Origin of the sequence: Thauera carbonicopians, from assembly GCF_025699485.1 — a bacterium.
Taxonomy (GTDB): Bacteria; Pseudomonadota; Gammaproteobacteria; order Burkholderiales; family Rhodocyclaceae; genus Thauera.
The window spans coordinates 55,702-111,003 of record NZ_JANUXN010000009.1 but is presented as its reverse complement, the minus strand read 5'-3'; the positions used below and the strand labels follow the sequence as shown (position 1 = coordinate 111,003).

The window sequence follows — 55,302 nt, the reverse complement described above, 5'->3', positions numbered from 1 at the left end:
GCCAGGGCCGTTCAGATCATCGGCACCAGCACACGCTCGATGGCGAACAAGGCCAGCACGGCCAGCAGCAACACGACGACGATGCGGAAAGCCTTCCACGCCCACAGCTTGTAGCGCGGATTGCCGGTGAGCAGCCACAGGATCACCGAGCCGCCGATGCCGAGCACCGCCAGCAACAGCAGCAGACGCATGATTAGCATCGGCGCTGCTCCGTGATCGTGGCCGGCATCAGGCCTGGGCCGGCAGGACGTCGCCGAACTGGTGGACGACGGCCGGCGGCGTGGCCTTGGGCTGCTCGAAGCTGACGATTTCCCAGGCTTCGCGGTCTTCGAGCAGCACGCGCAGGATCTGGTTGTTCAGCGCGTGGCCGGCCTTGTGTGCCGCATAGGAGGCCAGCAGCGGATGGCCGCACAGGTAGAGGTCGCCGATGGCATCGAGCACCTTGTGCTTGACGAACTCGTCGGCGTAGCGCAGGCCCTCGGCGTTGAGCACGCGGTACTCGTCCATCACGATCGCGTTGTCGAGGCTGCCGCCGAGCGCGAGGCCGTTGGACTGCATGAACTCGACGTCCTGCATGAAGCCGAAGGTGCGCGCGCGGGCGACGTCGCGGATGTAGGAGTGGGTGGCGAAATCGACCTTGACCGACGTCGCCGTGCGGTCGATCGCGGGATGGTCGAAGACGATGGAGAATTCGAGGCTGAAGCCGTCGTAGGGATCGAGGCGCACCCACTTGTCGCCTTCGCGGTATTCGACCGGCTTCTTCACGCGCAGGAACTTCTTCGGCGCCTTCTGCTCCTCGATGCCCGCCGACTGCAGCAGGAACACGAAGGGCGCGGAGCTGCCGTCGAGGATGGGGATCTCGGGCGCATCGACGTCGACGTGCAGGTTGTCGATGCCGAGGCCGGCCAGCGCCGACATCAGATGCTCGACGGTGCCGACCTTCTCGCCGTTCTTCTCCAGCCCCGAGCACATCCGCGTGTCGCAGACGGCGTAGGGATCGGCCGGCAGGGTCAGCGGCGGATCGAGATCGACGCGGTGGAAGACGATGCCGGTGTCCGGTGCCGCCGGACGCAGCACCAGCGTCACCTTGCGCCCGCCGTGCAGACCGACGCCGGTGGCCTTGACGATGGATTTGAGGGTGCGCTGCCTGATCATTGTTAAATTCCTTATATCGGCCAGCAGTTTAGCACGCACCCGCCGACGGTACGGACTATGGGTGCAATGCAGCAAAGCTGTTGCACGGACATACCTGCCGCCGTTCAGCGCCTCTCCCCGTTCGCGGGATGGGCTGTGGAAACGGGGAACAGGCATGCGACCACCTGCCGCCCCAAGACGAAACGGGCATCTGCCGCGAACCGGAGGCGGCGGTTCGCGGCAGATGCCCGTCGGACGCCGGACGCTGCAGAGCAGCGCCCGGCACCGGCGCAGACGGCGCTCAGTCGGCCTGGCGGCGCAGGAAAGCCGGGATGTCGTAGGTGCCGACGCCGCTGGTGCTCATCGCTTCGACCGTGGTGCGGCGGCCGGTGCGCATCACCGCCGGCACGTCGAGGCTGTTCATGTCGACCGCGCCGCTGCCGCCCATCGCCGGACCGTAGGTACCGGTGCCCTTCACCACTTCCATGATCGGCTGGCGGGCCGAACGCGGCGCGCCGAGGCCGGTGGCGACGACAGTGATGCGGATGCGGTCTTCCATGCTCTCTTCGAACACCGTGCCGTACTTGACGAAGGCTTCCGGCGCGGCGAAGGCCTGCACGGTCTTCACCGCGTCACGCACTTCGGACATCTTCAGCGACTTGCTGGCGGTAATGTTGATCAGCACGCAGCGCGCGCCCGACAGCTCGGTACCTTCGAGCAGCGGCGACACCGCGGCCTGTTCGGCGGCGATGCGGGCGCGGTCCATGCCGGCGGCTTCGGCCGAACCCATCATCGCGCGGCCCATTTCGGCCATCGCGGTGCGCACGTCCTGGAAGTCGACGTTGACCAGGCCGGGCACGTTGATGATCTCGGCAATTCCGCCGACCGCCGAGCGCAGCACGTTGTCGGCCGAACGGAAGCACTCCTCGAAGCCGGCATCGTCGCCATAGACGTCGAGCAGCTTGTCGTTGAGCACGACGATCAGCGAATCGACGTGGCGGGTCAGCTCCTCGACGCCGCTTTCGGCGACGCGGATGCGGTTCTCGAAGTCGAAGGGCTTGGTCACCACGGCGACGGTCAGGATGCCCATCTCCTTGGCAATCTCGGCCACCACCGGAGCAGCGCCGGTGCCGGTGCCGCCGCCCATGCCGCCGGTGATGAACACCATGTGCGCGCCTTCCAGCGCGGCGGCGATCTCCTCGCGCGACTCCTGCGCCGCAGCACGTCCGGCTTCCGGCTTGGAGCCGGCGCCGAGGCCGGTGCCGCCGAGCTGGACCTTGTGCGACGCCAGGCAGCGGTTCAGCGCCTGCGCGTCGGTGTTGGCGGTGATGAAATGCACCCCCTTCACCCCTTCACGGATCATGTGGTCGACGGCATTGCCACCCGCGCCACCGACACCGATCACCTTGATGACCGTACCGGACGGTTCCTTCTCAACGATTTCAAACATTTGCCTCGCCTCCTGGATTAACGGCCCTGCTCAACAACGAATACCGATCCGCCTGCATCTAGTAAATTCCGGAAAGTGTAATACTAAATACGGGCTGCCAAATCGGCCTTAATACAAAATGACACCATGACAAAATTCCTGGACTTTTCGCATCCGTTCAGAAATTGCGTTCGAACCACGACTTCATGCGGCCGAAAAACTGTTTCACGCTGCGCGTGTCGCGTGCCTGGAAACCCCGCCGGCGCTGCGCCGCGCCTTCCATGACCAGACCCATCGCGGTGGAGTAGCGCGGCTGGCAGACCACGTCCGCCAGGCCGCCGTCGTACTGCGGCGCGCCCACGCGCACCGGCATGTGGAACACGTCCTCGCCCAGCTCGGCCATGCCGCGCATCACCGCCGAACCGCCGGTCAGAACGATGCCGGACGACAGCAGTTCCTCGTAGCCGCTGCGGCGCAGCTCGGCCTGGACCAGTTCGAACAGCTCGGACACGCGCGGCTCGATGACGTCGGCCAGCGCCTGGCGCGACAATTTGCGCGGCGGCCGGTCGCCCACCCCGGGCACTTCGATCATCTCTTCCGGGTCGGCCATCTGGTGCATCGCCACGCCGTGGCGAATCTTGATCTCCTCGGCCTCGGCGGTCGGCGTGCGCAGCGCCATGGCGATGTCGTTGGTGATCTGGTCGCCCGCCACCGGAATCACCGCGGTGTGCCGGATCGCGCCCTGGGTGAACACCGCGATGTCGGTCGTGCCGCCGCCGATATCCACCATGCACACCCCCAGCTCCTTCTCGTCCTCGGTCAGCACCGCATAGCTGGAGGCGAGCGGCTGCAGGCTCAGGTCCATGACTTCCAGGCCGCAGCGGCGCACGCACTTGATCACGTTCTGCGCCGCCGACACCGCGCCGGTGACGATATGCACCTTCACTTCCAGGCGCACGCCGCTCATACCGATCGGCTCGCGCACGCCGCCCTGGCCGTCGATAATGAATTCCTGGGTCAGGATGTGCAGGATCTGCTGCTCGGCCGGAATCGGCATCGCCCGCGCGACCTCGATCACCCGATCGACGTCGGTCGGCGTGACTTCCTTCTCCTTGATCGCCACCGTGCCGCTGGAGTTGAAGCTCTTGATGTGGCTGCCGGCGATGCCGGTATAGACGTCGTGGATCTTGCATTCGGCCATCAGCTCGACCTCCTGCAGCACGCGCGAGATCGCATCCACCGTGGCTTCGATATTGACCACCACGCCGCGCTTGAGGCCGTTGGTGGGCTGGGTGCCCAGGCCGACGACGTTGAGCCGGCCGTCGGGCCGCACCTCGGCGACCATGCAGGTCACCTTGGTCGTGCCGATGTCGAGTCCGACGATCAGTTCCTTGTATTCCTTGCTCATTACCTGCCCTTTCTGCCACTTTGCGGCGCGGCCTGCAGCAGCACCGTACCGTCGGCCGGCGTCAGCGCAAATCCGCTCGGGTAGCGCAGATCCGCTACCTTGATGTCGATGTCGACCTGCTCGCGCACCCGCGGCCACACCGCGATGAAGCGCTTGAGCCGGTCGGCGAGTAGAGACCTTTCCTGCTCGCGGCCGAGCATGATCACTAGGCCGTTGTCGAGCTTGAGCTGCCATGCTTGACGCGCCGACAGCACCAGTCCGACCAGTTGCACGCCCATCGGCTGTAGCAGTTCGGAAAATTCGCCGTAACGTGCCAGCAGCCAGCCCGACGTGCCCTGTGGGCCGTCGAAATGCGGCATGTCGGCGTCGCTGGCGGCAACGAAGACTTCGCCCTGTACATTCACCAGCCGCGCGTCGCCGCTGTCGGACACCGTCCAGTAGGCCACCGCCTGATGCTCCTCGATGCGCAGTTCGAGCGCATCGGGCCAGCGCCGGCGCACTTCGGCCTTGCGCACCCAGGGCAGCTTCTCGAACGTCGCTTTCACCGCCTCCAGATCGACGGTGAAGAAGTTGCCGTCGATCGCGGTGCGCGCGGCGTACTCGAGTTGCTCCTCGGTGACCTGCGTCGGCGGCGTCAGCACCACGACCTCGCCGATCGGGAACAGCGGCCGCGACACGAACCAGATCACCAGCGCCCAGCCCAGGCCGACCGCCCCCAGCAGGGTCAGCAGGTCGGAGATCAGGTTCAGCAGCGCCGGCCTGTGCCACAGCCCCTTGCCGTCGCGCGCCGCGGCCGCCCGCGCCGCCGGTCGGGCGGAACGGATGGCGGCAGGACGAACGGCCGCGGGCCGGGCACCGACTTCAGCCAAGACGGGCTCCTTCGAGAATCTTCAGGCACAGGGCGTCGAACTCCAGCCCGGCCACGCGCGCCGACATCGGCACCAGCGAATGGCTGGTCATGCCGGGCGAAGTGTTCATTTCCAGCAGGTAGGGCTTGCCTTCGGCGGTCAGGATCAGGTCGCCGCGGCCCCAGCCGCGGCAGCCGAGCACGCGCGCGGACTTCATCACCAGTGCCCGCAGTTCGGCCTCCTGCCCGGCCGGCAGGCCGCAGGGGCAGTCGTAGCGGGTGTCGTCGGTGAAATACTTGTGCTGGTAATCGTAGTTGCCGTTCGGCGCGACGATGCGCACCAGCGGCAGTGCCTGGTCTTCGAGGAAGGGCGCGGTCAACTCCTGGCCCTCGATGAATTCCTCGGCGATCACCAGGCTGTCGTAGCGCGCCGCCAGCTCCCAGGCCGCCTGCAACTGCTCCGCGACGACGACCTTGGTCGCGCCCATGCTCGAGCCTTCATGCACCGGCTTGACGTAGATCGGCAGGCCGAGCTCGGCCACCACCGCATCCCAGTCGGTGCCGGCATCCAGAATCGCGTAGCGCGGCGTCGGCAGGCCGCAGGCCAGCCACACCATCTTGGTGCGCCACTTGTCCATCGACAGCGCCGAAGCCATCACGCCGCTGCCGGTGTAGGGAATGCCCATCAGCTCCAGCGCACCCTGTACCGTGCCGTCCTCGCCGCCGCGGCCGTGCAGGGCGATGAAGGCGCGCTCGAAGCCTTCGTCCTTCAGCGCGTGCAGGTCGCGTTCGGCCGGATCGAAGGCATGCGCATCCACGCCGGCGCCCTGCAGCGCGGCCAGCACCGCCCGGCCGGACATCAACGACACCTCGCGCTCGGCCGACGTTCCGCCGAACAACACCGCCACCTTGCCGAACCGCGCCTTCACGTCACGTCCTCGATCGATGCGAGCTTGCCCGGCACTGCGCCGATGCTGCCCGCGCCCATGGTGATCACCACGTCGCCGTCGCGCGCGGTGGACAGAATCATCTTCGGCATGTCGGCGATGTCCTCGACGAACACCGGCTCGACACTGCCGGCGACGCGTATCGCACGCGCCAGCGAGCGCCCGTCGGCGGCGACGATCGGCGCCTCGCCGGCGGCATAGACTTCGGCCAGCAGCAGGCCGTCGACCGAGGACAGCACCTTGACGAAGTCCTCGAAGCAGTCGCGCGTGCGGGTGTAGCGATGGGGCTGGAAGGCCAGCACCAGGCGCCGGTCCGGAAAAGCGCCGCGTGCCGCGGCGATCGTCGCCGCCATTTCCACCGGGTGATGGCCGTAGTCGTCCACCAGCGTGAAGCTGCCGGCCTCGTCGCCGTCCAGATCGACCAACTGCACTTCACCGTAGCGCTGGAAGCGGCGGCCGACGCCGCTGAAATCCGCCAGCGCCTTGACGATGGCCTCGTCCGGCACCTGCACTTCGGTCGCCACCGCGATCGCCGCCAGCGCATTGAGCACGTTGTGCATGCCGGGCAGGTTGAGCTCGATCGGCAAGCGCGTGGTCGTGCCATTGACCCGTACGCAGTCGAACAGCATCCGGCCGCCGTCGGCACGCACGTTCTCGGCGCGGATGTTGGCGCTCGGCGACAGGCCGTAGCGCACGATCTGCTTCGACACCTGAGGCATGATCTCGCGCACGTTGGCGTCGTCCTCGCACAGCACGGCGACGCCGTAGAACGGCAGCCGCTGCAGGAAATCGACGAAAGCCTGCTTGACCCGGCCGAAATCGTGGCCGTAGGTGTCCATGTGGTCGGCGTCGATATTGGTGACGACCGCGACCATCGGGCTCAGCAGCAGGAAGGAGGCATCGGACTCGTCGGCCTCGGCCACCAGGTATTCGCCCTTGCCGAGGCGCGCGTTGGCGCCGGCGGCGTTGAGCCGGCCGCCGATGACGAAAGTCGGGTCGATGCCGCCTTCGGCGAGGATGCTCGCCACTAGCGAGGTGGTGGTGGTCTTGCCGTGGGTGCCGGCGATGGCGATGCCCTGCTTGAAGCGCATCAGTTCGGCCAGCATCAGCGCGCGCGGCACGATCGGGATATTGCGCTCGCGCGCCGCCACCACTTCCGGGTTGTCCGCCTTGACCGCGGTGGAAGCCACTAGCACGTCGGCGCCGGCGACGTTGTCGGCCGAATGGCCGCGCATGACGCGGGCGCCCATCTTCTGCAGCCGGCGCGTCGCGGCGTTGTCGCCGAGATCGGAGCCGCTCACCGCATAGCCCTGGTTCACCAGCACTTCAGCGATGCCGCTCATGCCGGAGCCGCCGATGCCGACGAAGTGGATGTTCCTGACCTTATGCTTCACGGCCATTACCCTCATGGCGATCGAGCGGCGCCCCGAACAAGGCCTTGGCGTCGCGAGCCGACACTCCGGCGAAATGGATATTCCTGAGCTTGTGCTTCATGTTTTGTCTCCGCCGGCCAGCTCCTCGCAGACACGCGCCACTTCGGCAGCCGCCTGCGGGCGGGCCAGGGCACGGGCGTTCTCCGCCATCTGCAGCAGGCGCGGGCGGTCGATGCTGGCGAGGATGCCGGCCAGCCGTTCGGCGTTGAGTTCGGTTTGCGGCAGCAGATAGGCCGCGCCACGATCGGCGAGGAAGCGGGCGTTGCCGGTCTGGTGGTCGTCCACCGCGTGCGGGAAAGGCACCAGCAGGCTGGCCGCTCCCACCGCGGCGAGTTCGGACACCGTCAGCGCGCCGGCGCGGCAGATCACCAGATCGGCCTGCGCGTAGGCGCTCGCCATGTCATCGATGAAGGGACGCAGCTCGCCCTCCACCTGCGCGCGCGCATAGGCGGTGCGCAAGGCCTCGATCTGCTTCTCGCCCGCCTGGTGCAGCACCTGCGGCCGGCCGTCGGCCGGCAGGCGGGCGAGCGCCGCCGGCACCGCGTCGTTGAGCGCCGCCGCGCCGAGGCTGCCGCCGACGACGAGCAGCTTCAGCGGACCTTCGCGGCCGGCGAAGCGCTCGCCCGGCGGCGCCACGGCGGCGATCTCCGCACGCACCGGATTGCCGACCCAGCGGCCTTTCTTCAGCACCTCGGGGAAGCCCGTCAGCACCCGCTCGGCGACGCCGGCGAGCACGCGGTTGGCCAGCCCCGCCACCGAGTTCTGCTCGTGCAGCACCAGCGGACGGCCGAGCAGCGCCGCCATCATGCCGCCCGGGAAGGTGATGTAGCCGCCCATGCCCAGCACCACGTCGGGCCGGCTGCGGCGCAGCGCGCGCAGCGCCTGCCAGAAGCCCGACAGCAGGTTCAGCGGCAGCATCAGCTTGCGCACCAGGCCCTTGCCGCGCAGCGCGCCGAAGCGCACCCAGGCGGTGTCGTAGCCGCGCGCCGGCACGATGCGGGCTTCCATGCCGTCCGGGTTGCCCATCCAGACGATGCGCCAGCCGTGCGCGCGCAGGGCTTCGGCCACCGCGATGCCGGGGAAGATGTGGCCGCCGGTGCCGCCGGCCATGACCATCAGCGTCTTCATGGCTGGACCCCGCGCTTCAGTTGCCGCACTTCCCAGTCGCAGCGCAGCAGGATCGCCAGCGCGATGCAGTTGGCGACGATGCTCGAGCCGCCGAAGCTCATCAGCGGCAGGGTCAGGCCCTTGGTCGGCAGCAGGCCCATGTTGACGCCCATGTTGATGAAGGACTGCACGCCGATCCACAGGCCGATGCCCTGGGCCACCAGGCCGGCGAAGTAGCGTTCGAGCCGGATCGCCTCGCGGCCGATCACGAAGGCGCGCTGCACCAGCAGCGCGAACATGGCGATGACCGCGATGATGCCGACGAAGCCGAGTTCCTCGGCGATGACCGCGAGCAGGAAATCGGTATGCGCCTCGGGCAGGTAGAACAGCTTCTCCACGCTCGCGCCCAGGCCGACGCCGAACCATTCGCCGCGGCCGAAGGCGATCAGCGCATGCGACAGCTGGTAGCCCTTGCCGAAGGCATCCTTCCACGGGTCCATGAAGCCGAGCACGCGTTCCAGGCGGTAGGGCGAAATCAGGATCAGGGTGACGAAACCGATCACCGCGGCGATCGCCAGCAGCGCGAACACCCGGCCATTGACGCCGCCGAGGAAGAGCACGCCGAAGGCGATCGTGGTGATGACGACGAAGGCGCCGAAGTCCGGCTCGCGCAGCAGCAGGAAGCCGACGAACAGGATCACCGCCATCATCGGCAGGAAGCCGCGCTTGAAGCTGCTCATGGCGTCGAGCTTGCGCACCGTGTAGTCGGCGGCATACAGCGCGGCGAAGATCTTCATCAGCTCCGACGGCTGCAGGTTGACCGGCCCGAGCGACAGCCAGCGCTGCGCGCCATTGACTTCGCGCCCCACGCCCGGAATCAGCACCACGATCAGCAGCACCACGCCGGCGACGAACAAGGGCATCGCCAGTTGCTGCCAGCGCGCCATCGGCAGCTGGAAGGCGAGCAGCCCGCAGCCGACGCCGATGGCCATGAACACCGCGTGGCGCGCGACGAAGTAATAAGGCTGGTAGTTGGTGAAACGGCTGCCTTCGGCGATCGCGATCGAAGCCGAATACACCATCACCAGTCCGAGCAGCAGCAGGCCGACGGCCGACCAGATCAGCAGCGGATCGAGTTCGCGCATGAAGCTGCCGCCGCGCGCGAAGCGATCGCCCGCCCTCGGTGCTGCGGACTTGCCCGAGACGGTGGCGAACATGTTCGTCAGGCTGGAACCGAGCTTCATCGCGCATCGACCTCCGGCAGGCGCCGCACCGCGGCAATGAACACTTCGGCGCGATGGGCATAACCGCGGAACATGTCGAAGCTGGCGCAGGCGGGAGACAGCAGCACCGCATCCCCTTGCTGCGCCAGTTCGGCGGCGCGGCCGACCGCGGCATCCAGATCGGCCGCATGCTCCAGCGGTACGCCGGCGCCGGCCAGCGCAGCTTCGATGCGCGCCGCATCGCGGCCGATCAGCAGCACCGCTCGCGCCCTGCCGGCGACCGCGGGTGCGAGCGGCGAGAAATCCTGGCCCTTGCCGTCGCCACCGGCGATCAGCACCACCGGACGGTCGAAGCCGTCCAGCGCGGCGACCGTCGCACCGACGTTGGTGCCTTTGGAGTCGTCGTAGAAGCGCACGCCGTCGGCGCGCTCGGCGACAAGTTCGACGCGGTGCGGCAGGCCGCAGAAGGCGCGCAGGCCGGCAATCAGTTGCACGGGTGCCATGCCCAGCCCGGCTTCGCACAGCGCCAGCGCGGCCAGCGCGTTGGCGGCGTTGTGGCGCCCGGCCAGCGGCAGTTCGGCCACCGCCAGCAGCGGCTGGCCGCCGCGCACCAGCCAGTCGGCGCCGTCGTGGCAGGCGATGCCGTAATCCGTCTCGGCGCCGGGCATGTCGACGCCGAAGCGGATCACCCGGCGGCCCGGCAGGACCATCGCCGCGACGCGCGCATCCTGGCGGTTCAGCACCTGCACGCCCTGTCCCCGGAAGACCGCGGCCTTGGTCGCGGCATAGGCCTCGACGTCGGCATAGCGGTCGAGGTGGTCGTCGCTGACGTTCAGCACCGTCGCCGCCTCGGCATCCAAGCCGTCGAGGGTCTCGAGCTGGAAGCTGGACAGTTCCAGCACCCAGCAGGCGGGCAGCTCGATGCCCAGCTCGAGGCGCTCCATCAGCACGTCGAGCGCAGCCGGGCTGATGTTGCCGGCGGCGACCGCGTCGACGCCGACCGACTGCGCCAGCGCGGCGGTCAGCGCGGTGGTGGTGGTCTTGCCGTTGGTGCCGGTGATGGCGAGGATGCGGCTGCGCTCGCGCACGCCGAGTTCGGCCAACGCCTGCGCCAACAGGCTCATCTCGCCGGTGACGGGCAGGCCGCGGCGATAGGCTTCGGCGGCGACGCCGGTGCGCGGATCCAGCCCGGGGCTGAGGGCGACGAGATCGATGCCATCGAGCACTTCGGCGCCGAAGCTGCCGCTGACGATTTCGGCCAGCGGCGCGTCCTCGTGCAGCGCGTCCAGGCCGGGCGGCACGGCACGGCTGTCGGCGACGCGCAGGCGCGCGCCGCGCAGTGCGCACCAGCGCGCCATCGCCAGGCCCGATTCGCCGAGCCCGAGCACCAGAACGTGTTTGCCCGTCAGCTCGCTCATCTCAGTTTCAGCGTCGACAATCCGAACAGCACCAGCATGATGGTGATGATCCAGAAGCGGACCACCACTTGCGTTTCCTTCCAGCCGCCCAGCTCGTAGTGGTGGTGCAGCGGCGCCATGCGGAAGATGCGCTTGCCGCCGCTGGCCTTGAAGTACAGCACCTGCACCATCACCGACAGGGTCTCGGCGACGAACAGCCCGCCCATGATGAAGAGCACGATTTCCTGGCGCACGATGACGGCGATGGTGCCCAGCGCCGCGCCCAGCGCCAGCGCGCCGACGTCGCCCATGAAGACTTCCGCCGGGTAGGCGTTGAACCACAGGAAGCCGAGCCCGGCGCCGCAGATCGCGCCGCAGAACACCGCCAGCTCGCCGGCGCCGGCGATGTAGGGCACGCCGAGGTAGTTCGAGAAGCCGGCGTGGCCGGCGACGTAGGCGAAGATGGCGAGCGCGCCGGCCACCATCACCGTCGGCATGATCGCCAGGCCGTCGAGACCGTCGGTCAGGTTGACCGCGTGGCTGGTGCCGTTGATGACGAAATAGGTCAGCGCGATGAAGCCGAAGATGCCCAGCGGATAAGCCACGGCCTTGAAGAAGGGCACGATCAGTTCGGTCTGCGCCGGCGTGTCGGCGCTGAGGCCGAGGTAGATCGCCGCCGCCAGCGCGATCGCCGAAGTCCACAAATACTTCCAGCGGCTCGCCAGCCCCTTCGGGTCACGGTGCACGACCTTGCGCCAGTCATCCACCCAGCCGACGGCGCCGAAGCCGAGGGTGACGAACAGCGTCACCCACACGTAGTCGTTCTTCAGGTCGCCCCACAGCAGCACGGTGATGCCGATCGAGATCAGGATCAGCGCGCCGCCCATGGTCGGCGTGCCGGCCTTGGTCAGGTGCGACTTGGGACCGTCGTCGCGCACCGCCTGGCCGATCTTCTTGGCCGCCAGCCAGCGGATGACGCCGGGGCCGGCGATCAGCGAGATCGCCAGCGCGGTCAGCGCGGCCAGCACCGTCCTCAGCGTGATGTAGCCGAAGACGTTGAAGCCACGAATGTCCTGGCTGAGCCAGAGTGCGATTTCCAACAGCATGTCAGGAGCCGGTTCCGTTCGAAGGGGCGGAATTGTGCACTGCCGCAAGCGCATCCGCCACTCTTTCCATGCGCATGAAGCGCGAGCCTTTCACCAACACCACCGAGTCCGCATCGAGCCGCGCCGACAGCGCCCGGGCCAGCGCCTCGGGCGAGTTGAAGTGACGCCCGCCCTCGCCGAAATTGCGCACCGCCACCGCCGTCATGTCGCCCAGTGCGAACAGGCCGTCGATGCCCTTGCTCTTGGCGTAGCCGCCGATCTCGTCGTGCACCTGGGCGCTGGTTTCACCCACTTCGCCCATGTCGCCCAGCACCAGCCAGGTATGGCCCGGCATCGCCGCCAGCACGTCGATCCCGGCACGCACGGAGTCGGGATTGGCGTTGTAGGAATCGTCCAGGATCACCGCGCCGTTCACGCCCTCGCGCCGCTGCAGGCGGCCGCGGCTGCCGGCGAAGGCAGCCAGACCTTCGGCCACCGCTTCGAGCGTCGCCCCCGCCGCCAGGCAGGCCGCGGCGGCGCCGACGGCGTTGCGCACGTTGTGCAGGCCGGGCACCTGCAGCGCGAATTCGATGCGGCCCTGCGGCGTGTCGAGTTCCACCCGCGAGCCGAGGCCGCGAAGGCTAGCTTGTCCGCGCACGTCGGCAGCGCGGTCGATACCGAATGTCACAATCCGGCGCCCGTCGTTGAGACGGCGCCAGCCGTCCGCATGCGGATCGTCGGCATTGATCACGGCAGCGCCGGCTGCGCCGAGCCCGCCGTAGATCGCGCCCTTCTCCTGCGCGACTTCGTCCAGCGTGCCCATGCCCTGCAGGTGCGCCCGCTGGGCGTTATTGACGATCGCCACCGTCGGCTGCGCCAGGCCGGTGAGATAGGCGATCTCGCCTGGCTGGTTCATGCCCATCTCGATCACCGCGGCGCGGTGGAAATCGCGCAGGCCGAGCAGGCTCAGCGGCAGGCCGATGTCGTTGTTCAGATTGCCCTGCGTCGCCAGCACCGACTCGTCGCCGAAGCCTTCGCGGCGGGCCTGGGCGCGCAGGATGGCGGCGCACATTTCCTTGACCGTGGTCTTGCCGTTGCTGCCGGTGATGCCGACCAGCGGCAGCGCGAAGCGCGCGCGCCAGGCCGCGGCCAGCGTGCCGAGCGCGCGCCGGGTGTCGTCGACCACCACCACCGGCAGCACCGGTGCGGGGTTTTCGGCGAACCAGCGCGCATCCACCAGCGCCGCCGCGGCGCCGGCCTCGGCCGCGGTGCCGACGAAAGCATGGCCGTCGAAACGCTCGCCGCGCAGGGCGACGAACAGCTGGCCCGGCACCAGCGCCCGGCTGTCGGAGCCGACGCTGCCGAAGCGCACCGTAGCGGTGGCGTGCGCGCCGTGTGCGGCGAGTGCGCGGGCCGCGTCCTGCAGGCTCATCATCGCTGCGCACCTCGGGCATGCCAGGCGCGCAGGGCGAGATCGGCCTGTTCGAGATCGGAGAACGGCAGGCGCCGGCCGTGGATTTCCTGGTAAGGCTCGTGGCCCTTGCCGGCGATCACCACGACGTCGTCCGCTGCCGCCTCGGCAACGGCGAAGCCGATCGCCCGGGCACGATCGACGATGTGCTCGGCCGCCGGCCCTGCCCCGGCCGCAACCGCTTCGAGGATCTTCTGCGGGTCCTCGGTGCGCGGATTGTCGCTGGTGACGATGACGCGATCGGCCAACTGGCGTGCCACCTCGCCCATCAGCGGCCGCTTGCCGGGGTCGCGGTCACCGCCGCAGCCGAACACGCAGACCAGCCTGCCCTGGCGCGACCTCACCGTCGGCCGCAGGGATTCGAGCACCTGGGCGAGCGCATCCGGGGTATGCGCATAGTCGATCACGATCAGCGGTTCGCAGACGCCGCCCACCAGTTGCATGCGTCCTTCCGGCGGCTGCAGGCGCGCCAGATGGGGAGCCAGTTCGTCGAACGGAAGACCGTGGACGAGCAGGGCCGCGGCGACCAGCAACAGGTTGGAGACGTTGAAATGCCCGACCACGCGCACCTGGACGTCCGCAGTGCGCCCGTCCCACTGCAGCGCGAAGCGGAAGCCGGTGGCGGACGACTGCAGCCGGTCGGCGAACAGCACGCGCGCACCGGGTACGGCATCGACATTGGCCTGGTACAGCGTGCAGGCGATCACCTCGCGGCCTTCGCCGGCCAGGCGCCGCGCCAGCATCAGCCCGAACGGATCGTCGATGTTGATGATCGCGGTCGCGCTGCTGCCGAGCGCGAACAGGCGGGCCTTCGCGTCGCCATAGACTTCCATCGAACCGTGGTAATCGAGGTGGTCGCGGCTCAGGTTGGTGAAGATCACCGCGTCGAAGCAGGCGCCGTTCACCCTGCCCTGGTCGAGGCCGATCGACGACACTTCCATCACTGCCGCGCCCGCGCCGGCCGCAACGAAGCCGGCCAGCAGCCGATGCAGTTCCAGCGCGTCGGGCGTGGTGTTGAGCGCGCTCTCCAATTCCCCCGGAAAGCCGTTGCCGAGGGTGCCGACGATGCCGCAGCGCGTTCCCAGGCCCTGCAGCGCGGCAGCGAGCATCTGGCTCACCGTGGTCTTGCCGTTGGTCCCGGTCACTCCCGCCAGCCAGAGCTGCTCGGACGGATGGCCGTAGATCTCGTGGGCGAGATGTCCGGCAAGCTCGCGCAGACCTTCGACCGGCAGCGACGGCACCGGCAAGTGCCCCGGGTTGAAACCATCGACGCTTTCCCACAGCACGGCCGCGGCCCCCCCCTCGATCGCCGAAGCCAGGTAGCGGCGGCCATCGGTACGAAAACCCGGCCATGCCGCGAACACCTCGCCGACGCCGAGCTTGCGCGAGTCGGCGGTGATGCCGGCAGGCTGCACGCCCGCCGCACGCAGGCAGGCCAGGATCGACGCGACCTTGCCCATTTACATGCTCTCCCGCACCGCACCGGTGGCGGCTTCGCCTTCTTCGCTCTGCCGGCGGGCAAGATGCAGCGGCGTCAGCGGTGCGTCCGGCGCCACGCCCAGCGAGCGCAGCGAGCCTTCCATGATGCGCGAGAACAGCGGCCCGACCACGGTGCCAGCGTAGTAGCTGCCGGCACCCGGCTCGTCGATCATCACGGCAACGACGAGGCGTGGGTTCGACACCGGTGCGAAACCGACGAAGGAGGCGATGTAGCGCTTGACGTAGCGGCCGTTCTCGATCTTCAGCGCAGTACCGGTCTTGCCGGCGACACGGTAGCCGGCCACCTGGGCCTTGGTCGCGGTACCGCCGGTCTGGGTCACCGACTCGAGCATCGTGCGCATCACCCGGGCAGTCTCGACCGAGAAGATCCGCCGTCCATTGCTGGGCGTGCCTTCGAGACGGGTCAGCGACAGCGGCACGAGTTCGCCATCGCGCGCGAAGGCGAGATAGGCGCGCGCCATCTGGATCAGGCTGACCGAAATGCCGTGGCCGTAGGACATCGTCGCCTGCTCGATCGGCTTCCAGCTCTTGGCCGGGCGCAGCCGTCCGCCGCTTTCGCCCGGGAAGCCGAGATTGAGCGGCTTGCCGAAGCCCAGGTCGTCGAACAGCTGCCACATCTCGGTCGGCGTGAAATGCTGGGCAAGCTTGACCGTGCCGATGTTGGAGGATTTCTGGATCACTTCGGCGACGGTCATCGGCTTGTCGTGGCGATGCGAATCCGAAATCGTCGCCGTGCCGATGGTCATGCGGCCGGCGGTCGCGTCGATCATCGTCGTCGGCCTGACCTTGCCGCGATCGAGCGCGAGCCCGGCGACGAAGGGCTTCATCACCGAGCCCGGCTCGAAGCTGTCGGTGAACACCCGGTTGCGCAACTGCTCGCCGGTCAGGTTGCGGCGGTTGTTGGGGTTGAAGGTCGGCGCATTCACCATCGCGAGGATCTCGCCGCTGCGCGAATCGATGACCACCGCCGCGCCCGCCTTGGCCTTGTGCTCCTTCATCGTGTCGCGCAGCGCCGACCAGGCGAGGTACTGGATCTTGCCGTCGATCGACAGCGCCACCTCCTCGCCTTCGCGCGGTGGGCGGACGGCCTCGGCGCCTTCGATGATCTGGCCACGGCGGTCCTTGATCACGCGGCGCAGGCCGGGCTCACCGGCGAGCTGCTTGTCGAAGGCCAGTTCGATGCCTTCCTGGCCGCGGTCCTCGACGTTGGTGAAACCGAGAATGTGCGCCATCACCTCGCCGCCCGGGTAGTAGCGGCGGAACTCGCGCTGCTGGTGGATGCCGGGCAGCTCGAGATCGGCGATGCGCTGGGCTGCTTCCGGCGACAACTGGCGCTTCAGGTAGACGAAATCACGCTGGCTGGCGAGCTTCTCGTTGAGCTCGCGCACGTCCATTTCCAGCATCCGCGCCAGTTCGCGCGCCTGCGCGGGCTCGAGCTTGGCATCGGCTGGCATCGCCCACACCGAGCGCACCGGCGTGCTGACCGCCAGCATGTCGCCGTGGCGGTCGGTGATGCGGCCACGCGTGGCCGGAATCTCGATCGTGCGCGCGTAGCGCGACTCGCCCTTGGCCTGGAGGAAATCGTTATTGACGCCTTGCAGATACAGGGCGCGCCCGGCCAGCGTCATCGATCCCGCCAGCAGCGCGAGCAGCAGAAAGCGCGGGCGCCACATCGGCAGCTCGCGCTTGAGCAAGGGGTTGTGATTGAAGGTGACCGCACGTTGGCTCTTCTTCATGATGACGGCTCCACCACCAGGACCTGGCCCGGCACGGGCGGGCGCATGCCCAGCCTTTCCCGCGCGAGCTTTTCCACCCGGGCATGCGCGGCCCAGGTGCTTTGTTCAAGTTGCAATTGACCCCATTCCACTTCGAGACTGTGCGCCCGCGCCTGCTCGCGCTCGAACTCGGCATACAGCTTGCGAGCCTGGTGCTGGGCGGAGATCACCCCCAGCGCACTCGCCACCGTCAGCGCCACCAGCACGGCATCGAAGCGCATCTTCATGCTTCGCCCCCGGCGCGTTCGGCCACCCGCATCACCGCGCTGCGCGAACGGGGATTGGCCGCCACTTCCGCGGCAACCGGCCGCAGCGCCCTGCCGACCAGGCGCAGGCGGGGCGGCGGCAGCTCGGCGGCACGGATCGGCAGCCGGGCCGGCAGCACCGGCGGACGGGATTCGTCACGCATGAAACGCTTGACGATGCGGTCTTCGAGGGAATGGAAGCTGATCACCACCAGCCGGCCGCCCGTACCGAGACGGTTCACGCAGGCCGGCAGCACGCGCGTCAGCTCCTCGAGCTCCTGATTGATGAAAATCCGTAGAGCCTGGAAGGTGCGTGTCGCCGGGTGCTGCCCCGGCTCGCGTGTACGGACCGCTTTTTCCACGATCGCGGCAAGTTGTCCAGTGGTTGCAACAGCCCCCCCTGTCCGAGCAGTTGCAATCGCCTTTGCAATCGCATGAGCAAACCGTTCCTCGCCATAATCCCTGATCACCTCCGTCATCCGGCCGACGGACGCTTCCGCCAGCCAGTCCGCCACGGTCTGCCCGCGGCTGGTATCCATACGCATGTCCAGCGGCGCATCGAAGCGAAAGCTCATGCCTCGCGCCGCCTCGTCGAGCTGGGGTGAAGACACCCCGAGATCCAGCAACACCCCATCCACCTGCACCACACCCAGCTCGTCCAGCACTTCGTCCAGCGAGCTGAAAGCCTCATGCACCAGCGTCAGCCGCGCATCGCCCAGTGCCCGGCCCGCCGCGATCGCCGCCGGATCGCGGTCGAAGGCGATCAGCCGCCCCTCCGGCCCGAGACGTTCGAGCACGGCGCGGCTATGTCCGCCACGGCCGAAAGTGCCGTCGACGTACACCCCGCCCGGCTTGACGTCGAGCGCATCGACCGCCTCTTTCAGCAGCACGGTGACGTGAACAACAGCAGGCGCTTCGGCGGCAGGCATCGCGGTACTCACAGCGCCAGACTCTCGAAGCCGGGCGGCAGGCCCGCGTTCATCAGCGCCAGCATGGCTTCCTGCTGCTTCTGCCAGCCTTCGTCGGACCACAGTTCGAAGTGGCTGCCCTGGCCCACCAGCCAGACCTGCTTGTCGAGCTTGGCGAACTGGCGCAGCGACGGCGCCACCAGCACGCGGCCGGCGGCATCGAGGGATTCCTCCTGGGCGAAGCCCACGAGCAGGCGTTTGAGCATGGCGGAAGTCGGATCCAGGCCGGGCGCGGCCAGCACCGTGTCGCGAATCGGCACCCAGGCGGGCACCGGGTAGACGAGCAGGCAGCCATGGGGATGGGCGGTCAGCACCACCTGGCCGTTTTCGACGGCCAGGGCATCACGATGCCGGGCAGGGATCGCGAGGCGACCCTTGGCATCGAGATTGAGCGCAGCGGCTCCCTGGAACATTGACCCCCCTGACTGGATTGGGGCAGCGTCTGATCGACACTTTTCCCCACTTTTTTCCACTTAACCCCACTTTAGTGGAAAGGCTCTACCCGGTCAAGCTGACGGATCAGGAATTTCTTTGTGACACAATGACTTATGCCGCATCCACAAAGATCGGATAAACCCTGAAAAATCAAGGAAGATCATGTATCGACATGCGAAAACGGGTGAACTCGTGCCCGGACCGGGGACAAGTGGGAGAAAGTGGGGAAGAACGTCCGCGGCAAAGGCCGGACGGGCCCTGCGGACACGCCCGCGAGCGAGAAAGAGGCAGGCGCTGCGGCGACGCTGCCTGCCAGGCATCTGAGTCAGGCCAGGGCTTCCTCGCCACGAGCCTGTGGAGCCTTCGGTTCCAGGGACGCTCGCCTCGCCGACTCCGCCATGAATGGCGGAGCTTGTATTCGAGCCGTGGCCGTGCCTGCCCGAATCGGGGAACGAAAGGAAAAAAGGGAAAGGGAAGTTCGCCGATAAGCCGGGTTCTGTCGAACGCCGCCGGCAAGCCGGTGGCGTCGGGCAGTCATTCCTCTGGGCGCCACGTTGCCATGGCGCTCTAGCAGCCTACCCGGGAGCGACGCGAGCCACGCCGATGCTCCCCTATTTGGCCTTGCCCCGGATGGGGTTTGCCGTGCCAGTCCTGTTGCCAGTCCTGCGGTGGGCTCTTACCCGCCGACGCTTTCGCATCGGCCCGCAGCCCGCTTGCGCGGGCCATGGCACCGTTTCACCCTTGCCTGTGCGCCGTCGAAGAGCAAGCTCCCCGGCATGCGCCATCGGCGGTCTGTTCTCTGTTGCACTTTCCGTCGCCTCACGGCGCCCGGCCGTTAGCCGGCATCCTGCTCTGCGGGGCCCGGACTTTCCTCCACGCACGACGAGGTGCGCAGCGACTGCCTGGCGAACTTCCCGCGGCGGATTATACGCCGGGTCTTCAGTCCTGGCCGGCCGGCGCGGCAACGAAAGCCGGTGCGCCGTCCTTGAGCACGAAACTGCCGACCCAGGGACCCGGCGGCTTGCCGTCGGCGTTGTCCCAGTCCTGCACCCGGCACACTTCGGTGCTGGCGAGATACCAGCGCGGCCCCTGCTGCAGCGCCCACAACTGGTCGCCCGCCTCATACACCCGCATCTCGACCAGCGTGGTCGAACCCGGGTGGATGGACACGCGCTTCTGGCACTTGGGCAGGCGCGAGGCGATCACCGCCTGCTTGAGCTCGTCGTCCCAGAAGAATTTCTGCTCCCGCACCAGGATCAGCGCATGATCCTTGCCGTCGATCATGTAGGCGGTCGCGCTGTTCTCGCAAGCCGCCAGCACCGGCAGCACGCCGAGCACAGCCAGCGCTCGGCCGAATCGGGCGATACGCGTCACCATGAATGCTCCCTCAGGCAAGCAGTTTCCACGCGATCGTCTCGCCGGCGCGCAGCGGCACCAGCGGATCTTCGCCGAGATAGGGGTAGGACGCCGGCACCGCCCAGTCCTCGCGCTGCAGCGTGATGGTGTCGGCATTGGCCGGCAGGCCGTAGAAGGCCGGGCCGTTGAGGCTGGCGAAGGCCTCCAGCTTGTCGAGCGCGCCGACCGCATCGAACGCTTCGGCATAAAGCTCGATGCCGGCGTGGGCGGTATAGCAGCCCGCGCAGCCACAGGCGTTTTCCTTGGCGCTGCGCGCATGCGGCGCCGAATCGGTGCCGAGGAAGAAGCGCGCGCTGCCCGAAGTGACGGCCGCGAGCAGCGCCTCGCGGTGGGATTCGCGCTTGAGCACCGGCAGGCAGTAGTGGTGCGGACGGATGCCGCCCTGGAAGATGGCGTTGCGATTGAGCAGCAGGTGGTGCGCGGTGACGGTGGCGGCGACGTGGCTGCCCGCCGCACGCACGAACTGCGCCGCCTCGGCGGTGGTGATGTGCTCGAAGACGATCTTCAGCCCCGGGAAGCGCCGCACCAGCGGCGACAGCGTGCGCTCGATGAAAACCCGTTCGCGGTCGAACACATCGACGTCGGCGCCGGTCGCCTCGCCATGCACGCACAGCACCAGGCCGCGCTTTTCCATGCGCTCGAGCACCGGATAGATCTTGTCGACCGCGGTCACGCCGGCGTCGGAGTTGGTCGTGGCGCCGGCCGGATAGAGCTTGGCGGCGACGACATGGCCGGACGCGACGGCGCGGTCGATCTCGTCGGGCGGCAGGTTGTCGGTCAGGTACAGGCTCATCAGCGGATCGAAGCGCGTGCCGGACGCTGCGGCGAGGATGCGCTCGCGATAGGCCAGGGCCTGCTCGGTGGTCGTCACCGGCGGCTTCAGGTTCGGCATGATCAGCGCCCGGCCGAAGCGCTCGGCCGTATGCGGAACCACGGCGGCGAGCGCCGCATCGTCGCGCACGTGGAGATGCCAGTCATCGGGACGAACCAGGGTGATCGATTGCATTGTGCGAATCCTTGAAGCCGGAGCGCCGATTATAGGCTCTCGCATCAGGCTTGGGCGCGGGTGGAATCGCATGCTGCGGCCATGCGTCACGCTGCGCCGCCGATTATTCGTTTCCGCTCCCTTCGCGCATGGCCAGCGCCCGCGCATACAGCGTGTTCCTCGATGCTCCGGTGATGTCGGCGGCAAGCCGGGCGGCGCGCTTCAGCGGCAGTTCGCCGAGCAGCAGCGCCAGCACCCGCTCGGCTTCGGCGTCCAGCTCCGCGCCCGCCGGCTTGCCTGCCAGCACCAGCACGAACTCGCCGCGGCTGCGGTTCGGATCGGCGGCGAACCATGCCTCGGTTTCGGCCAGCGGCATGCGCACGATCTGCTCGTGCAGCTTGGTCATCTCCCGCGCGATCAGCAGCTCGCGCTCGCCGCCGAAGATCAGCTCGAAGTCGGCCACGCATTCGGCGATGCGATGCGGCGCTTCGTAGAACACCATCGCCGCAGCCTCGTCGCGCAGCGGCTGCAAGACCGCCTGCCGCGCCGCCGACTTCGCCGGCAGGAAGCCGACGAAGCGAAAGCCGCCTTCGGCCAGCCCCGCCACCGACAGTGCCGCGATCGCCGCGCAGGCCCCGGGCACCGGCACCACCGGAAAGCCCGCCTCGCGCACCCGCGCCACCAGCCGCGCGCCGGGATCGGACACCGCCGGCGTGCCGGCGTCGGTGATGAATGCCACCTGCTGCCCGGCCTCGAGCAGCGCGATCAGGCGCCCGGCCGCCTCCTGCTCGTTGTGCTGATGCACCGCGAGCATGCGCGTATCGACGCCGAAGGCATCGAGCAGGCGCTGGCTGTGGCGGGTATCCTCGGCGGCGATGAGGTCGACCGCCTTCAGCACGGCAATCGCGCGCAGGCCCATGTCGCCGATGTTCCCGAGCGGCGTCGCCACCACATACAATGACGGCGTACTGGACAGCGGACTTTCGGGCAGCGCGACGCTGGAGCGGGGAATGATGATATTCATGGCGATGGCTGCGGCGCGCGAGCGCCGCCTGGCGAGGACTCCGGAATGACGGCGGGCAGTCGCACAAGCCGCGCGCCCGCCGCGACGGACGACATTGTCGGCGCCCGTGCGACGCCGGCGCAAGTGCGCGGCCGGCTCGCCGAGGAACTGGCCGCGCGCCATCTCGAAGCGCAGGGCCTGCGCATCCTCGCCCGCAACGTCCGCTGCCGCGGCGGCGAAGTGGACCTGATCTGCCTGGAGCGCGGCAGCGTCGTCTTCGTCGAAGTGCGGCTGCGTACCAACGCCAGATTCGGCGGTGCCGGCGAGAGCATCACCGCCGCCAAGCAGCGCCGCGTGCTGCTGGCGGCGCGCTGGTGGCTCAACGATCCGGGCCGCCGCTTCCAGACCGCCCCCTGCCGCTTCGACGCCGTGCTGCTCGACGACCTCGACGAAGCCCGCATCACCTGGCTGCGCGGCGCCTTCGATGCCGGCTGAGCCGGCATGCTAGACTTCCCAGCCCAGCGGACGACTCTTGCGACATGGATCTCATCGCGCGCATCTCACGCCAGTTCCAGGACAACACACGCACCACGCTCGATGCGCTCGAAATGCTGGCCGCGCCGATCGCCGGCGCGATCGAGACCATCACCACCAGCCTGCTCGACAACGGCAAGATCCTGATCTGCGGCGGCAGCGGCTCGTCCGGCGACGCACGGCGCTTCGCTGCCCAACTGGTCAATGGCTTCGAACTCGAACGCCCCTCGCTGGCCGCGTTCGCGCTCAGCGCCGACGCCTCGACGCTGGCCCCCATCGCCGGCGACCCCTCGCCCGAAGGCTTGCTGTCGCGCCAGATCCTCGCCCTCGGCCAGCCGAGCGACATCCTGCTGACGCTGTCGGCACACGGCGATTCGCCCCGCATTCTCGAAGCCATCGGCGCCGCGCACGAGCGCGACATGCGGGTCATCGCCCTGACCGGCGCCAACAGCAGCGCCACTGCCGAACTTCTCGGCCCCGAAGACATCCACCTTTGCGCCCCCGCCGAGCGCACGGCGCGCATTCAGGAACTGCATCTGCTGATCCTGCATTGCCTGTGCGACGGCATCGATTGTCTATTACTTGGAGTGGAAGACTGATGCGCCCTACGCATGACACCCCCAGCCCGTCCCGCCGCCGTCTCCTGCTCGGCCTCGCCGCTGCGGGCACCCTGCCCTTGCTGCAAGGCTGCTTCCCGGTGGTCGCCACCGGCGTCGGCGCCGGCGCCGCGATGGTCGCCGACCGGCGCACCAGCGGCGCCTACGTCGAGGACGAGGGCATCGAATGGAAAGTCGCCAGCCGCATCCGCGAACGCTTCGGCGACACCGTCCATATCAACGTCACGTCCTACAACCGCAACGTGCTGTTGACGGGCGAAGCCCCGAACGACACCGTGCGCAGCCAGCTCGACGGCCTCGTTGCCGGCGTCGAGAACGTCCGCGGCGTGATCAACGAAGTGGCAGTCGGCCCCAACTCGACGCTGACCGCGCGCGGCAACGACACCCTGATCACGTCCAACGTCAAGGCGCGCTTCCTCGACGCCGGGCGTTTCTCGGCGCACAACATCAAGGTCGTGACCGAAGCCAACGTCGTCTTCCTGCTCGGCATCGTCACCCGCGCCGAAGCCGACGCCGCCGCCGAGATCGCCCGCACCAGCAAGGGCGTCAGCAAGGTGGTGCGCGTGTTCGAGTACGTCAGCGACGAAGAAGCGCGCCGGCTCGACAATCCGACCAACGCACGCAAGTAAGCCCTCCGGGCAACCCCGCGGACAGTTCCTTCAGGCAGCGGCGGCAAGCGCATCCAGCAGTTTCTGGTGCACGCCGCCAAAGCCGCCGTTGCTCATCACCAGCACGTGATCGCCCGGCCGAGCGGCCGCAGCCACGTCCGCCACCAGGCGATCCAGCGATTCATGCACCCGCGCCCGCTCGCCCAGCGGCGACAGCGCCGCCGCCGCATCCCAGCCCAGATCGCCCGCATAGCAGAACACCGCGTCGGCCTCGGCCAGGCTGGCCGGCAGTTGCGCCTTCATCACGCCCAGCTTCATCGTGTTCGAGCGCGGTTCCAGCACCGCCAGGATGCGCCCCTGCGGCTCCCGCCGCCGCAGGCCGCCCACGGTCAGCGCGATCGCCGTCGGGTGGTGGGCGAAATCGTCATAGACACGGACCCCTCGTTCCGTGCCGCGCAGCTCCAGCCTGCGCTTGATGCCGCCGAAGCGCGCCAGGCTGGCGATCGCCTGCGCCGGCGTGACGCCGACGTGGCGCGCCGCCGCGATCGCCGCCAGCGCGTTCTCGCGGTTGTGGCTGCCCGCCAGCGGCATCTCCGCCCGGCCCAGTTCCTTGCCGCCCAGGCTGAACACTGCCTCGGCCTCCGACATACCCGCGTCGGCCTGCCATTGCGCGGCGTCGTTGAACCATTCCAGCTCGGACCAGCAGCCGCGCTCGATCACCCGCCTCAGGCTGTCCTCACGGCCGTTGGCGATCACCCTGCCGCTGGCCGGGATCGTACGCACCAGGTGGTGGAACTGCGTCTCGATCGCCGCCAGGTCGGCAAAGATATCGGCATGGTCGAATTCGAGGTTGTTCAGGATCGCGGTGCGCGGCCGGTAATGGACGAACTTCGAGCGCTTGTCGCAGAAGGCGGTGTCGTACTCGTCGGCCTCGATGACGAAGAACGGCGACTCGGTCAGCCGCGCCGACACGCCGAAGTTCTGCGGCACGCCGCCGACCAGGAAGCCGGGGTTCAGGCCGGCATCCTCCAGCATCCAGGCCAGCAGCGAGGTCGTCGTGGTCTTGCCGTGGGTGCCCGCCACCGCCAGCACCCAGCGCCCCGCCAGCACGTGCTCGGCCAGCCACTGCGGCCCCGACACATAGAGCAGGCCGCGATCCAGGATCGCTTCGAGCAGGGGGTTGCCGCGCGACACCGCATTGCCGACGACGAACACGTCCGGCGCCAGATCGAGCTGCGCAGCATCGTAGCCTTCGACCAGGCGGATGCCCTGCTCTTCGAGCTGGGTGCTCATCGGCGGATAGACGTTGGCATCGCAGCCGGTGACGACGTGGCCGGCCGCGCGCGCGAGCAGCGCCACGCCGCCCATGAAAGTGCCGCAGATGCCGAGGATGTGGATGTGCATGACGAAGAAGCTCCGGGAGGCCGTCATCCGGATGAAACCGGCCCGTGTAGAATGGGCCCGCATTCTACCCGACCCCCATCATGCACTCACACGCGACCCCCAACGGCACCCTGCGGCGCGAGATCGCCGCGCTGGCAGCCCGCATGATGGCCGAAGACGGCATCAGCGACTTCGGCTTCGCCAAGCGCAAGGCAGCCAAGCAGCTCGGCGGCGCCGACTCCGACGCCCTGCCGACCAATGCCGAGATCGAGGCCGAACTGCGTGCCTGGCAGGCGCTGTACCAGGACGAGGAGCAGCCCGAGCGCCTGCATGAAATGCGCAGCGCCGCGGTCGAGGTCATGCGCCTGCTGGCCGATTTCCGCCCCTATCTGACCGGCGGCGCGCTGGACGGCACCGCAGGGCGCTATTCCGAACTGGAGATCGAACTCTTCCCCGAAAGCGCCAAGGAAGTCGAGATCTTCTTCCTCAACCAGGACTTCCACTACGAGCACCGCGAACCGCGCCGCCCGGCGCCGAACAGCCCTGAAGCGATACTGAGCTTCGACTGGGACGAAGTCCCGGTGCGGCTGTCGATCTACCCGGCCGGCGCCGAACGCAACGGCCGGCGCGGCCAGGAACGGGCGCGGCTGGCCCAGGTCGAAGCCCTGCTCGAAGCCGAGGACGAGGGCGCCTCTCCCGCCGCGGACGCCTGAAGGACACGCCGATGAGCCGCACTTTCCAGACCCTGCTGATCCTCGCCGTCGCCATCCTCGCCGGCGTCGCCGGCTACTTCGCCAATCGCGGCGCCTCCCCCGCCGGCCAGACCCATGTCGTGCCCGACGCGGCGATCGATGCCCTGTTCGCGCTCACGCTGCCGGACACCGAAGAACGGCCGCAGGCGCTGGAGCAGTGGCGCGGCAAGGTCGTCGTCGCCAATTTCTGGGCGACATGGTGTCCGCCCTGCCGCGAGGAGATTCCGGACTTCGCCGCCGCCAGCCAGGCGTTTGCCGGCCGGCCGGTCCAGTTCGTCGGCATCAGCATCGACAGCCTCGACAAGGTTCGCGCCTTCGGTGAGGAATTCGACGTCCCCTATCCGCTGCTGATCGCCGGCCCCGAAACCCTCAGCCTGGCGAAGGACTTCGGCAACACTGCCCGTGCGCTGCCCTTCACCATCATCATCGATCGCGACGGCAAGGCCCGCCACATCAAGCTGGGCACCTTGAAACGGGACGAACTCGAGAGCAGAATCCGCGCACTGCTGCCATCCTGAGACAGCGGCCGGGCCAACGTCGATGTGGACAATTTGCATCGATTTGCTGCAAACTTGCCGTCATGAAGCGCAGAAAACGCGGCCCCACGGCACTTCGCGGTCCCGCAGGCGACTGTCTGCAAGCACCCGCTGCACCACTTTCCAAAGCGTCTGAGCGGCCGCTGCGGCCCCGTTTTGCCGTACCGGCCAGGCCCCTCTGCCCGTCCGCCTGCGGCCCGTCCGTCCGCTGCGCCACCACATTCGCAAGGCGCGCCCTTGCACCATCCTCGCCCCATCGAAGCACCGCAGCCTGCCGGCCCAGCGGCCCGCGCATGCCTGCGGGAACGAGAACATTGACGCCGACGAGCACCGCCCGCGGGGCGGCATCGTCAAGCATGGAGAAATAGCATGGATCTGCGCAAGCTGAAGAAACTCATCGACCTCGTCCAGGAGTCCGGAATTTCCGAGCTGGAAGTCACCGAAGGCGAGGAGAAGGTCCGCATCGCCAAACACATGGGCGTGGCCGCGCCGGCCACCTACGTCGCCCCCGCCCCGGTTGCCGCACCGGCGCCGGTCGCCGCGGCCCCTGCGCCGGCAGCGGCCGAAGCCGCAGCGGACGCGCTGCCCGAAGGCGACATCGTCAAGTCGCCGATGGTCGGCACCTTCTACCGCGCCTCGGCGCCCGGTGCCAAGCCCCTGGTCGACATCGGCCAGACCGTCGCCGAAGGCGACCGCCTGTGCATCATCGAAGCGATGAAGCTGATGAACGAGATCGAGTCGGAGTTCTCCGGCGTGGTCAAGGCCATCCTGGTCGAGAATGGCCAGCCGGTCGAATACGGCCAACCGCTCTTCGTCATCGGCTGATCGCGCCATGTTCGAGAAGATCCTCATCGCCAACCGCGGAGAGATCGCCCTCCGCATCCTGCGCGCCTGCCGCGAACTGGGCATCAAGACGGTCGCGGTGCATTCCGAGGCCGACACCGAAGCCAAGTACGTCCGCCTCGCCGACGAATCGGTCTGCATCGGTCCCGCCTCATCCACGCTGAGCTACCTCAACGTGCCGGCGATCATCTCGGCCGCCGAAGTCACCGATGCCGAGGCCATCCACCCCGGCTACGGCTTCCTGTCCGAGAACGCCGACTTCGCCGAGCGCGTCGAGCAGTCGGGTTTCGTCTTCATCGGCCCGCGCCCCGAGACCATTCGCCTGATGGGCGACAAGGTCTCCGCCAAGGACGCGATGAAAGCCGCCGGCGTACCCTGCGTGCCCGGCTCCGACGGTGCGCTGCCCGAAGAGCCGAAGGAAATCATCAGGATCGCGCGCGCCATCGGCTATCCGATCATCATCAAGGCCGCCGGTGGCGGCGGCGGGCGCGGCATGCGCGTGGTGCATACCGAAGCCGCGCTGCTCAACGCCGTCACCACCACCCGCGCCGAAGCCCAGGCAGCTTTCGGCAACCCGGTGGTGTACATGGAGAAGTACCTCGAGAATCCGCGCCACGTCGAAATCCAGATCCTCGCCGACCAGCACGGCAACGCCGTCTATCTGGGCGAGCGCGACTGCTCGATGCAGCGCCGCCACCAGAAGGTCATCGAGGAAGCGCCCGCGCCCGGCATCGACCGCAAGCTGATCGCCAAGATCGGCGAACGCTGCGCCGAAGCCTGCCGCAAGATCGGCTACCGCGGCGCCGGCACCTTCGAATTCCTGTACGAGAACGGCGAGTTCTACTTCATCGAGATGAACACCCGCCTGCAGGTCGAGCACCCGGTCACCGAATACATCACCGGCATCGACCTGGTGCAGGCACAGATCCGCGTCGCCGCCGGCGAGAAGCTGTGGTTCGGCCAGCGCGACATCAGCTTCCGCGGCCACGCCATCGAATGCCGCATCAACGCCGAGGACCCGTTCAAGTTCACCCCCTCGCCCGGCCGCATCACCAACTGGCATACGCCCGGCGGCCCCGGCATCCGCGTCGATTCGCACGTCTATAACGGCTACACCGTGCCGCCGCACTACGACTCGATGATCGGCAAGCTGATCGCCTACGGCGACACCCGCGACCAGGCCATCCGCCGCATGCGCATCGCCCTGTCCGAGATGATGGTCGAAGGCATCAAGACCAACGTGCCGCTGCACCAGACCCTGATGCTCGACCCGCGCTTCATCGAAGGCGGCACCAGCATCCACTACCTGGAACACAAGCTGGCCTACCGCAACGAAGTGAAGAGCTGAGCCGATGTGGATCTCGGTCACCCTGCAGGCTGACGCCGCCCGCGCCGAGGCCCTGTCCGACGCCCTGATGGAGGCCGGCGCGCTGTCGGTATCCATCGAGGACGCCGACGCCGGCACCGACGCGGAAACGCCGCAGTTCGGCGAGCCGGGCCACCTGCCGACCGCGCTGTGGGACCACAGCCGGGTGATCGCGCTGATCGACGGCAGCACCGGCGGCGACGCGCTCGAGTCGCTGCTGGCCGAAGCCGCGCAGGCCGCGGGGCTGGACGGCGTCCCGCCGTACACCGTCGAGGAAGTCGCCGAGCAGAACTGGGTCCAGCTCACGCAGAGCCAGTTCGACCCCATCCGCATCACCGAGCGGCTGTGGATCGTGCCCTCGTGGCACCAGGCGCCGGACGGCGGCGCGATCAACATCGAGCTCGACCCCGGCATGGCCTTCGGCACCGGCTCGCACCCGACCACCCGGCTGTGCCTGGAATGGCTGTGCGACGCCGTCACCCCCGGCTGCAGCCTGCTCGACTACGGCTGCGGCTCCGGCATCCTCGCCATCGCCGCCGCCAAGCTGGGCGCGGCCGAAGTGCTGGGCATCGACATCGACGACAAGGCCGTCGACGCCGCGCGCGACAATGCCGAGCGCAACGCCGTGGCAATCCGCCTGCAGCACTCCGGCGTGCCGCTGGGCGACACCTTCGACCTCGTCGTCGCCAACATCCTGACCAACCCGCTGTGCGTGCTTGCCCCCGCCATCGCCGCGCGCGTCGCGCCGGGCGGCCGCGTGGCCCTGTCCGGCGTGCTCGAAACCCAGGCCGGCCAGGTCATCGAAGCCTGGGCGCCGTTCATCGCGCTGCAGGTCGGTGCGACGCACGACGGCTGGATCCGGCTGGAGGGGCAACGCTCCGCAGCATGATGCTGACACGCTGCCCCGCCTGCCAGACGACGTTCCGGCTCGGCCCGGAGCAACTACGCGCGCGCCAGGGCGAAGTCCGCTGCGGCCATTGCTTCCACCCCTTCAACGCACTCGAACACGAGATCGTCCCGCCCTCCAGCACCGCTCACACAGCCCGGGTGACGCAGGACGCATATCCGGCACCATCGCCCGCTTCATACCGGGCTTGGCCGCATCAGGCCACGCCGGAGCCCGAGCCGCATCAGGCCCCGCATGGTTCGGCCGCTCATGGTCTTGCCGAGCCGCGAGAGGCAGAACCCCAGGAGGTCGCCCCTCAGGAGGCCGATCCTCAGGACGGGCTCCCGGCGGATGAGCATCCGCGGGGCGGCCGTCCGCAAGACGCCGGCTTCATCGTGCTGGAAGAAAAGTCGGCAGCAGCGCCGGCCGCCGAAGATCCAGTCCTCGACGATCCGCACGAACTTCCTGCCCATGCCCCCATGCCCCGCGGTTCGGACACGGCCGAGGAGGAGGCGACAGCGGAAGACGCGCCTCCAGTACTGCCCGAAGTGCTTCGAAGCGGCCGGCGAGCAGCAGCCGACGCGGCGCCCGATACCCGGCCCAGCCTCTCGCAGCCCGGCCAGGAAGACAGCTTCGCCGGTTCACACGCCATTGGGGACAGCGCCGATATCGGCGCCGCTTCCGACGATGCGGAGCGGCCTGAAGCTGAGCGCCCTGCCTCAAGCACGCCGACCTCGGACACCACCGGAACCGCGAACACAGGCACCGGCGAGCAGGACGACACCTCGCTGCTCAGGCCGGCCGCGCCTCAGCCCGCCCATCGGGCAGCTGCCAGAGAAGCCCCCGAAGCGGCCCACATCGACATCGAACAGCTCGATGCGAAATACGGCCGCCCCAAGGCACCCGCCAGCTCGCGCCAGCGCGCCCTGGCCAGCCTGACGGTCGGCCTGCTCGGCGGCCTGCTGGCTGCGCAGTGCGTCTATCTCTACCGCATGGAAATCGCGCGTGATCTGCCGGGGCTGCGCCCGCTGCTGGAGACGGCGTGCGCCGCACTCAAGTGCACGGTCCCCTTTCCGCGCGACGTGGAACTGATCAGCGTCGACAGCTCAGATCTACAGTCGGAACCCGGCAAGCCCGGCCAGTACATCCTGTATGCCACGATCAGCAACCGCGCCGAATACGCACAGGCGTGGCCCCATTTTGAACTGACGCTGACCGACGCACGCGACACGCCGGTCGCGCGCCGCGTGCTCGCTCCCCACGAATGGATTCCGCCCGCACAGCATGGCGACACTTTCGCCAGCCGCCGCGCGGTCAATTCCCGCATCGCTTTCGCCGCCCCCGATCTCGCCCCGACGGGCTATCGGGTCGGTGTGTTCTACCCCTGATCCTCCGCCCGCATCGAAGCCGGCGCCTAGCGCGACACCCGCACCGTGCCGGCGTCGCGCAGCACGCGTACCCGCTCACCCGCGCGGAAAGCCTCGCCTTCATCCGCCTGCACGACCGCCAGGAACTGGCCGTTGTCGAGCCGCACGGTCACTTCCACACCGCGCGTCCGCGTCGCGCCTTCCTCGATCGCGGCACCGGCGACGCCGCCGGCCACTGCGCCGATGACCGCTGCCGCAGCGGCACCGCGGCCGCCGCCGACCGAGCTGCCGGCAATGCCGCCGACCGCGGCGCCGGCGACCGAGCCGATCGGCGTCTTGGTGCCTTCGAGCTGTACCGCGCGCACCGACTCGACAGTGCCGAACTGCACGGTCATCGCCCGCCGCGCCTCGGTGCGCGAATACGCCCCGCCGCCCAGCCCCTGGGCGCAGCCGCCCAGCAGCAGCAATGCGGCGAGCGCAGCGGTGACGGCACGCAGATTCATCGACTTCCCATTCACCATGCATCTTCTCCGAATGCCTGCCGATAGCGCGCGGCGATGCCGTCGCGCGTCGGCACGTGATTCTGTCCGCCGCGATGCGCGATCTTGAATGCGCCCATCACCGCGGCAAGGCGGCCCGCCTTCAGCATGTCCCAGCCATTCGCGAGTCCGTACAGCAAACCGGCGCGGTAGGCATCTCCGCAGCCGGTGGGGTCGACGATCGCGTCGGGCTCCACCGCCGGCAGGTTCTGCACTTCGCCGCCGCGGTGGATGCGCGAACCCTCCGCACCCAGCGTGACGACGAAACCTTCCACCATCGCCGCCAGTTCGGCCTCGCTACGGCCGGTCTTGTCGCACATCAGGCGGGCCTCGTAGTCATTGACCGTGCAGTAGCGAGCCAGTTGCAGGCATTCCAGTAACGCTTCGCTACCGAGCACGGGCAGAGCCTGGCCCGGATCGAAGACGAAAGGCACGCCGAGCCGGGCGAATCCCCGCGCATGGCGCAGCATGCCCTCGGGTCCGTCGGGCGAGACGATGCCCAGCCTCACCCCCTCGGCGTCGCCGACGTCGTTCAGATGCGAATGCAGCATCGCGCCCGGATGGAAGGCGGTGATCTGGTTGTCGTCCAGGTCTGTGGTGATGAAGCACTGCGCAGTGAAGGTGCCCGGCACCTCGCGCACGTGATCCTGGCGCAAGCCGAGCTTCTGCAACTGGTAGCGGTAAGGCGCGGCATCCTCGCCGACCGTCGCCATGATCAGCGGATCGCCGCCCAGCAGCTTCAGCGAATAGGCGATGTTGCCGGCGCAGCCGCCGAACTCCCGGCGCATGTCGGGTACCAGGAAGGACACGTTCAGGATGTGGATCTGCTCGGGCAGGATGTGGTTCTTGAAACGATCCGGGAACACCATGATCGAGTCGTAGGCGATCGACCCGCAGACGAGAATGGACATAGGGAATGGCCCGACAAGGAAGGGAAAAGGCCGTCATTATACGAGGCCGCCATTCCCCGCCCGCGGCCTTCCATCCTGCCCTGGCAGTGCCCGGTCATGCGGCCGTAACCCGCCCGTCACCGCAGCGCAACACGGAGTTTCGAGAATGCATCCGTCCCAACGGAACGGAGCCAGACCATGCTCGAGAACCGCCAGCCACGCCAGGAGGCCGCCGCCCGCAAGAGCCGCAGGCTCCACGTCGGCCTCGCCAGTTGCGAAACCGAGATCCTCGAAGCGCAGAAGCTGCGCTACCGCGTCTTCGCCGACGAAATGGGAGCCCGCCTGGCCACCCGCAGCCCCGGCGTCGATCGCGACCTCTACGACCCCTTCTGCGAACACCTCATCGTCCGCGACGAAGACGCCGGCCGCATCGTCGGCACTTACCGCATCCTGTCGCCGAGCGCCGCGCGCAGGGTCGGCGGCTACTACTCCGAGAACGAATTCGACCTTACCCGCCTGCAGCACCTGCGCCCCCGCCTGGTGGAGATCGGCCGCTCGTGCATCGACGCGGAATACCGCAGCGGCGCCGTCATCGCCCTGCTCTGGGGCGGCCTGGCGCGCTACATGAAGGACAACGGCTACGACTACCTCGTCGGCTGCGCCTCGATCAGCATGGCCGACGGCGGGCACGCCGCGGCCAGTCTGTATAATCGCCTGCGCGACCGGCACCTGGCGCCGGCGGAATATCACGTCTTCCCGCGCTGCCCGCTGCCGTTGGCAGCACTGCGCGCCGACCTCACCGCCGAAGCGCCGCCGCTGATCAAGGGCTACCTGCGCGCCGGCGCGTGGATCTGCGGCGCCCCGGCGTGGGACCCCGACTTCAACACCGCCGACCTGCCCATCCTGATGCCGATGAGCAAGGTCGACGACCGCTACGCGCGGCACTTCATGGAACGCAAGGACTGATGGATCGATCGGGGCAGGCCATGGAACATGCCAGTCATCCCGGCGACTGCACTGGGCCGGCCCCCGATCCTTTCGCTCCGGCGCTCACTCCCTCCTCGGTTGCAAGCAGGGCGCAGCACCCTGCCCCTGCCGCGCTGTGTGCCTGGCGCTACCTGCGCCTGGCCCTGCACCTGCTGGGCGGCGTGCTGACGCTGCTGCTGGCCGCCCCCTTCTGCGCCCGTCCCACCCTGCTCGGCCTGCGCCGGCGCTGGTCGCGGCGCCTGCTCGACATCCTCGGGCTTCGCCTGCAGCTCCAGGGCGCACCGATCGAGCCAGGCACGATGCTGGTCGCCAACCACATTTCCTGGGTGGACATCTTCGTCATCAATGCCGTCGCGCCGTCCGCCTTCGTCAGCAAGGCCGAAGTACGCAACTGGCCGGTGATCGGCTGGCTCTCGGCCAGGAGCGACACCATCTTCCTGCGCCGCGGCAGCCGCGGCCACGCCCGCATCATCAATGCCGAGATCGCCGCGCTGCTCGATGCCGGCGACAATGTCGCGATCTTCCCGGAAGGCACGACCACCGACGGCAGCCACGTGCTCCACTTCCATGCCGCCTTGCTTCAGCCAGCCATCGCCTGCGGCCACGCCGTGCAGCCGCTGGCGCTGAGCTATCGCAAGCCGGACGGCAGCTACAGCCGCGCCCCCGCCTACGACGGCGAACTGACGCTCGGCCAGTGCCTTGCCAACATCGTCGCCGAACGCGAAACCGTCGCCTGCGTCAGCGCGGCGGCGCCGATCGAAACCCGCGACGGCGTCGACCACCGCGGTATCGACCGCCGCAGCCTGGCGCAAACGGCACGCGCCACGATCATGCGCAGCATCGGCTGCACGGATCACGAAGCGCGCTGATCAGCCCGGCTCCTGGAACACCGCGCCGTCCTCGATTCTCACCGCGGTCAGCTTGCCGCCCCACACGCAGCCCGAATCGAGCGCGATCAACCCCGGCTCGCGATGGAAGCCCAGCGCCGACCAGTGCCCGCAGACGACGGTATGCGTCCGGCTGAGCCGGCCCTGCACGCGGAACCACGGCAAGGTCCCGGCCGGCGCCTGTGAGGGCGGCCCCTTGGCGCGCAGCGCCATGCGGCCGTCGGCCGTGCAGAAGCGCATCCGGGTGCAGGCATTCACGATCACCCGCAGGCGATCCCAGCCCTTGAGCTTGTCGCTCCAGCGCTCCGGCTCGTTGCCCGCCAGTTCGAGCAGGAACTTGCGCGCCTGCGGCCCGGCCAGCGCCGCACCCACCTCGTCGGACAGGGCTTTCGCCTGCTCCACCGTCCAGCCCGGCAGCAGCCCCGCATGCACCAGCAGGTGCTCGCCTTCGAGCCTCACCAGGGGCTGGCGCGCAAGCCAGTGCAGCAGCTCGTCGCGGTCGGGCGCTTCCAGCACCTGGCGTAGGGTGTCGTCGCTGCCGCGCCGCCTGTAGCCGGCCGCCACCATCAGCAGGTAGAGATCGTGGTTGCCCAGCACCACGTCCGCCGCCTCCCCCAGCTCGCGCAGCAGACGCAGCACCCGCAAGGAATCGGGGCCGCGATTGACCAGATCACCGACCAGCCACAGGCGGTCGCACGAAGGATCGAAGGCGACGCGCTCGAGCATGCGCGCCAATTGCGCGTAGCAGCCCTGGATGTCGCCGATGGCATAAGTCGACATGCTGGAAGACGGATGCTCGCCGCATCGGCTGCGCGGCGAAAGAGTCAAAGAGCGGCATTGTAAAGGATTGAATCTTTCGATCGCTCAATGCGTTTGGTTCATTGCTTCGGCAGGCACCCTATTCATGCCGACAAGGTTTCACGGCCGAAAAACCTCGATGCCAAGACCATCGATATGCTGGTAGTGACGATCGTTCGCGGTGATCAGTTCGAAGCCATGCTCCAGCGCCGTTGCCGCGATCAAGGCATCGGCAAGTTGCATCGAGTGCGAAAGCGCATACTGTTCGACCAGAAAGCAGGCACGTGCGGACACGGCCTCGTCGATCTGGATGACCCGTGCCGACCAGTAAGCCAGCGCCTGCCTGAGCAGGCGCAATTCATTCTTGTCGCGAACCCCCTGGACGAGCTCCATGTAGGAAACGGCAGCAATGCAGAACCCCGGCATTGCATCGAGACGGTCGGCAGCCCGGCTGTTGCCACGCAGGTTCCAGATCAGGATGTCGGTATCGACCAGCATTACGGCAAGGCCCTGCCCTGCCGCAGACGACGCACCAGCGCATCCACATCCTCATTTTGATCGGCCCAGAGTCCGAATGCCGGATTACGCTCCGGGCGCCGAATACCCTCAGGCGCATCGCAGCGCGTCAACACCGCGCGGGGCCGCCCGCGAAGCGTAATGAGTACCCGCTCTCCACGATCCGCTGCAGCAAGCACTTCGGCCGTGTGCAAGCGCAAATCCCTGACAGTGGCTTCCATTTACTCACTCCAATGTTTCACGAACAAGTGAACATTACATTCACAGCCAAGCGGGTGGCAACAGAAAGGCTGCACAACACCTACTTGCTGCACCATGCTGCCAACGCAAACGGGCCGAGAAGGACGGACCATGCAAGTCATCACCACAGTTGCTGCGAAAGGCCGGACCACGATTCCAGCGAACATCCGCAAGGCACTTCATGTCTCGCGTGGCGGCCTCACCGCCTGGGAGTTCGGCTCGGAGGGCACTGCAGTCGTGAGACGGACGCAGCCATTCGGCCTCGAATATCGTCACGCACGCGAGGGCACGCTGACCGAATGGGCAGGCGATGCGGATGAAGACGCCTATCGTGGTCTATGAGCGTTTCAATGTAATCCACGTCCTGTTTTTACCCACTGGAGCACAGACAAGAATCCGCCAAGCGCCGTGCAGCCACGGCCAATCCAATCGTGGGGCAGGTCTGAGCGACACAAGAAAAAAACGGGCGCCGAAGCGCCCGTCTTGTTTTCAAATCTGTCGGGGAGGCCTGGTCAGGCCAGACAGATTAGAAAGTGTGGCGGATACCGATGCCCAGCAGGTCGGAGTTCTTGCCGCCGTACTCCGAGCCAGCCTTGTGCCCATAGCCGACCAGACCGAAGGCCAGACCGTCATCGTTGTCGGTACGGTTGTAGGCGACGTAGGCGGTGGTGCGCTTCGACAGAGCGTGGGTGTAGGCCAGGGTATAGGACTTGACCTTGTCATCCGAAGCGTCCGAATAGTCAAGCTTGGCTTGGCCGTAGGCGACATGGACGTTACCCGCGGCACCGACCGGGACGATCAGGCCAACTTGCCACAGATCGACATCATCATCCTTCCAGCCGACTAGGTTGTCGGCCGACTGGTAGGAAGCGTGCAGCGACACAACGCCGAAGTCATAGCTGGCACCCAGACCCCATTCCTTCTGCTTCTTGTCACCAGTCCGAGAATCTCCGAACGGGTCAAGATTGGATGCGCCCTTGAAATTAACGACCTGATACACCGCACCGACCTTCAACGGACCGTTGGCGTACTCCAGGCCCAGGCCATAAGCGTCGTCGTTGCTCGGCTTCTTGCCCGTTTCCACCGAGCCAGCATTGACCGCGTCCTCGTCAGGCCACGTGACCGAGTAACCCGGGCCAGTCGAATAGATGGCACGGGCAGTCAGGCCGGAGAAGCTGCCGGTGTAGCTAACCGAGTTGCTCCAGCGCGCCGTGCTGGTCGGGCTGATGGTCAGACCGATGCCACCGGACAGGATGGAGTGCGGACCGACGGTGGCGGCAGCCAGGGCGTCATAGTTGAAGAAGTAACCCGGCGCGTATTGACGGCCCAGGGCTACAGTGCCGAACGAGCCGCCGAGGCCGACGAAGGCCTGACGCTGATAGCCCGAACCCATTTCAGAGCCGGTGTCGATGTTGAAGCCTTGCTCCAGCACGAACACGGCCTTCAGGCCATTGCCCAGGTCTTCGGTGCCGCGGAAACCCAGACGGCTACCCGACAGAGCACCGCTCTGAACGCCACGCAGGTCGTTTTCACCATGCTTGCCGAAGCCGATATAGGCGTCCGCCACACCGTAGATAGTGACGTTGGACTGCGCGAAGGCCGGGGCCGAAACCAGGCCGGCGATGGCCAGCGCGATCAGTTTCTTCTGCATGAATCGTTCGATATCCCGATTTCCCAGAAGAACCAAGGGGCGTCATGGCCCAGCCTTTAATCCGGCCATGGCCATCCGTTATATTCCATTGGAATTTTCCATGCAGATCATCCAGACTTCCGAATTCAAGACTCGCAGCCTTGTCATCATGGATCAGGTCGCCGCGACGGGTGAGACCGTCACTGTAAACCTGTTGCCGTACTCAGCCCATACACAGCACAGGCAAGCACAGAACCCCTCCTTTCGGCCCTCATCCTGGTCTGCGCATCCGGGGCGACATCGTGCCGTCACTTGCCGCAGATGATTGGACGGTGGTGCTGGCTTGATCGCCCTGGGCACTCGCACCCTGATCTGGATGGGCGCCGACGAGAGACTGTTGGCCCGGTCGCCGCTCCGTCTCGTCTGGATAAAGAAGCTGATTGACTAGCCTTGTTGCATGCCCGCAACAGACTTGCCCTGAATGTGGTGTTTTCGCGCTGCGAGGCTTGCAAGGGCAGCGGCAGATTTGCAGAATCGCACCAACTTCTCGCCAGAGAGGTGAGTAGGGCCGAGGCAGATGCCAAGGTCTCAACTTCAATTTGAGGAGAAACAAATGCAGAAGAAACTGATCGCGCTGGCCATCGCCGGCCTGGTTTCGGCCCCGGCCTTCGCGCAGTCCAACGTCACCATCTACGGTGTGGCGGACGCCTATATCGGCTTCGGCAAGCATGATGACAACGATTTCCGTGGCATCGGCGACGGCGCCCTGTCGGGTAGCCGTCTGGGTTTCCGCGGTACCGAAGACCTGGGCAACGGCCTGAAGGCCGTGTTCGTGCTGGAGCAGGGTTTCGACATCGGCAGCGGTAACGACCAGATCGGCGGCAAGGCGCAATCGCGTCAAGCCTTCGTGGGCCTGTCCGGCGGCTTCGGCACCGTCAGCCTCGGTCGTCAGTACGCGCCGGGCTACTTCTTCAACTACGACGCCCTGGCTGGTGCTGCAATCAGCCCGCAATCCATCCTGTCGAGCCAGTCGGGCATGACCATCACCCCGAACACCCCGGCGCGCTGGAGCAATTCGGTGGCTTACACTGGCACCTTCTCCGGCCTGACCGCCCGCGCCATTTATTCGACCGGCACGGACTATACGGAAAACGCCCTCGGCGCTGGCTTCGGTGCCCGTCCTGCTATCGAACTGGGTGAGAAGCCGAGCGACGACGACGCCTACGGCTTGAGCTTGGACTACGCCAACGGCCCGCTGAAGGTCGGCGGTGTCTACCAAGTGGTCAAGAACGAGTACGCGGTTGCCGGTCTGGACGACAAGCAGAAGGAATGGGGTCTGGGTGCCAGCTATGACTTCGGCGTTGTGTCGCTGCACGCTTCCTACCAGTCGGTTGACAACATTTACGGCTCGAAGAATGACGACGCCGATCTGTGGCAGGTTGGCCTGATCGTCCCGGTCGGCGCCGCGGGTAATGTCCATGTCGCCTATGGCCAAACCAAGCTCGACTGGTCTGACGGTTCGGACGACAAGGCCAAGTCCTACACCCTGGCCTACACCCACGCGCTGTCGAAGCGCACCACTGCCTACGCTGCCTTCAACCGCACCGATAACGACAATGGCTTGACCATGGGTCTGGTGGGCGCTCAGGCTGGCTCCACCGGCGGCGACAACTCCGACCTGTTCGCCATCGGCGTTCGCCACACCTTCTAATCTGTCCTCCCGACAGGTTTGAAAGCAAAACGGGCGCTTCGGCGCCCGTTTTTTCGTCCACGCCCTTCGCTCCATTTCACCTACCCTCACCGCAGCGGTTCGACCCTGAAATACTCGCCGGTCTGCCTGCCTAAGTACCAATTGGCCATTAGCTCTTCCCGGTGGATTTCGATCCACGCATCGACGAGCACCCGCTTGCTGCGCGGCAATTCGCCGAACAGAAGCTGATTCGACGCGATGTCGAAACCCGCTTCGAGCCCCTGCCAGATGGCAAGCACGAAAGGCGCGATGTCCTGCCGCGGCCTGGGCAAGGCGAAGGCGATGACGACACCATAATAGGCCGAGACCGGCCGGAGAGCCGTACCGTAGCGCGGCTGCGCGGGCGCCCTGGTGTGAAGGTGCGCGATGTCCAGACCGGGGATATCGAAGCGGGCAATGGCTTCGAACAGAGGCTCGAGCGGATACTGCTCGTTGCCGTAGCGGCGGCTCGCCCGCGGTGCGGCATGGCCGGTCAGCGCGTCATGCACTTCCTCCTCCATGCCCACCGCGCGGCAAGTGTCCTTGAAAGTGTGGCGGAAGGAGTGGAAGACCTTGCGGCCGTCGCCGATGCCGACCTTTCTGCGCAGATAGCCTGAAAAGAAGGTGCTGAAGTAACCGCCGAGCTTGCCGCGCGGATTCGGCCGGAGATCGGGAAACAGCAGCCCCACCCCCTGCCGGCCGGCAAGGTAATCCAGGAAGCCGCAATCCAGCAGCGTCGCATGGAGCGGAATCCGCCTGCGCGAAGCCGGGTTCTTGAGCTGCGCATGCCCGGCGTCGTCGCTGATCTGCAGGTAGTGCCCCAGACCCTGGGCATGGCGCACGTCGCTGACCAGCAATTGCGCCAGTTCCTCGACCCGCGCGCCGGTGAACAGGGCCAGCAGCGGCAGCCAGAACGCAGCCTCCCTGCCGCCACCTTTCGGGCGCTTGCCTGCCATGTGGATTTCAGCGCGGAACAGGCGGTTCAGATCGTCCGCGGTGAATGCGATGCGGGCTTTACGTGGCACCGCTTCCTGCATTCTGAGTTCGGCAGCCGGATTCGACGCTGCCAGTTCATGATCGACCGCCGTTCCGAACAGGGTCCTGATGATGCCCAGCTTGTGCCTGACGGTGACCGGGCTCTGGCGCGATGCGAGCAGGTGGTCGCGGAAAGCCAGCAGATTCCTGCGGCGCACATCCGCAAGCGGCATCCCGCCGGCGAAGGCGGTGAAGGCATCCAGAACCTTGCGGTACTTGGCGACCGTCGCTGCCCGGCGGCCGGGCGACGAGCGCTGCCACAGTTCGAACAGCAGTGCATAGGCGTCGGTAGCAGCCGTTGCGGCCGGCGATTGCTCGATCACGTGGCACTGCCTCGTGTCCATGTTCCTCATTACTGCCTCCTGGCGTCGTCAAAGAAGGCCGGGAGGCTAAACATCCGGTTCCCCTGCGGCGAAGCATGCGAAAATCGCGCCCGGGGAGATCGCGGCTGCATTCGATGCAACGCATCCGCCACACATCAAACAACAGCAAGGAAAAAACAATGACGTCGAAGAAATGGGCGTGTTCGATCGCCCTCAGCCTGGCGGCCACGGCCCCGGCAATGGGCGCAGGCCAATCCGAAGCGCGCGGCTTCATCGAGGACAGCTCGCTGGACCTGTTCCTGCGCAATGCCTACATCAGCCGTGATTACAAGCAAGGCAGACAGGACAAGGCCGAATGGGGCCAGGGTGCAGTGCTGAACTTCACTTCGGGCTTCACCCAGGGCACGGTCGGTTTCGGCGTCGATGCCTTCGGCCTGTATGCCGTCCGCCTCGACAGCGGCCGCGGCCGGGCGGGCGCAGCGGGCATCGACTTCTTCCGCGTGGACAACAATGGCGACGTCGAGCGCGATGTCGCCCGGGCGGGCGCCTCGATCAAGCTGCGCTTCTCCAACACCGTGCTCGCCTACGGCGATCTGCGGCCGACGCTGCCGGTGCTCAACCACGACGCCTCGCGCCTGATGCCGGAAAGCTTCACCGGCACGATGATCACCTCGAACGAAATCGAAGGCCTGACGCTGCATGCCGGCCGCTTCCACGCCGAAGCGCGCAAGAGCGACGAAAGCCGCGACGGCGGCGGCTTGAAGGCCATCGACCTAATCGGCGGCCGCTACCAGTTCAACGAAGTGTTCAGCGGCGCACTGTATGCATCGGACATCGAGGACGTGCTGAAGCGCCAGTACATCAACCTGAACTACGTGCGCCCGCTGGCGCAGGGTGATTCGCTCACGCTCGACTTCAACGGCTACAACACCAAGCAGGACAGGAAGTTCGACGCCGACGAAGGCAAGAACCGCATCTGGAGCCTGGCCGCGACCTACGCCACCGGCCCTCACGCCTTCACCGTGGCGCACCAGCGCAGCAGCGGCGACGTCGGCTTCAACTACGGCTTCTACCAGGACGAAGGCTGGGTGGGCAACGGCGGCAGCACGATCTTCCTCGCCAACTCCTTCTGGTCCGATTTCAACGCCAAGGACGAGCGCTCCTGGCAACTGAGCTACGCGGTGGACTTCACCGAATACGGCGTGCCCGGCCTGAGCTACGTCGTCGCCTACGTCCGCGGCGACAACATCGACGCCGGCGCGCCGAGCCGCGGCAAGGAACGCGAATGGTTCAACCAGTTGAGCTACAAGGTGCAGAGCGGTGCGGCCAAGGATCTGAGCATCCGCCTGCGCGCGTCCTTCCTGCGCGTTTCGGAGGACGCCCGCGCCTATAACAGCGAAGGCAACGAGATCCGCGTGTTCGTCGACTATCCGATGAACCTGTTCTGATCGATACGGCGGCAGGGTGCCGGATGATCGGCGCCCTGCCAAGAACAGCACGGAACTCCCTCCCGCATTTAGCACTCTCAAACCGCGAGTGCTAAAATCGAGCACACAAGGAGGACACAAGCCTATGTCTCAAGCCCTGTCGTTTCCCGTTCCCGCCGCCGGCAGCCTGGATCAGTACATCCAGAGCGTCAATCGCATGCCCATGCTCAGCGAGCAGCAGGAAGTGGAACTGGCAACGCGCCTGCGCGAGCAGGGAGACGTCGACGCGGCGCGCCAGCTGGTGATGTCGCACCTGCGGGTGGTGGTCGCGATCGCACGCGGTTACCTGGGCTACGGCCTGCCGCACGCCGACCTGATCCAGGAAGGCAACGTCGGCCTGATGAAGGCGGTGAAGCGTTTCGACCCCACGCGCGGCGTGCGCCTGGTTTCGTTCGCGATGCACTGGATCAAGGCCGAGATCCACGAATACGTGCTGAAGAACTGGCGGCTGGTGAAGATCGCCACCACCAAGGCCCAGCGCAAGCTGTTCTTCAACCTGCGCAGCCTGAAGCAGGACGCCGGCACCTTGAATCCGGTCGAAGTCGATGCGATCGCCACCCAGCTCGGCGTCAAGCCCGAGGAGGTGGTCGAGATGGAAACCCGCCTCGGCGGCCGCGACATTCCGCTGGAAGGCAGCGGCGACGATGACGACGAGCGTTTCGCGCCGATCGCCTACCTTCCCGATCCGCACGCCGAACCTTCCGAGGCGCTGGCCCGCACGCAGCTCGCCCACATGCAGGACGTCGGCCTGCGCAATGCCCTGGCCAGCCTCGACGACCGTAGCCGCAACATCGTCCAGCGCCGCTGGCTGGCCGAAGGCGACAGCGCCACGCTGCACGAACTGGCGGCGGAATACGGCGTCTCCGCTGAACGCATTCGCCAGATCGAGGCCAAGGCGATGCAGAAGATGCGCGGCATGCTGACCGACGCTGTCTGAATTGCATTCTCGGCGCATCAATGGAAACGGCGACCCTGAGTCGCCGTTTCTCGTTTACCGTCAGCGCATTCGCTGGCCCCACGTTCGCTGGCTCATTTCCCCGCCAGCAGCGCCGCAATGTCGGCCGTGACCTCGGCTGGTTCCGCTCCATGCTTCATGTACAGGCGCAGCCGGCCCTGCGGGTCGAACACGTAGGTGCCGGCCGAGTGGTCGACGGTGTAATGGCCGTCGAGATCGCCGCTCTTGCGGTAGAAGACGCGGAAATCCTTGGCAACCTCGGCGATCTGCTCCGGCGTGCCGTACAGCCCGAGGAAGCGCTGGTCGAACACCGGCACGTATTCCGCCAGCAGCGCCGGCGTGTCGCGTTCGGGGTCGACGGTGACGAACAGCACCTGGACCTTGTCGCCATCGGCACCGAGCTGCTGCATCACCATGCTCATGTCGGACAGCGCAGTCGGACAGACATCCGGGCACTGGGTGTAGCCGAAGAAGATCGTCACGACCTTGCCCTTGAAGTCCGCCAGCGTGCGCTCCCGGCCATGATGGTCGGTGAGTCGCAGCTTCTGGCCGTACTCCGCGCCTGTGATGTCGGTGCTGTGGAAGACGGGCGCAGGAGGCGTGCAGGCGGCGAGCAGGCCGAGCGCGAGCAGGGGCGCGGCCAGCGGACGCAGGAAACGGGCAAGGGAAAGAGACATCGGGCACCTTGATGCTGCTTGTTCGGTCAGCGCCCGATGATAGACGTTCGCGGCACACCGGGGACAGCCCGTGCGTCAAGCTGCCGCACCCGGACGCATCACCAGGGCAGGTAATGATCCACCAGCAGCGCCGCGAACAGTCCGAACAGGTAGACGATGGAAAAGCGGAAGGTGCGCCGCGCCAGGGTATCGCTGTAATCGCGGTACAAGCGCCACGCATACAGGATGAAGCGCAGGCCGAGCCCCACCGCCACACCGAGATAGAGCGCGCCGCTCATGCGCGTGGCAAAGGGCAGCAGCGTGACGCCGAACAGGATCAGCGTATACAGCAGCACCGACAGCCGGGTGAATTCGGCACCGTGCGTCACCGGCAGCATCGGCAGCCCGGCACGCGCGTAGTCGGCAGTGCGATACAGCGCCAGCGCCCAGAAATGGGGCGGCGTCCACGCGAAGATGATGAGGAACAGCAGCAGTGCATCGGCATTGACTTCGCCCGACACCGCGGCCCAGCCCAGCACCGGCGGCATCGCGCCCGACGCACCGCCGATGACGATGTTCTGTGGCGTATGGGGCTTGAGCAGCACCGTATACACCACCGCATAGCCGATGAAAGTGGTCAGCGTCAGCCACATCGTCAGCGGATTGACCGCCTGGTGCAGCACCATCAGGCCAAAGCCGCCCAGCATACCGGCGAACAGCAGCACCTCGGCGGGCGCCAGATCACCACGCGGCAAGGGGCGGCCCCGGGTCCGCGCCATGCGGGCATCGATCTGGCGTTCGATCAGACAGTTCATCGCTGCCGCGGCGCCGGCCACACAGGCGATGCCGAGCGTGGCAGCAAACACGGTCAGTGCATCCGGCAGCCCCGCGGGCACGGCGAGGAACATGCCGATCACCGCACAGAACACGATCAGCGTGTTCACCTTGGGCTTGGTCAGAACGTAGAAAGCGCGCAGACGGCCGGCACGCGCCGCTCCCAGGGCAAATGTCTTCATGGCCTCCCCTCCTCGAACACGACCGGCAGTGCACCGTGACGCCGCCGCGCTGGCTGCACCACGACACCCGGCGCAGCCAGCCGGAAATTCACCCACACCATGATGCCGACCAGCAGGGCGGCACCCGCGTTGTGCGCCGCCGCCAGCGGCAGGGGCAGCGACAGCAGCACATTGGCGATGCCCAGCCCGATCTGCAGCACCAGCGCCGCCAGCAGCGCCGCACCGGTATCGAAAGTGTCACGCCGCCGGCACAGCGTCCAGCCCAGCAGCAGCAGGGCCCCGCCTGCCACCAGCGCGCCGATGCGGTGCGACCAGTGGATAGCGGTGAGCGCGGCGTTCGACAGCAGCTCGCCATCGGCCGTCATGCCCAGCTCGCGCACGACATGGAAGGCATTGGCGTAGTCGGCCTCGGGTGAAAAGCTGCCGTGGCAGGTCGGGAAATCCATACAGGCGAGTGCGGCGTAGTTGGTGCTGGTCCAACCGCCGAGGGCAATCTGGATGACGAGCAGCACGAAGGCCAGCCGCGCCCCGGCCGACAACATTGACGTATATCGAGGATGATCGCGTTCAGGACTGCCATATCCCCAACCGTCCTGGCTCACCCTTGCATGGGCCTGCCCCGCACCACAGGCTCGCAGCGCCAGCCAGGCCAGCAGCGCCAGCGTGGTCAGCCCGCCGAGCAGGTGTGCAGTGACGATGGCCGGCTCCAGCAGCAGCGTCACCGTCCATTTGCCGAGCAGGCCCTGGAACACCACCACGCCGACCAGCGCCAGCGCCACCCCGGGCGCGGCGCGCGGATGGCCGCGCAGGCGCCATGCCAGCGCGGCAATGGCAAGGATGAGCAGGCCGAGGCTGGCGGCCAGATAGCGATGGATCATCTCCTTCCACGCCTTCGGCAGGCTGACCGGCCCGTGGGGTTCGGCGGCATGCACGTCGCGGATGACGTCGGCCGCATGCGCCGGCGTCAGCTTGCCATAGCAGCCCGGCCAGTCCGGACAGCCGAGACCGGCATCGGCCAGACGGACGTAGGCACCGAAGACGACGACGATGAAGGTCAGCAGCAGCGCCCCGAGTGCGAGCCGGCGATACCAGGCGAGCATGGCCATCACGGCCGCTCTCCCCTGCCCAGCGCCGAGTACTTCAGCAGGCGCTGCAGATCCTTGGTCAGCGCGCGCGCCGCTTCGGTGACGTCGAGCCGGTCGTCGAAACGCATCATCACGTTGCCCAGGGGATCGACGAGGTAGATCGTCCCCGTCAGGCTGCCGGACGCCGGCGGCGGCAGCGCAGCCAGCCAGCCGGCATCGGCACGGGCGATGTGCAGCACATCGGCCAGCAAAGCACCGGGCAACTGCCCCTCGGCCGGCTTGCCGCCGTCGGTCAGCAGCCATACGCGGGCGACGCGATCCATCTCGCGGGCCTGCGCCAGGCGTGCCTGGCGTGACACGTAGAGCGCGCGGGCACAGGCGCTGTCGCAGATCGAGGGCGCCGCGAGCAGCAAGGTCCAGTGCCCCTGCAGGTCAGCGCGGCTCAGCTCCGGCTGGCCGCCGATGCCCGGCAGGCGGGAATCCGGCAGCGGCACGGGTTCGAGCAGGATGCCGTTGTTCACCCGCCCCTCCGGCTGCCAGACGTAGAACATCAGGTAGGACGCGAGCACCGGCAGCACACAGACCAGCGCGAGCAGCAGCAGGGTGCGGCGCGCCCTGCTTCGCTCCTTGGGCGCAAGCGCGGAGCGGCTGTGTTCAGCGTCCGGCGAGGCGAGGCTTCCGTTCATCGTCGGGTCTCCGCAGGAAAAGGCGCCAGGCATGGGCGCAGCTCAGCACGGTGGCGAGCACAGCCAGCGCATACCACTGAAAAGCGTAGCCATGATGGCGTTCGATGCCGGCCGACGGCGCCGGCCAGTCGCGCACCAAGCCATCGGCCGATGCGGAGGTCTGCAGCACCAGCCAGGTGGCGAAGCATGCACCCGCGTGTTCCCTCTCCCCCGCCCGCACGCTGCAGAGCGGCAAGCCCGGGCGCCCCGTCTGCCCTGCCACGCCGCCGCCGATGTCCGTCCGCGCGGCCAGTTGCACAATGTCCAGCACCTGCCACAAGCGGCCCTGTGCAAGCTCGCCGTCCCGCGCCAGCGTGAAAGCCCCTGCTTCCGGTCTCTGCATCCGCCCTTCCAGCGTCACACGCCCCGGCTCGGTCGGCACCGTGGGCAGGATCGCGCGATCGGCGCCGGCCGGCACCCAGCCCCGACTGACCAGCACCACGCCGGAGGCGTCGGTCAGGCGCAGCGGCATCAGCACCTGGTAGCCGGCGCGGCCGGCATGGGTGCGGTTGTCGAGGAAGATGCCCGCCGCCGGCAGCCACTCGCCTTCGAGCCTCAGGCGCTGGCCGGACATCGGCTCTGCGCCTTCCGCCAGGCTGTCGAGCGCCAGCGCCGGACGCCGCGCGGCGGCGTCGAGCACTGCCTGCAGCGCCTGCTTTTCCTCGGCGCGGCGCAGTTGCCAGTTGCCGAGCGCCAGCGTGACGGCGGCCACCAGTGCGCCTGCCAGCAAGGGCAGCAACAGGCGGAAGCGGGCAGCGGCAGGCATCGCATCGGCTCCCAGGCGGCTATAGCAGGTAGACGACGACGAACAGGATCAGCCATACCACATCGACGAAATGCCAGTACCAGGCCGCAGCCTCGAAACCGAAGTGGTGCTGCGGACTGAAATGGCCTGCCAGCGCGCGCGCCAGCATCACCGTCAGCATGATCACGCCGATGGTGACGTGCAGGCCGTGGAAGCCGGTGAGCAGGTAGAAGGTCGCGCCATAGATGCCGCTGTCGAGCCGCAGATTGAGCTCGGCATAGGCATGCCCGTATTCATAGATCTGCAGGCCGAGGAAGATCAAGCCGAGCACGATGGTGGCGACCAGCCCCGCCTTGAGCTGGCCGCGCCGCTCGGCGCGCAGGCCATGGTGCGCCCAGGTCAGCGTGACACCCGAAGTCAGCAGGATCAGCGTGTTGATCGCCGGGATGCCCCAGGCACCCATCGGCGTGAAGGCCTCTGCGCCGCTCGGCGTATAAGGCCCGGCGGTGGGCCAGACACTGCTGAAACCCTGCCACAGCAGCGTCTCGTTGTCGCCCGAGGCCAGCCAGGGCACGGACAGCACGCGGGCATAGAACAGCGCGCCGAAGAAGGCGGCGAAGAACATCACTTCCGAGAAGATGAACCAGCCCATCGACCAGCGGAAGGACAGCCCCACCCGCCTGCCGTAGCGGCCGGACTCGGATTCGCGCACCACCTGGCCGAACCAGCCGAACAACATGTAGATCAGGATCGCCACGCCGGCAAAGAAAACCCACGGCCCGGCCGGCACGTCGTTGAGCCACAGTGCGGCCCCGGCGCCGAACAGCAGCAGCGCAACCGAGCCGAAGATGGGATAGGTCGACGGTTCGGGCACGAAGTAATGGTCGAACCCCCGAGCGGCTGTTGTCTGACTCATGGCTTTCTCCCTGTTCGGTGCCGCTAGGCGAGCACCACCTGTACCACGACGACGATGGTGATGATGAAGATCGCCCCCGCCAGCACACCGGCGGCGACCACGGCGAGCGGATTCAGCGATCCGGCGTCGTCCAGATAGGCCTGCCGCTTGCGCACGCCGAAGAAGGACCACAGCACGGCGCGCATCGTCGCCCAGAAACCGGCCTGGCGCGGCGCTCCAGGCGTGGCTTCGTCGCGCCCCGTGCCCACCGCTCAGCCTCCCGACACCGGCGCTGCAACCGTCGCCGCAGCCGCCGTGTTGCGCCCCTGCAGCTCGAAGAAGGTGTACGACAGCGTGATGACCGTGACGTCCTCCGGCAACGCGGGGTCAATGACGAACACCACCGGCATGACGCGGCGCTCTCCCGGCGCCAGCGTCTGCTGCGCGAAGCAGAAACAGTCCAGCTTGTTGAAGTGGCGCCCGGCGACCTGCGGACCGTAGCTTGGCACCGCCTGGCCGGTGACCGGCACGTCGCGCGTGTTCGACACTTCGTATTCGACCTGGACCAGTTCGCCCGGATGCACCTCGATCGAGCGCTGCAGCGGCTGGAAGCGCCACGGCAGATCGTGCAGATTGGCATCGAACTGGACCAGGATGCTGCGGCTGGCATCGACCTGCGTATTGCCCACCGCACGCGCACCCTGCTCGGCTTCCGGGCGCAGGAAGTTGTTGATGCCGGTGACTTCGCAGATCTTTTCGTAGAAGGGCACGAGCAGGAAACCGAAGCCGAACATCGCCACCGCCGATATGGCCAGGCGCAGCAACAGGCGGCGGTTGTCCGCGGCGAGGCGACGCTTCGCATGCGCAGTCATTGGCCGAACACCTTGTACTTGAGGATCACGAAGACGAAGAAGGCGAAAGCGACCGCAGCCAGCACCAGGCCGATACGCCGGTTGGCTGCCCTGCGGTCGTCGCTGCGCGTCATGTCGTCCATCCTCGTTTTGCTGGCGGTGAGGCGGAGAGCAAGCCTCCCTCTCCCGATCGTCTCCACCCTCGCTCCCCGCTCACCCCGAACCCTGCACCGGCTCACTTCACGACCGGCGCCTCCTCGAACGTGTGATGCGGCGCCGGCGAAGGCACTGTCCATTCCAGCCCCTCGGCACCTTCCCAGGCACGCGCTGCCGCACGCTCGCCGCTGCCGCGCGCGCACTTGACCACCACGGCAATGAAGATCAGCTGTGACAGGCCGAAACCGAACGCACCGATCGTAGCCATGGCATTGAAATCGGCGAACTGCAGCGCATAGTCGGGAATGCGGCGCGGCATGCCGGCGAGGCCGAGGAAATGCATCGGAAAGAAGGTGATGTTGAAGAACACCATCGAACACCAGAAATGCAGCTTGCCGAGACTCTCGCTAGGCATGCGGCCGGTCCACTTGGGCAGCCAGTAATAGGCGCCGGCGAACAGCGCGAACAGCGAACCCGCCACCAGTACGTAATGGAAGTGCGCGACGACGTAATAGGTGTCCTGTACCTGGATGTCGATCGGCGCGATGGCGCAGATGAGGCCGGTGAAGCCGCCGATCGTGAACACGAAGATGAAGCCGGTGGCCCACAGCATCGGCGTCTCGAAAGTCATCGAGCCGCGCCACATCGTCGCCACCCAGTTGAACACCTTCACACCGGTGGGCACCGCGATCAGCATCGTCGCATACATGAAGAAGAGCTGGCCTGCGGCCGGCATGCCGGTGGCGAACATGTGGTGCGCCCACACGACGAAGGACAGGATGGCGATGGAAGCCGTGGCATAGACCATCGAGGCGTAACCGAACAGCGGCTTGCGCGCGAAGGCGGGAATGATCTGGCTGACGATGCCGAAGGCCGGGAGGATCATGATGTAGACCTCCGGGTGGCCGAAGAACCAGAAGATGTGCTGGTACATGACCGGGTCGCCGCCGCCCGCGGCGTTGAAGAAGCTGGTGCCGAAATGGCGGTCGGTCAGGATCATCGTCACGGCGCCGGCCAGCACCGGCATCACCGCGATCAGCAGGTAGGCGGTGATGAGCCAGGTCCAGCAGAACAGCGGCATCTTCATCAGCGTCATGCCGGGCGCACGCATGTTGAGCACCGTGACGACGATGTTGATCGCGCCCATGATCGAGCTGACACCCATGATGTGGATGGCGAAGATCGCCATGTCCATGCCCATGCCCATCTGCACCGACAGCGGCGCATACAGCGTCCATCCGGCAGCGGAGGCGCCGCCGGGCACGAAGAAGGAGCCGAGCAGCAACAGCGCGGCCGGCGGCAGCAGCCAGAAGCTCCAGTTGTTCATGCGCGCGAAGGCCATGTCGCTGGCGCCGATCATCAGCGGAATCATCCAGTTCGCGAAGCCGACGAAGGCCGGCATGATGGCGCCGAACACCATCACCAGGCCGTGCATGGTCGTGAGCTGGTTGAAGAACTCCGGCTCCACGACCTGCAGGCCGGGCTGGAACAGCTCGGTGCGGATCGTCAGCGCCATCACCCCCCCGGACAGGAACATGATGAAGCTGAAGATCATGTACATCGTGCCGATGTCTTTATGATTGGTCGTCGTGAGCCAGCGCATCAGGCCGGTCGGACCATGGTGGTGCTCCTGAAGCTGATCATGTGTGACGGCGGCCATGCGGAGGTCCTCCTGTCAAACTGCGGCGGAGTAGCGATTACAGGGCTGGCGACTGCGGCGCCAGCGATACCTGCTCCGCACCCGCTGCCGCTGCCTGCTGCTGTACCCACTCGGTGTACTTCTCGGCCGACAGCACATGGACCTCGATCGGCATGAAGCCGTGATCGCGGCCGCACAGCTCGGCACAGTTGCCCCGGTAGACCCCTTCCTTATCGGCACGGAACCAGGTGTCGCGGATGAAGCCGGGAATGGCATCCTGCTTGACGCCGAAGGCCGGCACCCACCACGAATGGATGACGTCGTTGGCCGTCAGCAGCACCCGCACCTTCTTGCCCACCGGCACCACCAGCGGCCGGTCGACTTCCAGCAGATAGGCTTCGCCCTTGGGTGCGCCGCCTTCGATCTGCTCGCGCGGCGTGGACAGGCTGGACAGGAAGCGGATGCCTTCGCCTTCGCCCTGCAGGTAGTCATAACCCCATTTCCACTGGTAACCGGTGGCCTTGACCGTGATGTCGGGATTGGAGGTGTCCTTCATCTCGATCACGGTCCGGGTCGCGGGCCAGGCCATGCCGAGCAGGATCAGGATGGGAATGACGGTCCAGGCGATCTCGACCGCGGTGTTCTCATGGAAATTGGCAGCGACCGCACCCCTGGACTTGCGGTGGCGGAGCACCGCCCAGAACATCACGCTGAACACACCGATGAAAATGACCAGACAGATCAACAGCATCAGGGTATGCATGTCGTGGATCTGCTCGGCGACACCGGTGACCGGCGCCTGGAGGTTGTAGCGCGCAGGAGCGTCCTGCGCAAATGCAGGACAGGACAGGCCAACGGCTAGCAGAGCACCCGTGATGCGACTGACACGTTCCATGACCACCCCCTACACACCGCAGTTTTGGTCTGTGCGATTGATGGTGCCATAGCAAAAATCATATTCGCAACACGGGGTTATGATAAAAATCAATTTATTGCATTGCGGTATCTGCTAGATGCCGTGAAGTGCCTGCGCTTCAGCCACGACTTCGGGGTTTTCCCATAGGGCCGTTTCTCGCGACGCAACAATACGCCACGGCTATGTGCGCCCGCCTTCGCGATACCGGGCTCGCTTTGCGGCGGCCGGCATCGGTATTACGCTTGGCCGTCCGCAAACCATGCCGGAGAACCGTCCTGGAAACCGCCGCCACGCCCTTCGCGCTGTTCGCCGCACTCATCGGCGGCATCGGCCTGTTCCTGATCGGCATGAACATGATGACTGAGGGTCTGAAGCTGGCCGCCGGCCGCGCGCTGGAAGGCCTGCTCCAGCGCGGCACCGCCACGGCTCCGCGCGGCCTGGCGGCCGGCTACCTGATCACGGCACTGGTGCAGTCGTCCACCGCCGTCACCGTTGCCAGCATCGGCTTCGTCAACACCGGCCTGCTGCCGCTGAAGAATGCCTTGTGGGTCATATTCGGCTCGAATCTGGGCTCGACGATGAACGCGTGGCTGGTGGCAATACTCGGCTTCGGCTTCAAGATCGACACCTTCTCCCTGCCCTTCGCCGGTATCGGCGCCATACTGATGCTGGCCGGCCGGACGCTGCGCGAACGTTCGCTGGGGCAGGCGCTGGCCGGCTTCGGCATCCTGTTCCTCGGCATCGGCGTACTCAAGGATGGTTTCTCCGGCATCGGCGGCATGGTGGACCTGCAGGATTTCATCGCCCCGGGCCTTGCCGGCTGGCTGATACTGATCGGCATCGGCACGCTGCTCACCGTCCTCATGCAGACCTCGGCGGCAGTCATCGCCATCGTCATCACGGCGGCGCAAGGTGGCCTGCTGTCGGTGGAGGCGGCTTGCGCGATCGTGATCGGCACCAACATCGGCACCACCTCCACCGCCGTGCTGGCGGCCATCGGCGCCACCGCCGCAGCACGCCGACTGGCGGCAGCGCACGTACTGTTCAACGTGGTGACCGGTATCGTGGCGCTGTTGCTGCTGCCGCTGCTGATCGGCCTAGCGGACTGGCTGCGCGGCGTGCTCGAACAACCAGCGACGCCGGCGCTGATGATCGTGCTGTTCCACACCACCTTCAACGCACTCGGCGTGCTGCTGATGGTACCGCTGGCACCCGGCATGCCAGGCCTGCTCGAGCGCCTGTTCCGTACCCGCGAAGAAGAGGCAGCCCGGCCGCAGCATCTGGATGCGAACTCGCTGACGATCCCCGATCTCGCCATGCGCGCGCTGCGCCTGGAGTTGTCGCGCTCGCAGGAATTCGCCATTGCCGGGCTGGCAGCCATCACACGCCAGCCACCGGACGAGGCGGGCGTCAGGCGCGAAACCTCATCCTTGCAGGCTCTGGCGCCGGCGATCAGTGACTATGCCCATCGGCTCAGCGGCGCACGGCTTCCGCCGGCACTCGTCGAGCAACTCGCCCACAGCCTGCGCACGCTGCGCTACCAGGAGACCGCCGTGGTGCTGCTGCAGGAAGCAGCCGGCCTGGCCGGAGAGCTGGATCTCCCGGACTCGACGGTCCCGGGCTTTCGTACCGAGATCGAAGCCTTCCGCCACGCCCTCACCAATCTGGCCGATGCTGCCGTCCCCCTGCACGACGGTTTCAGCCCCGGCGCGGTATCGGTGCGCCTCGACGAAATGGAAACGTCCTATCAGGCCCTGAAGGAAGCCCTGTTCCTCGCCGGCGCGCACGCCCGCCTGGACATCCGCACGATGCAGGACTGGTTGCGGCTCGCCAGCCTCACCCGCCGCGCCGCGCGGCAGATCGCAAAAGCCGCACGCATGATCGCGGCCCTGGGAGAAGGCAGTTCGGCTGCAGAGGCGGCACAGAGCACGGAGGCCGAAGAAGGCACGGACTGAGCCGGGCGCACGTTCTTCCACGCCCCTTTCCTGCGAGAAAATTTGCAGACGTCATGAAATCAGCCTGGCCTGCCACCATGCCAGGACCGCGAAGCCGGTACAATACGCGCCATGGACACCGCGTTCGCCCCTTCCCCGGCACCCCGCTTCCCTGCCCGCGCCGGCGGCGCCTTGCACATCCTCGAACACGTCTTCGGCTACGCTGCCTTCCGCGGCGAACAGCAGGCCATCGTCGAGCACGTGGCGGCCGGCGGCGACGCGCTGGTGCTGATGCCCACCGGCGGCGGCAAGTCGCTGTGCTTCCAGATCCCCGCCTTGCTGCGCGAAGGCACGGCGATCGTGGTGTCGCCGCTGATCGCGCTGATGCAGGACCAGGTCAGCGCCCTGGTCGAGGCCGGCGTCGGCGCCGCCTTCCTGAACTCCAGCCAGGACATGGAGGCCGCCCGCGCGGTCGAGCGCGCGCTGTATGCCGGCGAACTCGAGCTGCTCTACGTCGCGCCCGAGCGCCTGATGACGCCGCGCTTCCTCGACCTGCTCGACCATCTGCGCGACACCGGCCGGCTGGCGCTGTTCGCCATCGACGAAGCGCACTGCGTCTCGCAATGGGGGCACGACTTCCGCCCGGAATACCTGCAGTTGTCGATCCTGCCGGAGCGCTACCCATCCATCCCGCGCATCGCGCTGACCGCCACCGCCGACCGCCAGACCCGCGAGGAGATCGCCCAGCGGCTGAACCTGCAACACGCGCGCCGCTTCGTCTCCAGCTTCGACCGGCCCAACATCCGCTACACCATCGTCGACAAGGACGATCCGCGCCGCCAGTTGCTGCACTTCATCCGCGAGGAATGCGCGGCCGAGGCCGGCATCGTGTATTGCCTGTCGCGGCGCAAGGTAGAGGAAACCGCAGCCTGGCTGCAGGAACAGGGGCTGAAAGCCCTGCCCTACCATGCCGGCATGACGCAGGAAATACGCGCCGAACACCAGACCCGCTTCCTGCGCGAGGACGGCCTGATCATGGTGGCGACGATCGCCTTCGGCATGGGCATCGACAAGCCCGACGTGCGCTTCGTCGCCCACCTCGACCTGCCGCGCTCGATCGAGGGCTACTACCAGGAAACCGGCCGCGCCGGCCGCGACGGCCTGCCGGCACAGGCGTGGATGGCCTGGGGCGCACAGGACGTGGTGCAGCAGCGGCGCATGATCGACGAATCCGAAGCCAGCGAGGAATTCAAGCGCCTGGCGCGCAACCGGCTCGACGTGCTGGTCGGCCTGGTCGAGGCCACCACCTGCCGCCGCCAGCACCTGCTGGCCTACTTCGGCGAGGACTCCGGCCCCTGCGGCAACTGCGACAACTGCCTGAATCCGCCGCAGACCTGGGATGCGACCGAAGCCGCGCGCAAGGCGCTGAGCTGCGTCTACCGCACCGGCCAGCGCTACGGCGCAGGGCACCTGATCGACGTGCTGCGCGGCGAGCTGACCGACAAGGTCGTCGAACGCGGCCACCAGGACATCACCACTTTCGGCATCGGCAGCGAGCTGGACGAAAAGCGCTGGCGCACGATCTTCCGCCAGTTGGTCGCGCGCGAATTCGTCGCCGTGGACCACGAGCGCTACAACGCGCTGCGCCTGACCGATGCCGCGCGTCCGCTGCTGCGCGGCGAAGCCGAATTCCATCTGCGGCTGGAGCGCGAAAAGAGCCGCAGCCGCGGCAAGCGCCGCAGCGCAGCGCCGCTCGACATCCCGGGCGGCATCCCGACCACGCTGTTCGACCGCCTGCGCGCCTGGCGGGCGGCGACGGCCAAGGAACGCAACGTACCGGCCTACGTCGTCTTCCAGGACGCCACGCTGCGCGAGATCGCCATCACCCGGCCACAGTCACTGACCGAACTGGCCGGCATCAGCGGCGTCGGCGACCGCAAGCTGGAAGCCTACGGCGAGGCCATCCTC

General features: G+C 67.2%; 56 protein-coding genes and 1 other RNA gene (1 of these 57 only partly in view). 17 read left to right on the top strand and 40 right to left on the bottom strand.

From position 1 onward, the window contains the following. Positions 1–11 precede the first annotated feature (11 nt). The 21 genes from NX068_RS13095 to rsmI form a co-directional block, all read right to left on the bottom strand. On the bottom strand, positions 12–200 hold the full coding sequence (locus NX068_RS13095) for a hypothetical protein (protein ID WP_263461704.1): 189 nt from the start codon (positions 198–200) through the stop codon (positions 12–14). Positions 201–228: 28 nt separating this feature from the next. After that, complete coding sequence (gene lpxC / locus NX068_RS13090; RefSeq protein WP_263461703.1) at positions 229–1,155, bottom strand: UDP-3-O-acyl-N-acetylglucosamine deacetylase; 927 nt, start codon at positions 1,153–1,155, stop codon at positions 229–231. A 280-nt stretch (positions 1,156–1,435) separates the two neighbouring features. Beyond that, positions 1,436–2,584 carry a cell division protein FtsZ gene (ftsZ, locus tag NX068_RS13085; protein ID WP_263461702.1) on the bottom strand — a complete coding sequence of 383 codons (1,149 nt, stop codon included), beginning with the start codon at positions 2,582–2,584 and terminating at the stop codon, positions 1,436–1,438. A 157-nt stretch (positions 2,585–2,741) separates the two neighbouring features. Further along, positions 2,742–3,971: a cell division protein FtsA gene (ftsA, locus tag NX068_RS13080; protein WP_068636015.1), complete on the bottom strand. Its 1,230-nt coding sequence runs from the start codon at positions 3,969–3,971 to the stop codon at positions 2,742–2,744. Continuing rightward, a complete protein-coding gene (locus NX068_RS13075; RefSeq protein WP_263461701.1) occupies positions 3,971–4,840 on the bottom strand; it encodes a cell division protein FtsQ/DivIB in 870 nt (289 codons plus the stop codon). Before NX068_RS13075 ends, ftsA begins: the two co-directional genes overlap by 1 nt. Continuing rightward, positions 4,833–5,747: a D-alanine--D-alanine ligase gene (locus NX068_RS13070; protein WP_263461700.1), complete on the bottom strand. Its 915-nt coding sequence runs from the start codon at positions 5,745–5,747 to the stop codon at positions 4,833–4,835. The genes NX068_RS13075 and NX068_RS13070 overlap by 8 nt, the downstream gene beginning before the upstream one ends. After that, positions 5,744–7,159: a UDP-N-acetylmuramate--L-alanine ligase gene (gene murC, locus NX068_RS13065; RefSeq protein ID WP_263461699.1), complete on the bottom strand. Its 1,416-nt coding sequence runs from the start codon at positions 7,157–7,159 to the stop codon at positions 5,744–5,746. The genes NX068_RS13070 and murC overlap by 4 nt, the downstream gene beginning before the upstream one ends. Positions 7,160–7,255: 96 nt before the next feature. Beyond that, complete coding sequence (murG, locus tag NX068_RS13060; RefSeq protein WP_263461698.1) at positions 7,256–8,326, bottom strand: undecaprenyldiphospho-muramoylpentapeptide beta-N-acetylglucosaminyltransferase; 1,071 nt, start codon at positions 8,324–8,326, stop codon at positions 7,256–7,258. After that, complete coding sequence (gene ftsW / locus NX068_RS13055) at positions 8,323–9,549, bottom strand: putative lipid II flippase FtsW (protein WP_263461697.1); 1,227 nt, start codon at positions 9,547–9,549, stop codon at positions 8,323–8,325. Before ftsW ends, murG begins: the two co-directional genes overlap by 4 nt. Continuing rightward, positions 9,546–10,946 carry a UDP-N-acetylmuramoyl-L-alanine--D-glutamate ligase gene (murD, locus tag NX068_RS13050; protein WP_263461696.1) on the bottom strand — a complete coding sequence of 467 codons (1,401 nt, stop codon included), beginning with the start codon at positions 10,944–10,946 and terminating at the stop codon, positions 9,546–9,548. Before murD ends, ftsW begins: the two co-directional genes overlap by 4 nt. Continuing rightward, entirely contained in the window at positions 10,943–12,031 is a 1,089-nt protein-coding gene (mraY, locus tag NX068_RS13045; RefSeq protein ID WP_263461695.1) for a phospho-N-acetylmuramoyl-pentapeptide-transferase, read from the bottom strand. The genes murD and mraY overlap by 4 nt, the downstream gene beginning before the upstream one ends. 1 nt (position 12,032) lies before the next feature. Further along, positions 12,033–13,445, bottom strand: a complete 1,413-nt coding sequence (locus NX068_RS13040) for a UDP-N-acetylmuramoyl-tripeptide--D-alanyl-D-alanine ligase (protein ID WP_263461694.1) — start codon at positions 13,443–13,445, stop codon at positions 12,033–12,035. Next, entirely contained in the window at positions 13,442–14,941 is a 1,500-nt protein-coding gene (locus NX068_RS13035) for a UDP-N-acetylmuramoyl-L-alanyl-D-glutamate--2,6-diaminopimelate ligase (RefSeq protein WP_263461693.1), read from the bottom strand. Before NX068_RS13035 ends, NX068_RS13040 begins: the two co-directional genes overlap by 4 nt. Continuing rightward, positions 14,942–16,717, bottom strand: coding sequence for a peptidoglycan D,D-transpeptidase FtsI family protein (locus tag NX068_RS13030; RefSeq protein ID WP_263461692.1), 1,776 nt, complete (start codon positions 16,715–16,717; stop codon positions 14,942–14,944). It lies immediately after the preceding gene. Continuing rightward, a complete protein-coding gene (ftsL, locus tag NX068_RS13025) occupies positions 16,714–16,983 on the bottom strand; it encodes a cell division protein FtsL (protein WP_263461691.1) in 270 nt (89 codons plus the stop codon). The genes NX068_RS13030 and ftsL overlap by 4 nt, the downstream gene beginning before the upstream one ends. After that, positions 16,980–17,930 carry a 16S rRNA (cytosine(1402)-N(4))-methyltransferase RsmH gene (gene rsmH, locus NX068_RS13020; protein ID WP_263461690.1) on the bottom strand — a complete coding sequence of 317 codons (951 nt, stop codon included), beginning with the start codon at positions 17,928–17,930 and terminating at the stop codon, positions 16,980–16,982. Before rsmH ends, ftsL begins: the two co-directional genes overlap by 4 nt. Positions 17,931–17,938: 8 nt before the next feature. Then, positions 17,939–18,382 (bottom strand): division/cell wall cluster transcriptional repressor MraZ, encoded by a 444-nt coding sequence (gene mraZ / locus NX068_RS13015; protein ID WP_068636004.1) that lies wholly within the window; start codon positions 18,380–18,382, stop codon positions 17,939–17,941. Positions 18,383–18,873: 491 nt separating this feature from the next. Further along, positions 18,874–19,318, bottom strand: an RNA gene (gene rnpB / locus NX068_RS13010) — RNase P RNA component class A. 25 nt (positions 19,319–19,343) lie between these two features. Then, on the bottom strand, positions 19,344–19,781 hold the full coding sequence (locus NX068_RS13005; RefSeq protein WP_263461689.1) for a hypothetical protein: 438 nt from the start codon (positions 19,779–19,781) through the stop codon (positions 19,344–19,346). 10 nt (positions 19,782–19,791) lie between these two features. Further along, positions 19,792–20,826 carry a dihydroorotase gene (gene pyrC, locus NX068_RS13000; RefSeq protein WP_263461688.1) on the bottom strand — a complete coding sequence of 345 codons (1,035 nt, stop codon included), beginning with the start codon at positions 20,824–20,826 and terminating at the stop codon, positions 19,792–19,794. A 103-nt stretch (positions 20,827–20,929) separates the two neighbouring features. Beyond that, the gene (gene rsmI, locus NX068_RS12995; protein WP_263461753.1) at positions 20,930–21,763 is read right to left on the bottom strand and encodes a 16S rRNA (cytidine(1402)-2'-O)-methyltransferase; all 834 of its coding nucleotides are present in this window, start codon (positions 21,761–21,763) and stop codon (positions 20,930–20,932) included. Positions 21,764–21,874: 111 nt separating this feature from the next. On the opposite strand from rsmI, the gene NX068_RS12990 reads away from it, so the two are divergent. From NX068_RS12990 to NX068_RS12980, 3 genes are read left to right on the top strand one after another with little or no spacing between them, the layout of a single operon-like run. Continuing rightward, positions 21,875–22,303 (top strand): YraN family protein, encoded by a 429-nt coding sequence (locus tag NX068_RS12990; RefSeq protein WP_263461687.1) that lies wholly within the window; start codon positions 21,875–21,877, stop codon positions 22,301–22,303. 44 nt (positions 22,304–22,347) lie between these two features. Then, the gene (locus tag NX068_RS12985; RefSeq protein ID WP_263461686.1) at positions 22,348–22,941 is read left to right on the top strand and encodes an SIS domain-containing protein; all 594 of its coding nucleotides are present in this window, start codon (positions 22,348–22,350) and stop codon (positions 22,939–22,941) included. Next, the gene (locus NX068_RS12980; protein ID WP_263461685.1) at positions 22,941–23,588 is read left to right on the top strand and encodes a BON domain-containing protein; all 648 of its coding nucleotides are present in this window, start codon (positions 22,941–22,943) and stop codon (positions 23,586–23,588) included. The genes NX068_RS12985 and NX068_RS12980 overlap by 1 nt, the downstream gene beginning before the upstream one ends. Before the next feature lie 30 nt (positions 23,589–23,618). Here the strand turns inward: NX068_RS12980 and mpl are convergent, their stop codons facing one another. Then, complete coding sequence (gene mpl / locus NX068_RS12975; protein WP_263461684.1) at positions 23,619–24,971, bottom strand: UDP-N-acetylmuramate:L-alanyl-gamma-D-glutamyl-meso-diaminopimelate ligase; 1,353 nt, start codon at positions 24,969–24,971, stop codon at positions 23,619–23,621. 143 nt (positions 24,972–25,114) lie between these two features. Here mpl and NX068_RS12970 point away from each other — a divergent pair, with 143 nt between their 5' ends. From NX068_RS12970 to NX068_RS12945, 6 genes are all read left to right on the top strand, one after another. Next, on the top strand, positions 25,115–25,663 hold the full coding sequence (locus NX068_RS12970; protein ID WP_263461752.1) for a hypothetical protein: 549 nt from the start codon (positions 25,115–25,117) through the stop codon (positions 25,661–25,663). An 11-nt stretch (positions 25,664–25,674) separates the two neighbouring features. Next, complete coding sequence (locus NX068_RS12965) at positions 25,675–26,220, top strand: TlpA family protein disulfide reductase (RefSeq protein ID WP_263461683.1); 546 nt, start codon at positions 25,675–25,677, stop codon at positions 26,218–26,220. Between the two features lie 387 nt (positions 26,221–26,607). Beyond that, complete coding sequence (gene accB, locus NX068_RS12960) at positions 26,608–27,063, top strand: acetyl-CoA carboxylase biotin carboxyl carrier protein (RefSeq protein WP_263461682.1); 456 nt, start codon at positions 26,608–26,610, stop codon at positions 27,061–27,063. 7 nt (positions 27,064–27,070) lie between these two features. Next, the gene (accC, locus tag NX068_RS12955; protein ID WP_263461681.1) at positions 27,071–28,429 is read left to right on the top strand and encodes an acetyl-CoA carboxylase biotin carboxylase subunit; all 1,359 of its coding nucleotides are present in this window, start codon (positions 27,071–27,073) and stop codon (positions 28,427–28,429) included. A 4-nt stretch (positions 28,430–28,433) separates the two neighbouring features. After that, complete coding sequence (prmA, locus tag NX068_RS12950; RefSeq protein ID WP_263461680.1) at positions 28,434–29,336, top strand: 50S ribosomal protein L11 methyltransferase; 903 nt, start codon at positions 28,434–28,436, stop codon at positions 29,334–29,336. Next, positions 29,333–30,721 carry a DUF3426 domain-containing protein gene (locus NX068_RS12945; RefSeq protein WP_263461679.1) on the top strand — a complete coding sequence of 463 codons (1,389 nt, stop codon included), beginning with the start codon at positions 29,333–29,335 and terminating at the stop codon, positions 30,719–30,721. Before prmA ends, NX068_RS12945 begins: the two co-directional genes overlap by 4 nt. A 26-nt stretch (positions 30,722–30,747) precedes the next feature. On the opposite strand, the gene NX068_RS12940 is transcribed toward NX068_RS12945, so the two are convergent. Next, a complete protein-coding gene (locus NX068_RS12940) occupies positions 30,748–31,221 on the bottom strand; it encodes an outer membrane lipoprotein (protein ID WP_442806738.1) in 474 nt (157 codons plus the stop codon). Beyond that, on the bottom strand, positions 31,215–32,150 hold the full coding sequence (locus NX068_RS12935) for a carbohydrate kinase family protein (protein WP_263461677.1): 936 nt from the start codon (positions 32,148–32,150) through the stop codon (positions 31,215–31,217). Before NX068_RS12935 ends, NX068_RS12940 begins: the two co-directional genes overlap by 7 nt. Before the next feature lie 177 nt (positions 32,151–32,327). On the opposite strand from NX068_RS12935, the gene NX068_RS12930 reads away from it, so the two are divergent. Both NX068_RS12930 and NX068_RS12925 read left to right on the top strand, forming a co-directional pair. After that, positions 32,328–33,095, top strand: a complete 768-nt coding sequence (locus NX068_RS12930; protein ID WP_263461676.1) for a GNAT family N-acetyltransferase — start codon at positions 32,328–32,330, stop codon at positions 33,093–33,095. A 20-nt stretch (positions 33,096–33,115) separates the two neighbouring features. Beyond that, entirely contained in the window at positions 33,116–33,985 is an 870-nt protein-coding gene (locus tag NX068_RS12925) for a lysophospholipid acyltransferase family protein (RefSeq protein ID WP_263461675.1), read from the top strand. Here NX068_RS12925 and NX068_RS12920 read toward each other — a convergent pair whose 3' ends face one another. The 3 genes from NX068_RS12920 to NX068_RS12910 all read right to left on the bottom strand — a co-directional run bounded on the left by NX068_RS12920 (position 33,986) and on the right by NX068_RS12910 (position 35,538). Then, a complete protein-coding gene (locus tag NX068_RS12920) occupies positions 33,986–34,783 on the bottom strand; it encodes a symmetrical bis(5'-nucleosyl)-tetraphosphatase (RefSeq protein WP_263461674.1) in 798 nt (265 codons plus the stop codon). A 138-nt stretch (positions 34,784–34,921) separates the two neighbouring features. Next, positions 34,922–35,299: a type II toxin-antitoxin system VapC family toxin gene (locus NX068_RS12915; protein WP_263461673.1), complete on the bottom strand. Its 378-nt coding sequence runs from the start codon at positions 35,297–35,299 to the stop codon at positions 34,922–34,924. Beyond that, positions 35,299–35,538 (bottom strand): type II toxin-antitoxin system Phd/YefM family antitoxin, encoded by a 240-nt coding sequence (locus tag NX068_RS12910; protein WP_263461672.1) that lies wholly within the window; start codon positions 35,536–35,538, stop codon positions 35,299–35,301. Before NX068_RS12910 ends, NX068_RS12915 begins: the two co-directional genes overlap by 1 nt. A gap of 130 nt (positions 35,539–35,668) precedes the next feature. Here NX068_RS12910 and NX068_RS12905 point away from each other — a divergent pair, with 130 nt between their 5' ends. Further along, a complete protein-coding gene (locus tag NX068_RS12905; RefSeq protein ID WP_263461671.1) occupies positions 35,669–35,899 on the top strand; it encodes an AbrB/MazE/SpoVT family DNA-binding domain-containing protein in 231 nt (76 codons plus the stop codon). Between the two features lie 184 nt (positions 35,900–36,083). Here the strand turns inward: NX068_RS12905 and NX068_RS12900 are convergent, their stop codons facing one another. Next, entirely contained in the window at positions 36,084–37,208 is a 1,125-nt protein-coding gene (locus NX068_RS12900; RefSeq protein WP_263461670.1) for a porin, read from the bottom strand. 592 nt (positions 37,209–37,800) lie between these two features. Between NX068_RS12900 and NX068_RS12895 the strand changes: the two genes are divergently transcribed. Then, positions 37,801–38,898: a porin gene (locus tag NX068_RS12895; RefSeq protein WP_263461669.1), complete on the top strand. Its 1,098-nt coding sequence runs from the start codon at positions 37,801–37,803 to the stop codon at positions 38,896–38,898. Between the two features lie 86 nt (positions 38,899–38,984). Here NX068_RS12895 and NX068_RS12890 read toward each other — a convergent pair whose 3' ends face one another. Beyond that, positions 38,985–40,304, bottom strand: a complete 1,320-nt coding sequence (locus tag NX068_RS12890) for a DUF4160 domain-containing protein (RefSeq protein ID WP_263461668.1) — start codon at positions 40,302–40,304, stop codon at positions 38,985–38,987. A 149-nt stretch (positions 40,305–40,453) separates the two neighbouring features. On the opposite strand from NX068_RS12890, the gene NX068_RS12885 reads away from it, so the two are divergent. Both NX068_RS12885 and rpoH read left to right on the top strand, forming a co-directional pair. Beyond that, a complete protein-coding gene (locus NX068_RS12885; protein ID WP_263461667.1) occupies positions 40,454–41,722 on the top strand; it encodes an OprD family porin in 1,269 nt (422 codons plus the stop codon). Positions 41,723–41,846: 124 nt separating this feature from the next. Beyond that, positions 41,847–42,698: an RNA polymerase sigma factor RpoH gene (gene rpoH / locus NX068_RS12880; protein WP_263461666.1), complete on the top strand. Its 852-nt coding sequence runs from the start codon at positions 41,847–41,849 to the stop codon at positions 42,696–42,698. A 92-nt stretch (positions 42,699–42,790) separates the two neighbouring features. Here the strand turns inward: rpoH and NX068_RS12875 are convergent, their stop codons facing one another. The 11 genes from NX068_RS12875 to coxB all read right to left on the bottom strand — a co-directional run bounded on the left by NX068_RS12875 (position 42,791) and on the right by coxB (position 51,379). Beyond that, the gene (locus NX068_RS12875; RefSeq protein ID WP_263461665.1) at positions 42,791–43,393 is read right to left on the bottom strand and encodes an SCO family protein; all 603 of its coding nucleotides are present in this window, start codon (positions 43,391–43,393) and stop codon (positions 42,791–42,793) included. Positions 43,394–43,491: 98 nt separating this feature from the next. Then, positions 43,492–44,388 (bottom strand): heme o synthase, encoded by an 897-nt coding sequence (gene cyoE, locus NX068_RS12870; RefSeq protein WP_263461664.1) that lies wholly within the window; start codon positions 44,386–44,388, stop codon positions 43,492–43,494. Beyond that, a complete protein-coding gene (locus NX068_RS12865) occupies positions 44,385–45,494 on the bottom strand; it encodes a COX15/CtaA family protein (RefSeq protein ID WP_263461751.1) in 1,110 nt (369 codons plus the stop codon). Before NX068_RS12865 ends, cyoE begins: the two co-directional genes overlap by 4 nt. Then, positions 45,494–46,159, bottom strand: coding sequence for a redox-active disulfide-containing membrane protein (locus tag NX068_RS12860; RefSeq protein WP_263461663.1), 666 nt, complete (start codon positions 46,157–46,159; stop codon positions 45,494–45,496). Before NX068_RS12860 ends, NX068_RS12865 begins: the two co-directional genes overlap by 1 nt. Continuing rightward, a complete protein-coding gene (locus NX068_RS12855; protein ID WP_263461662.1) occupies positions 46,128–46,964 on the bottom strand; it encodes an SURF1 family protein in 837 nt (278 codons plus the stop codon). The genes NX068_RS12860 and NX068_RS12855 overlap by 32 nt, the downstream gene beginning before the upstream one ends. A 19-nt stretch (positions 46,965–46,983) precedes the next feature. After that, on the bottom strand, positions 46,984–47,859 hold the full coding sequence (locus tag NX068_RS12850) for a cytochrome c oxidase subunit 3 (protein WP_263461661.1): 876 nt from the start codon (positions 47,857–47,859) through the stop codon (positions 46,984–46,986). Between the two features lie 23 nt (positions 47,860–47,882). After that, complete coding sequence (locus NX068_RS12845; protein WP_327084825.1) at positions 47,883–48,107, bottom strand: DUF2970 domain-containing protein; 225 nt, start codon at positions 48,105–48,107, stop codon at positions 47,883–47,885. Between the two features lie 3 nt (positions 48,108–48,110). After that, complete coding sequence (locus NX068_RS12840) at positions 48,111–48,710, bottom strand: cytochrome c oxidase assembly protein (protein WP_263461660.1); 600 nt, start codon at positions 48,708–48,710, stop codon at positions 48,111–48,113. Next, the gene (locus NX068_RS12835; RefSeq protein ID WP_263461659.1) at positions 48,707–48,823 is read right to left on the bottom strand and encodes a cytochrome oxidase small assembly protein; all 117 of its coding nucleotides are present in this window, start codon (positions 48,821–48,823) and stop codon (positions 48,707–48,709) included. Before NX068_RS12835 ends, NX068_RS12840 begins: the two co-directional genes overlap by 4 nt. 101 nt (positions 48,824–48,924) lie before the next feature. Further along, positions 48,925–50,505, bottom strand: coding sequence for a cytochrome c oxidase subunit I (ctaD, locus tag NX068_RS12830; RefSeq protein WP_263461658.1), 1,581 nt, complete (start codon positions 50,503–50,505; stop codon positions 48,925–48,927). 37 nt (positions 50,506–50,542) lie between these two features. After that, the gene (coxB, locus tag NX068_RS12825; RefSeq protein ID WP_263461657.1) at positions 50,543–51,379 is read right to left on the bottom strand and encodes a cytochrome c oxidase subunit II; all 837 of its coding nucleotides are present in this window, start codon (positions 51,377–51,379) and stop codon (positions 50,543–50,545) included. A gap of 368 nt (positions 51,380–51,747) precedes the next feature. Between coxB and NX068_RS12820 the strand changes: the two genes are divergently transcribed. Both NX068_RS12820 and recQ read left to right on the top strand, forming a co-directional pair. Next, positions 51,748–53,355 (top strand): Na/Pi cotransporter family protein, encoded by a 1,608-nt coding sequence (locus NX068_RS12820; protein WP_442806741.1) that lies wholly within the window; start codon positions 51,748–51,750, stop codon positions 53,353–53,355. A 111-nt stretch (positions 53,356–53,466) separates the two neighbouring features. Continuing rightward, a protein-coding gene (gene recQ, locus NX068_RS12815; RefSeq protein WP_263461656.1) for a DNA helicase RecQ crosses the window boundary here: on the top strand, positions 53,467–55,302 show its 5' portion. Its footprint extends 24 nt past the window's final position; 1,836 of the gene's 1,860 nt are visible here — the first part of the coding sequence; its start codon is at positions 53,467–53,469; its stop codon lies off the right edge, out of view.

Bases quoted from the DNA above. Each gene is read 5' to 3' on its own strand.
- NX068_RS13095 (WP_263461704.1), bottom strand. From the start codon at position 200: ATGCTAATCATGCGTCTGCTGCTGTTGCTGGCGGTGCTCGGCATCGGC.
- lpxC (WP_263461703.1), bottom strand. From the start codon at position 1,155: ATGATCAGGCAGCGCACCCTCAAATCCATCGTCAAGGCCACCGGCGTC.
- ftsZ (WP_263461702.1), bottom strand. From the start codon at position 2,584: ATGTTTGAAATCGTTGAGAAGGAACCGTCCGGTACGGTCATCAAGGTG.
- ftsA (WP_068636015.1), bottom strand. From the start codon at position 3,971: ATGAGCAAGGAATACAAGGAACTGATCGTCGGACTCGACATCGGCACG.
- murG (WP_263461698.1), bottom strand. From the start codon at position 8,326: ATGAAGACGCTGATGGTCATGGCCGGCGGCACCGGCGGCCACATCTTC.
- ftsW (WP_263461697.1), bottom strand. From the start codon at position 9,549: ATGAAGCTCGGTTCCAGCCTGACGAACATGTTCGCCACCGTCTCGGGC.
- murD (WP_263461696.1), bottom strand. From the start codon at position 10,946: ATGAGCGAGCTGACGGGCAAACACGTTCTGGTGCTCGGGCTCGGCGAA.
- mraY (WP_263461695.1), bottom strand. From the start codon at position 12,031: ATGCTGTTGGAAATCGCACTCTGGCTCAGCCAGGACATTCGTGGCTTC.
- NX068_RS13040 (WP_263461694.1), bottom strand. From the start codon at position 13,445: ATGATGAGCCTGCAGGACGCGGCCCGCGCACTCGCCGCACACGGCGCG.
- NX068_RS13035 (WP_263461693.1), bottom strand. From the start codon at position 14,941: ATGGGCAAGGTCGCGTCGATCCTGGCCTGCCTGCGTGCGGCGGGCGTG.
- NX068_RS13030 (WP_263461692.1), bottom strand. From the start codon at position 16,717: ATGAAGAAGAGCCAACGTGCGGTCACCTTCAATCACAACCCCTTGCTC.
- ftsL (WP_263461691.1), bottom strand. From the start codon at position 16,983: ATGAAGATGCGCTTCGATGCCGTGCTGGTGGCGCTGACGGTGGCGAGT.
- rsmH (WP_263461690.1), bottom strand. From the start codon at position 17,930: ATGCCTGCCGCCGAAGCGCCTGCTGTTGTTCACGTCACCGTGCTGCTG.
- mraZ (WP_068636004.1), bottom strand. From the start codon at position 18,382: ATGTTCCAGGGAGCCGCTGCGCTCAATCTCGATGCCAAGGGTCGCCTC.
- NX068_RS13005 (WP_263461689.1), bottom strand. From the start codon at position 19,781: ATGGTGACGCGTATCGCCCGATTCGGCCGAGCGCTGGCTGTGCTCGGC.
- pyrC (WP_263461688.1), bottom strand. From the start codon at position 20,826: ATGCAATCGATCACCCTGGTTCGTCCCGATGACTGGCATCTCCACGTG.
- NX068_RS12990 (WP_263461687.1), top strand. From the start codon at position 21,875: ATGACGGCGGGCAGTCGCACAAGCCGCGCGCCCGCCGCGACGGACGAC.
- NX068_RS12985 (WP_263461686.1), top strand. From the start codon at position 22,348: ATGGATCTCATCGCGCGCATCTCACGCCAGTTCCAGGACAACACACGC.
- NX068_RS12980 (WP_263461685.1), top strand. From the start codon at position 22,941: ATGCGCCCTACGCATGACACCCCCAGCCCGTCCCGCCGCCGTCTCCTG.
- mpl (WP_263461684.1), bottom strand. From the start codon at position 24,971: ATGCACATCCACATCCTCGGCATCTGCGGCACTTTCATGGGCGGCGTG.
- NX068_RS12970 (WP_263461752.1), top strand. From the start codon at position 25,115: ATGATGGCCGAAGACGGCATCAGCGACTTCGGCTTCGCCAAGCGCAAG.
- NX068_RS12965 (WP_263461683.1), top strand. From the start codon at position 25,675: ATGAGCCGCACTTTCCAGACCCTGCTGATCCTCGCCGTCGCCATCCTC.
- accB (WP_263461682.1), top strand. From the start codon at position 26,608: ATGGATCTGCGCAAGCTGAAGAAACTCATCGACCTCGTCCAGGAGTCC.
- accC (WP_263461681.1), top strand. From the start codon at position 27,071: ATGTTCGAGAAGATCCTCATCGCCAACCGCGGAGAGATCGCCCTCCGC.
- prmA (WP_263461680.1), top strand. From the start codon at position 28,434: ATGTGGATCTCGGTCACCCTGCAGGCTGACGCCGCCCGCGCCGAGGCC.
- NX068_RS12945 (WP_263461679.1), top strand. From the start codon at position 29,333: ATGATGCTGACACGCTGCCCCGCCTGCCAGACGACGTTCCGGCTCGGC.
- NX068_RS12940 (WP_442806738.1), bottom strand. From the start codon at position 31,221: ATGGTGAATGGGAAGTCGATGAATCTGCGTGCCGTCACCGCTGCGCTC.
- NX068_RS12935 (WP_263461677.1), bottom strand. From the start codon at position 32,150: ATGTCCATTCTCGTCTGCGGGTCGATCGCCTACGACTCGATCATGGTG.
- NX068_RS12930 (WP_263461676.1), top strand. From the start codon at position 32,328: ATGCTCGAGAACCGCCAGCCACGCCAGGAGGCCGCCGCCCGCAAGAGC.
- NX068_RS12925 (WP_263461675.1), top strand. From the start codon at position 33,116: ATGGAACATGCCAGTCATCCCGGCGACTGCACTGGGCCGGCCCCCGAT.
- NX068_RS12920 (WP_263461674.1), bottom strand. From the start codon at position 34,783: ATGTCGACTTATGCCATCGGCGACATCCAGGGCTGCTACGCGCAATTG.
- NX068_RS12915 (WP_263461673.1), bottom strand. From the start codon at position 35,299: ATGCTGGTCGATACCGACATCCTGATCTGGAACCTGCGTGGCAACAGC.
- NX068_RS12910 (WP_263461672.1), bottom strand. From the start codon at position 35,538: ATGGAAGCCACTGTCAGGGATTTGCGCTTGCACACGGCCGAAGTGCTT.
- NX068_RS12905 (WP_263461671.1), top strand. From the start codon at position 35,669: ATGCAAGTCATCACCACAGTTGCTGCGAAAGGCCGGACCACGATTCCA.
- NX068_RS12900 (WP_263461670.1), bottom strand. From the start codon at position 37,208: ATGCAGAAGAAACTGATCGCGCTGGCCATCGCCGGCCTGGTTTCGGCC.
- NX068_RS12895 (WP_263461669.1), top strand. From the start codon at position 37,801: ATGCAGAAGAAACTGATCGCGCTGGCCATCGCCGGCCTGGTTTCGGCC.
- NX068_RS12890 (WP_263461668.1), bottom strand. From the start codon at position 40,304: ATGAGGAACATGGACACGAGGCAGTGCCACGTGATCGAGCAATCGCCG.
- NX068_RS12885 (WP_263461667.1), top strand. From the start codon at position 40,454: ATGACGTCGAAGAAATGGGCGTGTTCGATCGCCCTCAGCCTGGCGGCC.
- rpoH (WP_263461666.1), top strand. From the start codon at position 41,847: ATGTCTCAAGCCCTGTCGTTTCCCGTTCCCGCCGCCGGCAGCCTGGAT.
- NX068_RS12875 (WP_263461665.1), bottom strand. From the start codon at position 43,393: ATGTCTCTTTCCCTTGCCCGTTTCCTGCGTCCGCTGGCCGCGCCCCTG.
- cyoE (WP_263461664.1), bottom strand. From the start codon at position 44,388: ATGAAGACATTTGCCCTGGGAGCGGCGCGTGCCGGCCGTCTGCGCGCT.
- NX068_RS12865 (WP_263461751.1), bottom strand. From the start codon at position 45,494: ATGGCCATGCTCGCCTGGTATCGCCGGCTCGCACTCGGGGCGCTGCTG.
- NX068_RS12860 (WP_263461663.1), bottom strand. From the start codon at position 46,159: ATGAACGGAAGCCTCGCCTCGCCGGACGCTGAACACAGCCGCTCCGCG.
- NX068_RS12855 (WP_263461662.1), bottom strand. From the start codon at position 46,964: ATGCCTGCCGCTGCCCGCTTCCGCCTGTTGCTGCCCTTGCTGGCAGGC.
- NX068_RS12850 (WP_263461661.1), bottom strand. From the start codon at position 47,859: ATGAGTCAGACAACAGCCGCTCGGGGGTTCGACCATTACTTCGTGCCC.
- NX068_RS12840 (WP_263461660.1), bottom strand. From the start codon at position 48,710: ATGACTGCGCATGCGAAGCGTCGCCTCGCCGCGGACAACCGCCGCCTG.
- NX068_RS12835 (WP_263461659.1), bottom strand. From the start codon at position 48,823: ATGACGCGCAGCGACGACCGCAGGGCAGCCAACCGGCGTATCGGCCTG.
- ctaD (WP_263461658.1), bottom strand. From the start codon at position 50,505: ATGGCCGCCGTCACACATGATCAGCTTCAGGAGCACCACCATGGTCCG.
- coxB (WP_263461657.1), bottom strand. From the start codon at position 51,379: ATGGAACGTGTCAGTCGCATCACGGGTGCTCTGCTAGCCGTTGGCCTG.
- NX068_RS12820 (WP_442806741.1), top strand. From the start codon at position 51,748: ATGAACATGATGACTGAGGGTCTGAAGCTGGCCGCCGGCCGCGCGCTG.